We start from the raw sequence: 57,249 nt of genomic DNA, 5'->3' as shown, positions 1-57,249 counted from the left end.
GTGATCTTATAATACAGAGAGCGGGACAAGCTGGATGCACCTCATTTATGTCATTGTTCATGGGCCTCCAGCACCAGGGGAATGAGCTCCTCCAGGCGGCCGATCTCCCAGGTGGGGGCCACGGTTTGAGGGGAATGGGACGGAGCAGCGGGGCGGTACCAGGCGGTATCCAGCCCCATGGCGGCAGCGCCGCCGATGTCGGTGGTCAGGTTGTCCCCCACCATCAGGGCCCGGCGGGAGTCGGTGACGCCCAGGGCCGAGAGCACCGGGCGGAAGAAGTCGGGGCTGGGCTTGGAGGCGCCCACCTCCTCCGAGATGAAGAGGTGGGGGATGAGGCCCGCCAGGGCGGAGCGCTCAAACCGGCCCCGCTGGGCCCGGGCCACGCCGTTGGTAAGGATGGCCAGCGTGCAGTGCCCACCAAGCGCCCGACACACCGCCTCCGCGCCGGGCAGCAGGAAGGGCTGCTGCCCCAGCTGGTCCAGGTAGGTGCGGTTGAGGGCGGCGGGGTCGGCCTCAACCCCCAGGGCGGCGATAAGGCGGGCAAAGCGCTCCACCACCAGCCACTCCCGGCTGGCCTCTCCCCGGTCCAGCATGGCCCACAGGGCGCTGTTGATGGACACATAGAGGGCCTCGGTCTCCGGCGTGCAGGGGATGGAAAAGGCCTTCAGGGCCAGGGCAAGGGCCTCGTGCTCGGCCCGGTCAAAGTCAAACAGGGTATTGTCCGCGTCAAAGAGGACAAAGTCATAGCGGCTCATGGGTGGGTCCCTCCGATCCGGCCATGGCGGCGGTTTTGATAGGTGGTGATGAGGCGGGCCAGGGAGGAAATCATCAGCACACCCACCGCCAGAGCACCCGCCATACCCAGGGTATGGAGCAGGGACTCCAGAAAGAGGGAGGTCTCCCCGCTCATGGCGTGCTCCATGGTGTAGTAGATGCCGCCGCCGGGCACCAGGGGAAAGAGGGCCACCAGCAGGTAGCTGGTCACCGGGCACCGGCGCAGCCGGGCCATGATCTCCGACCAGGCGGAGATGGCCAGGGCGGCGAAAAAGGCCTGGATGATGTCGCTGTGGACCAGCGGCGCGGTGAGCAGATAAACCAGCCACCCCAGACCGCCGCCGCCGGCGCAGATGAGCATACCGGCAGCGCCGTGGATGTTGAACAGCATGGAAAAGCCGATGCAGGCGAAAAAGGCGTAAAAACAGGGCAGATAATAGGTGAAGGTATCCATGTCAGCCTCCCATCAGCGGTCGGATGAGACCCAGGGCCAGGGCGGTGCCCAGGGCGATGGCCGCACCGATCAGCAGGGCCTCGGCGGCCTTGCTGATGCCCGCCACCATGTCGCCCGCCATGATGTCCCGCATGGCGTTGGTAAAGGCGATGCCGGGCACCAGGGCCATGAGGGCGCCGATGATGATGCTGTCCGAGTTCTGACCCACCCCCACGGCGGTGAGGGCCAGGGCCACAAAGGCGGAGGCCGCCGCGCCGGCGATGGTCTTGAAGAACAGGTTGGCTCCCAGCCTGGAGGTGAGGGCCAGGCACAGGCAGATCACCATGCTGCACAGGCCGCCGCACAGGCCGTCCCACACCGACCCGCCGTAAAAGAGAGAGAACATGCCGCAGCCCAGAAAGTGGGCCGCCAGCTGGGTGGGCAGGGAGTAGACCTTGTGGGTGCGCTCGATCTCACGCATACTGTCCAGGGCCACCTCGAAGGGAGGGGTCTCCCGGCACAGCCGGCGGCACAGGTCGTTGTACCGCTCCAGCAGGTAGATGTCGGTGCCGTGGTTGGGCATCCGGCGGATCTGAGTCATGGGCTCCCCCATGGGGGAGGTGAGGCTGACGATGATGCAGTTGGGGATGGCAAAGACCTCCCCCCGCTCGGCCCCGTAGGCCTGGAGCAGGCGGCTGATGGACTCCTCCACCCGGTAGATCTCCGCGCCGCTGAACATGAGCCGGAAGCCCATCTCACTGACCATTTCCAGCAGTTCGTTGTAGTCCAGCTTCAACGGGGAGACCTCCTCTCTCTGGCCTGAAAATCCGATGATTTTCTTTGGCATCGGTTTACAGCTTATCACATTTCCCGCGGGATATCCATACCTTTCTCGGAAATATTCCGAGCCTGTGAAAAAAGGCAGGTATTGATTGTAAAAATGGGATTTGGTACAATAATATCTACCAAATAAACTGGGAAAGAGAGGTGGTCTCATGCCGCCCAGAGAGAAGACGCCGGCGGAGAAATCCGCGGAAAAGGCCCGTATCCTGGAGGCCGCTCTGGATATTCTGGCAACCGACGGCTACGAGGGTCTCACCATGCGCAGGCTGGGGCAGAAAATCGGCGCCTCGGCCACCAAGATCTACCTCTATTTTGTCAACAAGGACGAGGTCTACCTGTCGGTGGTCATCGAGGGTTACCGGCAGCTGTGCGACGCCCTGCGCCAGGCCATGGACGGCGTTTCCGGCGGGGAGGCCCGCTTCGACACCTTCCTGCGGACCTATCTGGAGTTTGCCTGGGCCCACCCCGCCTTCTACGAGGTGATGGCCCTCAAGCAGATCCCCATGCAGGCCGACTACGCCGGCACCCCCATGGAGGCGGTGGCCCGCCAGAAGTACGAGGCAGGCATGGATGTGTTTACCCTCACCCGGTCGGTGATGGAGGACTACCTGCGGGAGAAGGGCTACGCCCTCCCTCTGTCCAAGGACGTGGCCGCCTTCTCCATCATCGTATTTCTCAACGGCCTGCTCAATACCTACTACAACAAGCTGGCCCAGACCGTTTTTTCCGACCTGGATGGGCTGCTGGCCGACTGCATCCGGCTGATTAAGACCGCCTTCCGCAACTGCTCCCTGCCGGGAGCGGCCCAAATTGAGACAAATCAGGTGAGTGAACCATGACGGAGGAAGAGAAGATTTTTGCCGGGAAGATGTTCGACCCCCGGCGGCAGGAGCTGAAGGACCTGAAGCACATCGCCCATGAGGCCTGCCGGAAGTACAACTCCATGGACGAGTACGACCCCGCCCGGGCCGACGTGCTGCGGAACATCCTGGGAGGCGTGGGCAAGGTGTGCTACTTCCAGGGCCCGGTCCAGTTCAACTACGGCTGTCACACCTTCATCGGGGAGAACTTTTTCGCCAACTTCAACCTGATGGTGATGGACGACGCCCGCATCTGGATCGGGGACAACGTGTGCTTTGGCCCCAACGTGTCCCTCATGGCCACCAACCATCCCCTCCCCGCCCAGGAGCGCACCGGCCTGGATTCAGAGGGCCGCACCACCATGGCGGAATTTGCCCGGGAAATCCACATTGGCAACGGGGTGTGGCTGGCCTGCAACGTGGTGGTGCTGGACGGCGTCACCATCGGGGACGGGGCGGTGATCGGCGCAGGCAGCGTGGTCACCAAGGACATCCCCGCCGGGTGGCTGGCCTTCGGCAATCCCTGCCGCCCCATCCGCCCCATCACGGCGGCAGACAGCAAGCGGGAGCTCATCCTGGAGGAGGACCTGGAGCACTTCGCCTGGAACCTCAACGGATAAACCCAAAAAGTGCGCGCTGCTTCACACAGCGCGCACTTTTTTTGCGGATTCAGGGATCGAAGGCTGCGCTGCGCCGCTCCTTCCCCCCGAAGAGGTTGTTGTACTGCACACATTGGTACTCCCGGATCAGACCGGTGTAGTCGTTGGTCTCCAGGTGGCTGTGGGCCTCGCCGTCAGCGTCCACATAGCCCACGAAGGTAAGAGCGGGCAGAGTCTGCTGAAGCTGCCACAGGTAGTCCTGATACCCGGTGAAGGGGATGCCGGCGTACCGCAGCAGGTAGAGGCTCAAAAAGTTCAGGCTGGTCACCTCCGGGCCCTCCTCCGGCAGGGGGTAATTGGCCCAGATCACATAGGGCACCTGGTACTTGCCCATATACTGCTCCATGGTCATCTGGTCCTGGGTCACACCGTAGGCCTTGTCCAGGAAACCCTGCTCCACCGAGGGCTGATGGTCGCCGAACATGAGGATGATGGTGGGCTCCTCCTGGTTCTGGAAGTACTCCACCAGGGTACGGAAGGCCTGGTCGGTCTTGTTGGCCAGGGTGAGGTACTGCTCCGCCATGGGGTACTTGCCCGGCTCGTCGGTGATGGTGACCTCCGCCTGGTAGGCCGGGTCGGTGTAGCTGCCGTGGCTCTGGATGGTGACGTTGAACAGAAAGAGGGGCTTGCCCTCCTCCTTGTGCTCAAACTCCCAGATGAGCTGCTCAAAGTCCGACTGGTCGCTGACGTAGCCGTGCTCCATGGTCTGGGGCACGTCCATGTCCTCCCCGCACTTGAAGGTATCAAAGCCCAGGTGGGGGTAGGCCCGGTCCCGCTGCCAGGAATTGCGCTCGCCGGGGTGGAAGGCCAGGGTGTCGTATCCCTGGGCCTTCAGGATGGAGGCCAGGGAGGCGGTGGGACCCAGCACATACTGCTGGTAGGGGATGCTGCCCGAGGGCAGGAAGGCCATGGAGTTGCCGGTGAGGAACTCGAACTCGCTGGCGCTGGTGCCGGCCCCGAATACCGAGGTGTAGGCGTGGCCGAAGATGGTGTTGTCCAGAGACTGGACATAGTCTATGACGCTCTCACTGAGCGAAAGGTTGCCGTAACTTTCAAAATCTGCCCAGGATTCATTCATGATGGCGATGATGTTGGGCTTCTCCACCGATACCTCAGCGGGCTGGGCCGGTTCCGTCTCGTCCAAAATCTCGTCCACCGTCTCGGGGGAGTAGTTTTCGGGCACCTCCACCTCCAGAAACTCGGTGTTGCGCAGAAATACCGCCAGGCAGCCCCACTGCCGGTAGGCCCCCGTGGGGTCCCACACGTCGGTCTTGACCCCCAGCTTCTCGGTGGGCAGCAGGAACAGGAGACAGGCCAGCCCCGCCGCCAGACAGGCCAGCCGCAGGGGGATGCCCCTCCGGCCGGTGAGCCGCAGCCGGGCCTTCCGCCGCTGGGGGTGGAGGAAGATCACCAGGGCGGCGGCCAAAGCGATGGCCAGGCCGATCTGCCAGGTGAGGAACAGGTGGTAGTTGCCCGCCACGTCGGCGGCGGTGGCCAGGGCAGAGAAGTCCCAGGGCTGGACGGGGGTGCCCCGGAAAGAGTTGACATAAAAGTTTGCCGCACCCCAGGCTCCGGCGGCGATATGGACGGCGATGGTGCAGGGGGCGATGCGGCCCACCAGGGCGCACAGCAGCCAGAACAGCAGGGCCACGCACAGGGCGTTGGCCAGCAGGACGGGGAAGGCCATGGCAAAGGGGTTGGTCCCATAGGCCAGCTGCATGAGCCACACGGCGGTAAAGGGGGTAAGCAGCAGGAAGGCGGCCTGCCACAGGCGGTCCTTTCGTAAGATTTCTTTGATCTGCATAGGCGTTTCTCCTAAATCATCAGCGGATAGTCCGTGATTATACGCCAAAAAGTTCATTCTGTCAAAGGTGCCGCCCCCGGCCCCGTCCAAACTGCGTGTCAAATAAAATAGTTTAAAATCAGCTCATATTTATACTATTATCTCATAATCTGTTACTTTTTGATTCAAAACAGGCCCATCCTTTTGCGGCAGAAGAAGCGGTGGCAAGATCTGTCCTTTCTTACGTTTTCCTTTCTAAACGCTTCCATTTTGGGAAAGCCCCCAAACGCAGAAAAAGACGGCCCGAAACTCGGGCCGTCTTTTTGATAGGTTATACCTCTTCCTCTTTTCCGGCAAAGGCTTCCATGGCGCGGGCGTCGGCCTCCCGCTTCTCCTCGATGGCTTCCTTCAAAAGCATATCCTTTACCTTCATCAGACGGATGGTGTTGGAGCGCTCATTCTCGTCCAATTTCATGGTGATATACTTGATGGCCTCTTCCATCTGGGGGATCTTCACATACTCCAGGGCGTTGACCCGGCGGCGGGTCTTTTCGATCTCCTCCGCCAGCAGCTGGGAGGTCTTTTCGATCTCGGCCAGCTTGAGCATATCCTGAAAGACCCCGGACAGGGCGTCCACCGCGCCGTCCAGCTCACCGGAGGTGTTGGCGAAGCCGTAGGGGTAGATCTCCCCGGCGTCATCGCTCTTGGTCCGGAACTGGTAGACGGGCACGTTGACGCTCATGATGTTCTGGAAGGTCATGTCCAGCTCCACGCTCTGCTTGGGGTACAGGAGGGACTGCTCCAGCATCTCGGAGGACATGAGGGCGGAGGCCACGGTGAAGGAGCCGTGGGCACGCATGAGCCCGTCCTCCACCTTTTTTCTCAAAGCCCGGTTTTCCCGCACCACGTCCATGAACTGCTTCATCAGCTCATCCCGCTTATCCTTCAGCAGCTTGTGGCCCCGGATGGAGGTCTTGAGCCGGGTCTTCAGCCGGGTCAGCTCCTGCCGGGTGGGGTTTACGTTAATGGCCGGCATGATTTATCCCTCCTTTTTCGGGAGGTATTTCTCGATATACTCCGGCTTGATACGCTTCAGCTCCGCCTTGGGCAGCAGGCTCAGCAGGTCCCAGCCCAGGTCCAGGGTCTCGATGATGGAGCGGTTCTCATCGGTGCCCTGGGAGACATAGCGCTTCTCAAACTCGTCGGCAAACTTGGCGTACTGCAGGTCGGTGGGGGAGAGGGCGGCCTCGCCCAGGATGCTCATGAGCTCCTTGTTCTCCTTACCGGTGGAGTAGGCGGCGAACAGCTGGTTCATGGTGCCGGCATGGTCCTCACGGGTCTTGCCGGGGCCCACGCCCTTATCCTTCAGACGGGACAGGGAGGGCAGCACGTCCACCGGGGGATTCACGCCCTTGCGGTAGAGCTCGCGGGACAGGATGATCTGGCCCTCGGTGATATAGCCGGTCAGGTCGGGAATGGGGTGGGTCTTGTCGTCCTCGGGCATGGTCAGAATGGGGATCATGGTGATGGAGCCCTTCTTGCCCAGCTGGCGGCCGGCACGCTCGTACATGGTGGCCAGGTCGGTGTACAGATAGCCGGGGTAGCCGCGGCGGCCGGGGACCTCCTTCTTGGCCGCGGACACCTCACGGAGGGCCTCGGCGTAGTTGGTGATGTCGGTCAGGATGACCAGCACGTGCATATCCTTCTCAAAGGCCAGGTACTCCGCGGCGGTGAGGGCCATACGGGGGGTGGCGATACGCTCGACGGCGGGGTCGTTGGCCAGGTTGGTGAAGAGCACGGTACGGTCGATGGCGCCGGTGCGGCGGAACTCCTGCACGAAGAAGTCGGACTCCTCGAAGGTGATGCCGATGGCGGCGAAGACCACGGCGAAGTTGCCGGCGTCGTCACCCAGCACCTTGGCCTGACGGGCGATCTGGGCGGCCAGGGCGGCGTGGGGCAGACCGGAGCCGGAGAAAATGGGCAGCTTCTGGCCGCGGACCAGGGTGTTCAGACCGTCGATGGTGGAGATGCCGGTCTGGATGAACTCGTTGGGGTAGTCACGGGCGGCGGGATTCATGGGCAGGCCGTTGATGTCACGGTACTCCTCGGCCATGATGTCGGGGCCGCCGTCGATGGGACGGCCCATGCCGTTGAACACCCGGCCCAGCATATCGCCGGACACAGGGAGCTGCAGGGGGTGACCCAGGAAACGGACCTTGGACTGGGCCAGGTTGATGCCGGCGGAGGACTCGAAGAGCTGCACCACCGCGTTGTCGCCGTTGACCTCCAGCACCTTGCAGCGGCGGATGGAGCCGTCGCTGAGCTCGATCTCGGCCAGCTCGTCGTAGGTGACGCGGTCGACCTTGCGCACCACCATCAGGGGGCCGTTGATCTCCTGAATGGTACGATATTCACGGATCATTCCTCAGCACCTCCCTTGGCGGCAATGGCCTCGATCTGCTCTTCCATTTCCCGGGCCATCTGGGCGTAGACCGCCTTGTACTGGTCGTCGGGCACACTCTTGGCGCGGCCCATCTTCTCCCGGAAAGGAATGGCAAACAGCTCTGCCACAGGGGCGCCCTTCTCGATGGCGGCCCGGCACAGCTTGTCATAGTCCAAAATCATCTGGATCATCTTGTCCTGGCGCTCGTAGCTGGAGTACCAGTCCACTTCCATAAAGCCGTTCTGCTGCAGGAAGTCCTCACGCAGCATCTTGGCGGTCTCCAGGGTCAGCTGGTCGCCGGCGGACAGGGAGTCCTTACCAACCAGCTGGACGATCTCGTTCAGGCTGGCCTCCTCCTGGAGGATGGACATGGACTTGTCGCGGTTGACCATGAACTGGGGACCCAGATGCTCGTCATACCAGGGCTTCAGGGAGTCCAGGTACAGGGAGTAGGAGTTCAGCCAGTTGATGGCGGGGAAGTGACGGCGGTAGGCCAGGGAGGCGTCCAGGGCCCAGAACACCTTGACGATACGCATGGTGGCCTGGCTCACGGGCTCGGACAGGTCGCCGCCGGGCGGGGAGACCGCGCCCACGGCGGTGAGGGAGCCCCGGCGGTCCTCGTCGGAGCCGATGCACTCCACCATGCCGGCCCGCTCGTAGAACTGGGCCAGACGGGAGGACAGGTAGGCGGGGTAGCCTTCCTCGCCGGGCATCTCTTCCAGACGGCCGGACATCTCACGCAGGGCCTCGGCCCAGCGGGAGGTGGAGTCGGCGATGACGGCCACATGGTAGCCCATGTCGCGGAAGTACTCGGCGATGGTGATGCCGGTGTAGATGGAGGCCTCACGGGCGGCCACGGGCATATCGGAGGTGTTGGCGATGAGGACGGTCCGCTTCATCAGGGACTCGCCGGTACGGGGGTCCACCAGCTCGGGGAACTCCCGCAGAACGTCGGTCATCTCGTTGCCGCGCTCGCCGCAGCCGATGTAGACCACGATGTCCACGTCGGACCACTTGGCCAGCTGGTGCTGCATGACGGTCTTGCCCGAGCCGAAGGGGCCGGGGATGGCGGCGGTGCCGCCCTTGGCCACGGGGAACATGGCGTCCACGATGCGCTGACCGGACAGCAGCGGGGTTTTCGGGGGATATTTGTGCTTGTAGGGGCGGCCCACACGGACGGGCCACTTCTGCACCATGGTGAGATTATGCTTTTCGCCCTTGTCGTCCACCAGCACGGCCACGGTGTCCAGTACGGTGAACTCGCCGGACTGGATGGACTGGATGGTACCGCTCATGGTGGGGGGGATCATGATCTTGTGGAGCACCACGCTGGTCTCCTGGACGGTGCCAATGACGTCGCCGCCGATGACCTTGGCGCCGGGCTGGACGGTGGCGTTGAACTGCCACTTCTTCTCCCGGTCCAGGGCGGGGACCTCCACGCCGCGGGGCAGGTTGTTGGAGCCCGCCTTCTTCATGATGCCCTCCAGGGGGCGCTGGATGCCGTCGTAGATATTCTCAATGATGCCGGGGCCCAGCTCCACGGACATGGGGGCGCCGGTGGTCTCCACCACGGCGCCGGGGCCCAGGCCGGAGGTCTCCTCGTAGACCTGGATGGAGGCGGAGTCGCCGTTCATGGTGAGGATCTCACCGATGAGGCGCTGCTCGCCCACACGGACCACGTCGGCCATGTTGGCGTCGGTCAGTCCGGTGGCCACCACCAGCGGGCCGGAGACTTTGACGATTTTTCCGCTCAAAACACTCTAACCTTCTTTCAGGTTTGGATTTGAAATATGGTTCTGTTACAGGATATCCGCGCCCACGGCCCGTTCCACGGCGCTCTTGACGTTGGCCATACCGATGCCCAGAGAGCCGTCCTTGCCGGGGATGAGGATAATGGCCGGGGTGAGCTCATCCTTGTACCGGGCCACCTCCGCCGTCATGCCGGCGGCGTACTGCTCGGTCAGGTAGATCACCGCGTAATTCTCCTTGGCCAGCTGGTGGAGGGTCTGCTTGGCCTCCTCCACCGTTTCAGCGGGGAACACGTCCAGCCCCAGGGCCTTGAAGCCCAGGACGCTGTCCTTGTCTCCCAGCACTGCAATGCGATACTTAGACATAGGCTTCACGCAGCCTTTCCCGGATGGTGTCCCCGTCCAGCCCCGCCATGCGGCCGGACAGAATGGTGCGGATGGCGGTGAACTCGGTCTCCCTGGCGTACAGGTAGCCGATCACCGCCTGCTCCCCGAAGGGGATGCGGCGGGCCTGGGCCAGATAGCTCATCACCGCGTTGTCGCACAGGCGCTCAAAGGCGGTGAGCTCCCCGCTGCCGGGGGAGGTGAGGGCGGCGCCGGCGGCGGCCGCCTCGCTGAGGGGGCCCGCCCGGAACAGGGCGGCCAGATCGCTGCCCTTGCCCGAGGTCAGGGTGTGTACCTCCACGCTGCCGCCGGGCAGCAGCACCTGGCTGAGGAAATCGGAGCCCTTGCCCATGCGGGCGCACCGGACGGCGGAGCGCAGGTTGGTGGCGTCGATGAGCAGGCGGACGTACCCCTCCAGGAAGGGACTGCCCACCGCCCCGGCGGCCTCACGCATCTCTGCGAAATAGGCCCGGTCCAGCACGAAGTCGGCCAGCTGGGGATCTCCGCCGGCGCCCAGCAGCTCCCGGGCCTGGACGATGGCCTGGCGGAAGGGGTCGGTAAAGTCCCGCAGATTGTCCCGCTGGTAGGCCTCCTTGATCTGGGCGGCGGTCCAGCGGCCCCCCTCCATCAGCAGCCGGTCGGGATCGGCTCCCACGGCGGCCGCCTTGATGAGGGTCTTGGCGTTGTGGTAGTCGTACTTCATCTGGAACACGTCCACCAGCCGCTTGTCGGGCACCGCGCCCTTGAGCTCCTTGTACAGGGCGCCCCGGGCGGCGGAGAGCATCTCGTCCAGCGCGGCGTGGGTGAGGGCGGGCATTTCGCCGTAGCCGCACTCGCCCAGGACCTTCACGGCCTCGTCGTCGGTGCGGGCGTCCAGCATCCGCTCCATCCGCTCCCGGGTCAGGAGACGGTTCTCCATGGCCCGGATGCGGGCGGATATGGTCAGATAGTCGGTATCTTTGATCTTAGCCAAAATGTTGCCTCCTTACTTGCAAGGAGCGCATCAGTCAAAGAGCACCTTGGCCACCTCGCGGTCCATCTCGCCCCGCTGGAGGCGCACCAGAGTCTCAAAGGTGCAGTTGACCTCCACGTCCCCGTCGCTGAGGATGAGGCCCCCCTTGATGGGGCGGGACTGCTCGGACATGGTCAGGCGTCCGTCCTTCAGGCGCTCGTTGGCCTGGGTGACCACCGCCTTGCCGTAGCGGGCGCGGTCCTTCTGGGAGAAGATGACCGCCTCCCGGCCGGTGGAGGAGGCGCGTACCGCCAGGTCGGCCAGCAGATCCACATACTCCTTGTCGGGCAGGTTCACCAGCTGCTCCAGCGCCAGGTCGTAGGCCTTGGAGAGCATCTCCTGCTTGGCGGCCAGCTCCAGCTTGCGGGCGTCCAGCTGGGCCACGCTGGCCAGCCGCTCCACACGCTCGTCGGCGTTGCGGCGGCCCCGGGTCAGGATCTCCTCGCTCTCCCGCTGGGCCTGGGCCTCATACCGTGCGGTGATCTCGTCGGCCTGGCGGCGGGCTTCGGCGTTGATGTCGTCGATCTCCCGTCCGGCGTCGGCCGCGATGCGCCCGGTGATTTTTTCAATTCCGTCCATAGTCTACCTCTTGCTTAGAAGCCAAACATGATCATCAGGAAGGAGATGAGCAGGGACAGGATGGCGTAGAACTCAACGATAATACACAGCACCATGCCCTTGGACCAGTCGTTGGGGTTCTTGGCCACGATGCCCACGGAGGCGGCGGCCACGCGGCCCTGAGCGATACCGGAGAGCAGACCGCCGAGAGCCATGGGGATACAGGCAGCCAGAACGATGAGGCCCTGGGCAATGGTCAGATCGCCCACGGTGCCGCTGAACAGGCCCATCTTCATCAGGGCCAGGAAGCCGATAACCAGGCCGTACAGGCCCTGGGTGCCGGGGATAACCTGCAGGATCATACACTTGGAGAACTGAGAGGGGTCCTCGGCCAGCAGACCGGCGCTGGCCTCACCGGCCAGGCCGGTACCCTTTGCGGAACCAACGCAGGCCAGGCCTGCGGCCAGAGCGGCGCCCAGGAAGCCGAAAAATGCACCTGCGTACTGAGTCAGAAATTCACCGAATGTCATGTTACTGTTCCTCCTTAATGTCGACATATTTCGTCGCGATGTTCAGGGGCCGCCAGGGGCGTCCGCCCTCTTTATAGAACTGCTTGAAGAATTCCAGGTATTGCAGACGGGATGTGTGGACATAGGTGCCGATCACGTTCAGGCCGATGTTGAAGGCGTGGCCGATGATAAAGATCACGAAGAAGATGGGGATGCCGATGGCCGGAGGCAGGCCGCCGCCGGGCATGGCGCCCAGAATGTTGAACACCTGACCGATAACGGAACCGGCCAGCATCATGACCATCAGACGGGAGTAGGAGAGGATGTCTCCAAAGTAGCCCGTCACGCCGTTGTACACCGCGCCGATGATGGCGGTCACCTTTCCGAAGCCCTTGGCGGAGCGGCCCTGGCCCAGCAGCATCAGGCAGCCGATGATGAGCACCACCGGGTAGCCCGCCACGTTGCCGATCCCGGCGGCGAAGAGGCCGATGCCGATGAAGATGACCCACCAGGTACCGATATCCAGGATGGCGTCCACCACCTGGCCGTCCCGGCAGAGCATCCAGAACTTCACGATCATACCCACGATGATCTGGACGAAGCCCACCGCCAGCGCGAAGACCAGCACGGTCATGGGGTCGCCCATCACGTTGAGCAGGGGGCCGGGCACCCCGGTCACCCCGTCGGGCACCGACAGGAAGGGGATCACCGGCTGGGACAGGCCCAGCATGTTGGTAAACTGATACAGGAAATCGGAGAAGAAGCCGCCGGTGAAGAAACCGATGACGGCGGAAGAGATGCCGCACATGATCATCAGCCGGATCAGCTGTCCGAAGCCTCCCTTGGGCCGTGCCTTCCAGTTGATGAAGGCGCAGGCCCCCGCCAGGATCAGGCCGTAGCCCAGATCGGCGAACATAAATCCAAAGAAGAAGATATAGAAGGGAGCCATGAGCCCGTTGGGGTCCACGCCGTCATAGGCGGGCAGGGAGTACATCTCGGTGATGGTGGTCAGAGGCTCGGTAAAGCGGTTGTTCTTCAGCTTCACCGGCACCACCGGGTAGTCCTCCGGGGCGGGGTCCTGGGTCTCCCAGCAGCAGTCGTACTGGCCCAGGGCCTCCAGCAGCTTTTTCTCGTCGGGAACGGGCACCCAGCCCTCCAGGAAGAAGGCGGAGCTGCTGTCCAGCAGGCGGCAGCGGGCCTCCTCCCGGGCGATCTCCTGATCGGCCCGGTCCAGGCACTGCTCCAGAGCGCCCTTTTTGGAGGCGTATTCCCCCACCTGGGCGATGGTGGCCTCCAGCTCCTTGGCGGCGGCGGCCAGCTTCTGGTCCAGCTGCCTGTCGTTCTCCGCCGCGGTGCCCGTCCAGCCCCGCAGGGCGGAGCGGGAGAAGCCGTACTCCTTGAGCACCTCCTGGCACCCCTCCTCCGCGCTGCGGTGGCAGAGGAAGACCAGATAGCTCAGCTCGTTGTCCGATCCGGCCCGCATGAGCTCATACAGGTCGGTGACAGCCCCCAGAGCCCCTTCCAGCTCGTCCAGATCGGTGGACGCGGCCACCGTACCGAACTGCACCGCCACCTCGGGGGTGGAGGCGGTCTCCAGGGGGATATCCAGCGCCAGCCAGGGCGCCAGCGCCAGTTTTTGGGTCCTCAGCTTGTTCTGCTCGGCATAGAGGCTGGAGATCTTCCGCTCCAGAGCCACCAGCTGCCCGGCGTCCGCCAGGCCGGTCCGGTAGGACTCATCGTCGAAGAGCTCCCCCTCGGTGATCACCGGCCGTGGGGTGAGAAGCCCGCCCTTCTGCTTGGGTCCGTACTTTTTCAGCGTCTTGAGGGCGTTCTCCACGCTGGAACGGGCGTCCCTGGCCTCGTTCAGCGCCCCGGTGTCCGGCCGCGTCAGGCTGGCCCAGTCGGGGTCCGCGGAGCGGTCCCCCGGCTCGTCAATCTCCACGCAGCCCAAATGCTGAAGCAGCCGCAGCATGGACGGGCGCTGATCCCGCATGCCGATGAGCCGCAGCCGCTTCATTTTCACAATGGACATCAGTTCTTCACTACCCTTCTCACGATGCTGGCAGCGGCGTCGGCCAGGCGGCCCTCCGCCTTGGCACGCAGGGCGTCGCAGGTTTTCTGGGTCTGAGCGTTCACCTCCGCCGCGTGCTTGGCCGCCGTTTCCTCGGCCGCCTTCATGAACTCACGGGCCTGGGCCTCGGCCTGAGCACGTGCCTCCGCCAGCCGGGCCTTGCCTGCCCGCTCAGCCTCCGCCACGGTGCGCTTGGCCTCCGCCTGGGCTTCCGCCCTGCGCTGCTTGTGGAGCTGCTCTGCCTCGGTGACCTGCTTGATCGCTTCCAGAGACATACTTTCACCGCCTTTCCGCATCTGTTGTCCCTTGGGACAATTTTCCCGATGTTGTTAATAATGATACTTCAATCTGACCAAGATTGCAAGTTTAAAATAGTGAGTTTAGTTTTTTCCCTTTCTTTTTTTTAGCTTCTTTTACATAGTTTTTCTCCCCATATTTCCACCTCATTTATCAATAATGCCTGATATGCCTCCTTTTTTTCCCTAATATTTCTTCGTTAATAAATTAACACAAAAATTTTTTTGTACATATTTTTTCCTTTTGCTTTTTTGTGCCCCCATGGAACTGGGCAAAAAAACGGCGCCGCCGCGAAAGTCGCGGCGGCGCCGTTGAAAAGCGGTCCGTCAGTCGTCGCTGAGGTAGTAGGGCTTCATCAGGCTGGGCTGCTCGGTGGAATCCTTCTGGCCGTTGGTGCGCAGAACGATCTCGGGCGGACGGCCCGGCCGGCCCCCCCGCTTTCTGCGGCTCTTGGGGGCGGGGGCGGGCTGAGGCTGCTTGTCCTGAGCCGCGGCCTGCTTCCTGGGGGTCTTTTCCCGGGAGGGCTGCTGCTCCTTCCTGGCAGCCTGCTTGCCCTTGGGGCTCTGCCTAGCCTCCTTGGCAGGCTGCTGCTCCCCCTTCTCCTTGCGGCGGGGCTTCTCGGGCTGCCGGGGCAGCTTCCGGGGGGCCAGCAGCCGGGCGGTGGCGTCCATAATGATATCGCTGGCCAGGGGGTCCGGCCGGCGGAAATCGTCAAAGTGAGGCTCGGGGACGGAGGGATGGGCGGGCGCGGTGGCCACCAGGGCCTCCTCCAGAGTGGCGCTGTTGCGCTGGCCGCGCTTGCGCTTTTTCTGAGTGGCCTTATCCCCCTCGGAGAGCGGAGGGGGGCATCCGGGGGGAACTGGTTCCCGCCCGGAAGGCGCGGCTTTGGAGCGGAGCGACTGACTTTCCGCAGAAAGTCTCCGCGCCTTACGCTCCTTGGCGGCGGCTCTGGCCTCGGCGTCCTCCGGGTTGACAACGCGGCCCTTCTTGTCCTTGGGCAGGGGGTCGAAGACCTCCATGGGCCAGGGGTGGTCCTCCACCACCGGGATGTCCCGGCCCAGCAGCTTCTGGATCTCCTTCAGCTCCCCCTTCTCGTTGATGTCGCAGAAGGAGATGGCGGTGCCGCCGTGGCCCGCCCGGCCGGTACGGCCGATGCGGTGGACGTAGGTCTCGGGCACGTCGGGCAGGTTGTAGTTAAAGACGTGGCTCAGCTCCTCAATGTCCAGGCCACGGGCGGCGATGTCGGTGGCCACCAGGGCGGTGATCTTGCCGTTCTTGAAGTCGGCCAGGGCCTGCTGCCGGGCGGTCTGGCTCTTGTTGCCGTGGATGGCGGCGGCGGCGATGCCCGCCTTCACCAGGTCCCCGGCCACCTTATTGGCGCCGTGCTTGGTGCGGGTGAACACCAGGGCGTTCTTCACGTCGGGCTCCAGGATCAGGGTGGCCAGCAGCTTGGTCTTGTTGCCCCGGTCCACGTAGTACAGCCGCTGGTCGATGACCTCCACCGGGGAGGAGACGGGGTTCACCGCCACCTTCACCGGGTCCACCAGCAGGGAGTCCACCAGCCCCTGGACCTCCGGAGGCATGGTGGCGGAGAAGAAGAGGGTCTGCTTCTTCTTGGGCAGCCAGCCCAGGATGCGGCGCACGTCGTGGATGAAGCCCATGTCCAGCATCCGGTCGGCCTCGTCCAGCACGAAGATCTCCAGCCTGGACAGGTCCACAAACTTCTGGTTATACAGGTCGCCCAGGCGGCCGGGGGTGGCCACCAGGATGTCCACGCCCTTTTTCAGCTGCTCCACCTGGGGGTTCTGGCCCACGCCGCCGAAGATGACGGCGGAGCGGAGGGGCAGGTGGCGGCCGTAGGCGGCAAAGCTCTCCTGGATCTGGAGGGCCAGCTCCCGGGTGGGGGTGAGGATAAGGGCCCGAATGCCCTTGCCTCTGCGGCTGTTGAGCCGCTGGAGAATGGGGGTGGCGAAGGCACAGGTCTTGCCGGTACCGGTCTGGGCGCAGCCCAGTACGTCCCGGCCCGCCAGAGCGGGGGGGATGGCCTTTTCCTGAATGGGGGAGGGGCTTTCATACCCCTGTTCGGCCAGCGCCTTCAGGATGGGCGCTTTCAGGCCGAGGTCCTGGAATGTCATGTGGTTCTTTCCTTTCCTTGCGTATGCCCCTTCCGCGCCGGGGGCACCGAAAAATAAAACTGCCGCGCGGAGGCAGAAAAAACACGACGAAGCCCGCCGGCCAGCCGGCGGGCATTTCGTACGTGATATTTCGCTATACTATAGTATATCATGATTTCTGAAAAATACAAGGGGCGGTCAGCCCAGCCGGGCCACCACCGCCGCCACCGTCTGCTCCAGGCTGTTGCCCCCCGTCACATCCACCGTCAGGTCGGCGTACTTGCGGTAGAGGGGCTCCCGGACGGCGTACACGTCGGCCAGAGTCTGGCCGGGTTCCATGGCGATGCCCCGGGTGGTGATGTTGCGGATACGCCGCTCCAGCTCCTCCAGAGGCACGTGGAGGTAGACCACCAGCCCCAGGTCCTTCAGATGGCGGGCGGCCTCCTCCCGGCAAATTGCGCTGCCGCCGGGGGCGATGACGGTGCCGGTGCAGTCCAGGTCCCGGATGACGGCCTCCTCCACGTCCAGGAAGCCCTCCACCCCCCGCTGGTCCAGGATATCCTGGAGGAGGGCGCCCTCCCGCTGCTGGATGAGCAGATCGGCGTCCAGAAAGCGATAGCCCAGGGTCTTGGCCAGCAGCACCCCCACGGTGCTCTTACCCGAGCCCGGCATTCCGATCAGCGTAATATTCTTCCTCTCCACAGCAGCAGGTCCCCTCTCGAAAAAACAGTTTGGCTCAGTATACCAGACCGGGCCCCGCCGCGCAAGAAAAACCTGCCCCCACGCGCTTGCGCGGGGGCAGGGATCTGTTGAAAAAGGCAGACCCAACGCAAAAGAGAACACAGTTCTTGCACAGGGAAAAGCCCTCGGCAGAGTTCCGCCGCCCGCAGGCGGTGGAATCAAATGAAAATCTGTTTTTTCCGGGGAAATGTGCCTCGGAAAAAACACTTCTCAGCCCGCAAGCGTACGCGCTCTGCGCGTGCGACGCAGCGGGCTGCAGCCCCCATCAAAAAAGTGGCTGTGCCACTTTTTTGAAGCTTTTTATCGGTCCATCAGCTGATAGAGCATGACCACCGCCTCCAGCCGGGTGGCGGTGCGGTTGGGGAGGAAGCGGCCGGCTCCGTCCCCCTGTACCATGCCCAGACCCTGGGCAATGGCGGCGTAGCCGTAGTACTCCGCCGGGATGTCCCCCCGGTCGGTAAAGCTGCACTGGAAGATGCCGGGGATCATAGCGGCATTGCCGTAGCCCCCCCAGTCCAGCAGCACCCGGGTCAGCTCCGCCCGGGTCACGGGCTTGTCGTCCTGCCGCTGGCTGCGGGTGATGAGCCCCATGGACACCGCCCGGTCATACACCCGGTCGGCGGCCTCCTCCTGGCTCAGGTCGGGCAGGTAGCCCTGGGTGCTCACCATCAGGGCCATCAGGTCCAGCTGGGTCAAGGCCTTGTCCGGCTCCAGCTTGCCTCCCAGCCAGCCGATGCCGTAGGAGGCCAGGGTCTCGGCCTGGGTCTTGCCCCAGCTGCCCGCCAGATCGGAGTAGGTGGGCAGGCCGTTGTCGCCCTGTTCAGCCGCCACCGGCTGGCCGGTCTTGGCGTCAATGCCCAGCAGGGATTTCTCCCGCTCCAGGGTGCAGCCCAGCTCCAGGCCCATCAGGTAGGTATAGCCCCGGTCAATGAGCTCCTGATACTGGTCCCCCCAGCGGTCCAGCCGCCGGGGCACGGCGGTGTAACCCTCCGTCACCGTGTAGGTGGCAAACCAGGCGTCCAGGGCATCCTGGGCGGAGATGGCCCCGGCAGGATCGTCAAAGACAGGGTCGCTGTCAAAGCTGCGGGACAGCCGCAGGATGGTGCCGTCGGCGCTGTCCACCCCCACGGTAATGGAGTTGGTGGGGTAGAAGTAGCCGTTGACCTTCTGGGCGAAGGTAAATACATGGACACGGCTGCCCTCCCCGGCGGCGGTGCTCTCATAGAGGGCGCAGCTCTTCCACTGCTCCCCCCACAGCTGGGCCAGGAAGGTCTCCGCCGTCTTCTGGGCGGCCTGCTGACTGACGGTGGGGGTAAAGCCCTCCTCCGCCCAGGCGTAGCCCGAGGCCTTCAGCAGGGCCCCGGTCTTGCCATCCAGGGTGACGGTGCGGCTGGAGCTTCCCTCCTGGTCCCGGGTATAGCGCAGGACAGCGCTCACCTGGCCGCTCTCCCGGTCCAGCTGATAGGCGCAGCTGGACAGCTTCCAGTCCTCCAGCTTCAGGGCCCCAAAGGTGCGGGCCTGCCGGTCCAGGTCCTCCCTGGACCACACACCGTTCATCTGGGCAATGCCCTCCTGCTCGGCGTCGGTAAGGGAGCCGTTGGATTCCCCGCTCTCGGCCCCGGCGCCGGGGGTCCCGTCGGCCCCCTGGTCCTTCTCCAGCTCATGGTACAGCTGGGTCAGGTTGACCAGCTCCCCGGTGGCGGCATCCACATAGTAGTCGTCGCCGTACTCCGGCACATAGCGCAGCACCGCCCGGCCGGGGTCGTCCTCATGGGGCACATACTCCAGCTTCAGCTCCAGGGTGCCCTTCAGCAGGGACGCCGCCTTGTCCGCCAGATCGCCGTAGGGGGCGGGGTCGGCGGGATCGTTCAGATAGGTCTGGTACAGGTCGTCCCGCTGGTAGCTCACCACCGTGCCGTCCCGGGTATCCACCTCCACCCACACACCGATGGGGGAGGGCAGGCCGTAGAACAGCAGCTCAGACTGGAAGCCGTAGGTCCGGGCCCCCACCTGACCGCCCTGTTCCCCGGCCGTCAGCTTGACGCTCTCAGGGGCGTGGAGCACCTGGTCCGCAAAGGACTGGGCGTAGGGCAGGGCCTGGGCCCGGCTCAGGGCAGGGAAGGCGCTGGAGCCGCCGCTGTCCGCCGGGCCGGCGTAATCCTCATCCCGCTGCCGGTCATAGGAGTAGATGGTGCCGTCCTCCCCGGCCATCACCCGGAGGGTCTCCCCCTCCTTCTCCCAGTTCAGGGTCCAGCAGGTGCGGAACTCGTTTTCGGTGAGATCGCCGTAGAATGTGGTGTAGGAGTCTCCGATGTTCAGCTGCTCCTTCACCGCCTGGGTCACCTGGGTCATCCGTTGGTCCGTGGGGTCGGCAGCCGCCGCAGGCAGGGCCAGAGCCACCGCCAGCACCGCCGCCAGCAGGGCGCGCGCAGTCCGTTTCATTTGGTTTCCTCCTTTGCACAAATCTTCCTACCCGGTTAGACGAAAGGAAAACCAAAAGGTTTCCATGAAAAAGAAAAAATTGTGCTTGCTTTTCTCGAACATATGTTGTATACTCAACTCGAACGAAAGTTCTATCACATCAACCGGGAACTTTTTGCCCCTCTGCTCCGTCAGAAGGACAACCTGATCCGCAGATAGTACGTTTTATGGGACAATGAGTCCGCTATACTGGGGTCAAACGCCGGAACAACAGGAGGGAAAGCGGTATGAAGACCATGTTTATCAATCTGGACGCCCGACGGGTCACCATCAGCGGATGTGAAATGGATCAGAAGGCCTGCGTGGGTCAGGAGACGGTATGCTATACCGTTCTGCCCCGGCGGAAGGAGCAGGCCCGGACAGGGAAGGTGCTGGACTTTGAGGCCTGCCGCCGCGCCCTGGAGGAGGAAACGGAAGAGAAGGCCCCCCGTATGGAGCGCCCCGCCCCGGAACAGGAGGAGGAGCCCCGCCGCCGTCTGGACCTGGCGCTGGCGGCGGACATCGCGGCGTCGGTGGGCGTGCTGCTCCTGGTGGCCGCCGTGGCCGTGCGCTTTTTCCTGGGGTAAGACCTTGCTGCATAAAACAAAACGCAGGACATCCTTTGTGGGATGCCCTGCGTTTTATTACAGAGTCCAGAAAAAGAAAGAGACAGGACATACGTCCTGTCTTTTTCTTTTTCTGGAGCAGGTGACGAGGCTCGAACTCGCTACCTCCACCTTGGCAAGGTGGCGCTCTACCAGATGAGCTACACCTGCAAGCGACGGATGTTATTATAGCAATCCATGTCGCCAATGTCAAGGGAAATTTTCGATTTTTTTATTTTTTCTGTTCAGGCCTCCTGGCCCTCCCACTGATAGCCCATCTCAGCCATCTGGGCGGCGGTATAGGTCTGGCCGGTGCTGCGGCTCAGGTCCACCCATACGGCGGCCCCGTTGCGCACCACCCGGTTGAAAAACCGGGGCTCCCCCTGGAAGGTGCCCTCCACGATGTCGCTCTCTAGTCCCAGGCCGTCGCACAGCAGCTGGAAGGCCAGGGCCAGGCCCTCGTGGTTGGCCCCCTTGCCCACCAGGGCGTCCCAGGCGGTGGAACCGCCCTGGGCGCTCACCTTTACCGCGCCGGGCAGGGCCTCCATCAGCAGGTCCAGCCGGCGGGTCTCGATCTGATAGCGGATGGGGGAGAGGATGGTCTCCGCCTGCTCCATGAGCTCCTGGCTCTGCCGCTTGAGGGCAGTGGACTCCTGGGGGTAGTCCAGCAAAATCTCCACAATGCGCTGGGTACCCGTTTCCGGGTAGAGGGTGACGGTACACTCCGGCATACCCAGAGCGGCGGCCGGGGTATCGTAATAGGCCTGGCGTACCTGCTCCTTCACCGTGTCGGCGTCGCCGGTGAAGTAGCCCACCCGCAGGGCCAGCTCGGTCTTGAAGGAGGACAGGGCCTGGACCGTCTCCTCCCGGATGGCGCTGGTGCCGGTGATGTTCACCAGGGAGCTGATTTGGTCCAGGGTGCGCTTGTAGGAGATGGTGATGGTGGCCTCATAGGTGGTGAGGATGGTGGTGTAGTCGTTTTTGATGAAGTCCACCGCGTAGGCCCCCAGGGGGTCATCTTTGGCCACCTCCAGGCAGGCCCGGTTCAGGTCCTCCTCCACATCGCCGTTGTAGTCGGTGAGCTGGATGATCCCTGTCTCCATGCCCTGAGTGACGAAGAAAAGCACGCCGTTGACCAGCTCGGAGTAGGTGCTGGCCTTGACGGTGGAGGAGTCCTCCCCCAGCACCGGCTGCTCCACATGGGGCTCCACCACGGTGTAGGTCGAGCCGTTGAGGGAGACGCAGCCCGACAACAGCAGGCTCAGGCACAGCGCCAGGGCCGGTATCCGCTTGTTCACAGGCTGCCCCTCCTTTCTCTTAAAAGCCCAGGTCCTCGTCCACCAGCACCACTTCGGTGCGGCCGATGCCGCTGGAGGCCTCCCACAGTACCATCATGCCCCGGCACAGCCGGTCCGGACTTTTGCAATCATAGCATTTGTCCCCCTTGACGGCGCAGGGGGTTTTCCGCTGGAGCCGGATGGCGTTTTTGGGGGAGGCCACGTTGCGGGCCCGCCACACCGCCCCGTCATAGTCGGGAGAGAGCTTGTTGCGGCCCACCAGGAAGTAGACCTCCTCATGGCCGAAGACGGTGGAGGCGATGCGGTTGCCCACCCCGTCGATGTTGACGATCTCGCCGGTCTCCGCCAGGCCGTTCACCGAGGACAGGTAGACCTGGGCCGTGGCGGCAGCCTCCTTGCTGCCCCCCTCCCAGTGGGCGTGGATGGTGTTGTGGGTCTTGAGCCGGTCAAAGAGCCCGGTCTCCCGGACGCTCACCGAGCCGCCCACACCGATGGTCCTGCCGTCCAGCTTGCCGTCCAGATAGTCCACGGCCTCCGCCGCGGTGGCAAAACAGGTGACGGCATAGCCCCGTTGCTCCAGATTGGCCTTTACCTTGGTAAAATCCGTCATAAAAACCCTTCCTTTCTCTTTGGACGGGATCAGATCTCGTCCTTGCTGTAGGTGCGGAAGCCCTCGCCCAGTACGTCGTGGGCGTCGCACACGATGAGGAAGGCGTGGGGATCGATCTCGTTGACCTTCTCCTTCAGGGGCACGATCTCCTTCTGCTTGAAGGCCACCATCAGCACCTTCTTCTCGTCGCCGGAGTAGGCCCCCTCCCCGTGGAGGATGGTGGCGCCCCGGTCCATGGCCATCACCGCGTCGGTGATCTCCTTGCAGGAGTCGCTGATGATATAAGCCACCTTGGAGCTGTCCAGGCCATAGAGCACCATGTCCATCACCTTGGTGGTGATAAAGAGGGAGACAATGCCGTACAGGGCGGTCTCCACCTTGCCGAAGGCCATGGCCGCCAGGGCGATGACGATAAAGTCGGGGATGAGCACCAGGGTGCCCATGGGCAGCCAGGCAAATTTCAGCTTGAGCAGCCGGGCGATCAGGTCGGTGCCGCCGGTGGTGGCCCCCTTGGAGAACACCAGGCCGATGCCCAGGCCCAGCAGGGCTCCGCCGAAGATGGCGGCCAGCATGGTGTCCATGGGGGGGAACCGGTAGATCATATCCATCACATCGATGGCAAAGGAGCTGAAGGTCATGGCGTACAGGGAGGACACCAGCAGATGGCCGCCGATATACTTCCAGCCCAGGAAAAACAGGGGGACGTTCATCACAAAGACGGTGGTGCCCACCGGCAGGACGGGAATAATGGCGTTGAGCACCTGGCCCAGGCCGGTAAGGCCGCCCATGGCCACCAGGTTGGGGGCGTAAAAGATATTATAGGCCAGGGCGTACAGGATGGAGCCCAGTGTGATGACGGCATAACTTTTTACATAATGGCGCACAGTGTGTTTCAACGGTGATACCTCATTTCTCTGGCTGGATCACAGCAGGCTGATCTGTTCCTCGCCCCGGTCCTCCTCCTTCAGCAGGGCACCCGCCACCGGCAGGGACCGTGCCCGGTACCGGGCGGCGTTGACGATAGTGGTCTCGCTCAGGGGCTGGGCCTTTTCCACCTTCCACTTGGGCTTGAGGGTCATGACGTTGACACCCTGGGTGGACCGGGTGGTCTTGGGGGTGAGGGCGGCGGTGTGGAACACCAGGCAGCGGCCCTCGGTGGAGGTTACAGCCACCTCCAGATCCTCCTTGATGTGGAGGGCGGCGGCCAGGGGGGACTTATCGGAGTAGGCGCCGGTGAGCTTCCGCCGCTTGGTCTGGGTCTGGTAGGCGGCCACCTCCACCCGGGCCACCTTGCCGTTTTCAAAGAAGAAGAGGATGTGGCCGGAGTAGTCGCTGGTGAGGCAGGCCCACACAAAGCTCTCCTCCGGGTCCATGCCCAGCTTGGTGGGCAAAAAGTCGCCCAGCACGCTGGCCTTGGCGTCGTCGAACTCGCTGAGGGGGGCCTTGTAGCACTGCTGCTTGTCGGTGAACACCAGCAGCATGTTCCGGTTGTTCCCCTCCCAGTACAGGTAGGGACCGTCCCCCTCCTTGTACTTCTGCTCGCTGCTCATGCGCAGGGACTGGTGGGTGATCTTCTTGAAGTAGCCCTCTTTGGAGCAGAAGACGTGGACCGGGTAGTCGGGGGTCTCGTCCTCCTCCTCCACCCCGCCGGCAGCCTGATAGTCGTAGACGATCTCGGTGCGCCGGGGTGCGGCATACTTCTTTTTCACAGCCGCCAGTTCCTGGGAAATGATCTTCTTGATGCGGCCGGGGTTGTTGACGATGTCCTGGAGGTCGGCGATCTCCTCCTCCAGGCCGGCCACCTCCTCAATCCGCTTGAGGATATACTCCTTGTTGATGTTGCGCAGCTTGATGTCGGCCACATATTCCGCCTGGATGTTGTCGATGCCGAAGCCGATCATCAGGTTGGGCACCACCTCGGCGTCCTCCTCGGTCTCCCGGATGATCTTGATGGCCCGGTCGATGTCCAGCAGGATCTTTTTCAGGCCCTTGAGCAGGTGGAGCTTCTCCTGCTTTTTCTTCATCACGTGGTAGGTCCGGCGGCGCACGCCGTCCATCCGCCAGGCGGTCCACTCCTCCAGGATCTCGCCCACCCCCATGACCCGGGGCATACCGGCGATGAGGATGTTGAAGTTGCAGGAGCAGGCGTCCTGCAGGGTGGTGGACTTGAAGAGCTTGGCCATCAGCTTGTCCGGGTCGGTGCCCCGCTTCAGGTCGATGGTAATCTTCAGGCCGTTCAGGTCGGTCTCATCCCGCATGTCGGCAATTTCTTTGATCTTGCCCGCCTTGATGAGCTCGGCCACCTTGTCCATAATGGCCTCCACCGTGGTGGTGTAGGGGATCTCGTACACCTCGATGAGGTTCTCGCTCTTGAGGTAGCGCCACCGGGCCCGCACCTGGAAGGAGCCCCGGCCGGTGTCGTAGATCTGCCGCAGAGCGGCTTCGTCGTACAACAGCTCGCCGCCGGTGGGGAAGTCGGGGGCCTTCAGGTACTCCATCAGGTTGACCTTGGGGTTTTTCAGGAAAGCGGCCGCGGCGTCGCACACCTCCGCCAGGTTGAAGCCGCACAGGTTGGAGGCCATACCCACGGCGATGCCCTGGTTGGCGCTCACCAGCACGTTGGGGAAGGTGGTGGGCAGCAGGGTGGGCTCTTTCATGGAGCCGTCGTAGTTGTCCACAAAGTCCACCGTGTCCTGGTCGATGTCCCGGAAGAGCTCGGCGCAGATGGGGTCCAGCCGCACCTCGGTGTAACGGCTGGCCGCCCAGGCCATATCCCGGGAGTACACCTTGCCGAAGTTGCCCTTGGAGTCCACCAGGGGGTGGAGCAGGGCGCCGTAGCCCCGGGAGAGGCGCACCATGGTGTCGTAGATGGCGGCGTCGCCATGGGGATTCAATTTCATGGTCTGGCCCACCACGTTGGCGCTCTTGGTGCGGTTGCCACCCAGCAGATGCATCTGGTACATGGTGTACAGCAGCTTGCGGTGGGAGGGCTTGAAGCCGTCGATCTCGGGGATGGCCCGGGAGACGATGACGCTCATGGCGTAGGGCATGTAGTTGAGCTCCAGGGTCTCGGTGATGGGCTGCTCCAGCACCTCGGGCCGCAGGCCCATGACGTTGGGGTTATTGACCTTCTTCGCCCCCTCCTCGGGGGTCCTTTTCTTAGCCATTCAGTTTCATCCTTTTACGAAATATCCGCCAGCTCCAGATATTTATACCCGTTCTCGGCGATGTGGTCCTTGCGGCCCTGGAGGTTGTCCCCCAGCAGCAGGTCGAAGACCTGGGCGGTACGCTCCACGTCCTCGGGCATGACCTTGATGAGCCGCCGTGTGGCGGGGTTCATGGTGGTGAGCCACATCATGTCGGGCTCGTTCTCGCCCAGGCCCTTGGAGCGGTTGATGGAGCACTTCTTGCCCGAGAGCTCCCCGTTTACGATCTCGTTCTTCTCGGCGTCGGAGTAGGCGAACCAGGTCTTTTCCTTGTAGTTGATCTCATACAGGGGGGATTCCGCGATATACACATAGCCCCGCTGGATCAGGGTGGGGGTCAGGCGGTAGAGCATGGTCAAGATCAGGGTGCGGATCTGGAAGCCGTCCACGTCGGCATCGGTACAGATGACGATCTTGTTCCACCGCAGGTTCATGAGGTCAAAGGCGGCCAGGTCCTTGGCGTGCTTGTCGTGGACCTCCACGCCGCAGCCCAGCACCTTCAAAAGGTCGGTGATGATCTCGCTTTTGAAGATCTTGGCGTAGTCGGCCTTCAGGCAGTTCAAAATCTTGCCCCGGACGGGCATGATGCCCTGGAACTCGGCGTCCCGGCTCAGCTTGACGCTGCCCAGAGCGGAATCGCCCTCCACGATATAGAGCTCCCGGCGGGTGGTGTCCTTGGTGCGGCAGTCCACAAACTTCTGCACCCGGTTGGAGATATCCACATTGCCCGACAGCTTCTTTTTGATATTCAGCCGGGTGCGCTCGGCGTTCTCACGGGAGCGCTTGTTGATAAGCACCTGCTCGGCGATCTTGGCTGCGTCAAAGGGGTTTTCGATGAAATAGACCTCCAGCTGGGAGCGGAGGAACTCGGTCATGGCCTCCTGGACGAACTTGTTGGTGATGGCCTTCTTGGTCTGGTTCTCGTAGGAGGTCTGGGTGGAGAAGTTGTTGCTCACCAGCACCAGACAGTCCTCCACGTCGGCCCAGGTCAGCTTGCTCTCGTTCTTCTGGTACTTGCCCTGGGCCTTGAGATAGGCGTCAATGCCGTTGACAAAGGCCGACTTCACCGCCTTCTCCGGGGAGCCGCCGTGCTCCAGCCAGGAGGAGTTGTGGTAGTGCTCGATGACCTGCACCGTGTTGGAGAAGCAGAAGGAGACCGACAGCTTCACCTTGTACTCGTCCTTGTCCGCCCGGTCCCGACCCCGCCGCTCGGTCTGCCAGAACACCGGCTGGGTCAGGGGGTTGTCCCCCGCCAGCTCCTTCACATAGTCCTCGATGCCGTTTTCATACTTGAAGTCGGTGGTCTCGAACCTGCCCCCCACCTGGTTGCGGAACCGGAAGGTGATGCCGGCGTTGACCACCGCCTGCCGTTTGAGCACGTCCAGGTAGTATTCCACCGGAATGTCGATGTCGGTGAACACGTCCAGGTCGGGCAGCCAGCGGAACTTGGAGCCCGTCTTTTTGCCGCTGTAGGGCTCCTTTTTCAGGCCACCCACGTTCTCGCCCTTCTCAAAGTGGAGGGTGTACTCGTATCCGTCCCGGTGGATCACCGCGTCAAAATAGGCGCTGGCATACTGGGTGGCGCAGGAGCCCAGGCCGTTGAGGCCCAGGGAATACTCGTAGTTGTCGCCGGAGTTGTTGTTGTACTTGCCGCCGGCGTACAGCTCACAGAACACCAGCTCCCAGTTGTACTTCTGCTCCTTCTCGTTCCAGTCCACCGGGCAGCCCCGGCCGAAGTCCTCCACCTCAATGGACTTGTCCTCATACCGGGTGAGGGTGATGAGATTGCCGTGGCCCTCCCGGGCCTCGTCAATGGCGTTGGACAGGATCTCAAACACCGCGTGCTCGCAGCCCTCCAGCCCGTCGGAGCCGAAGATGACCGCCGGGCGCTTGCGGACCCGGTCCGCCCCCTTCAGGGAGGAAATGGAGTCGTTGCCGTAACTTTTGGGGGAAGAACTTCTTGCCATGGGCCTCTCCTCATATCATAAAACTGCCGACCCTTTCGGGCCGGCGCCAAATGTGCGCATACGGTATTATATTACCCCATCTCCGCCGGAAGTGTCAAGAAAACGCAGCGGCACACCTGCCGGTGGGAACGAAATTGCCGCGCCGGTGAAAACACCGGCGCGGCAATGACAGGCCCGCGTCAGGCCTTTGGAACCATGGGATTTACAGCTGGATGAACCGCATGAGGATGGTGGCCACCTCGGCGCGGGAGGCGGAGCCCTGAGGATTCAGCTCCCCGGCGCCGTTGCCGGTGATGATGCCGTTGTCCACGGCCCACACCATGGCACGGACCGCCCAGTCGCTGACCTCATCCCGGTCGGGATAGTCGGGCAGATCCTTCTCCACCATGGGGCTGCCGGCGTAACGCCACAGCATGGTCACCAGCTGCTCACGGGTCAGATCGGCCTCCAGGTTGGTGCCGTCGGACACGCCCTCGGCTACCGCCCAGGCGGCGCCCGCCTCGTACCAGGTGGAACCGGTGGAGGTGTCCACCCCGTCATAGCGGGCCAGCATGGTGAGCATCATGGCACGGCTGGTGGTGACGGAGGGGGAGAAGGTGGTGGCGGAGGTGCCGTTCATGAGCTCGTTCTCATAGACGTACACCACAGCGTCGTAGAACCAGTCCTGCTCAGCCACGTCGCTGAAGGGCAGCTCGGGCTGCTCAGGCTCCACCTCGATCTCGGTGAAGGTGGCCTTCACGGTCACCTTGCCTGCGGGCATCTTGAAGGTATACTTGTTGTCGTCCTTCTGGGTCAGGGTGACCTTGTCGCCGTCCTTGTCGGTGACGGTCAGCTTGCCCAGCTCATAGCCCTCGTCGGGCTTGACGGTGATGGTGACGGTCTCACCCTTCTCGGCACGGGTGGGGGACACGGTGATCTTGCCGCCCTCGGCCTTGTCCACACTGACCTGGTAGGTGGTGGAGGAAGAGGAGCCGCCGCCCTGGTCAATATAGCTCCACCGAGCGGTGAAGGTGGTATCAGCAGAGATGGTGACGGTACCTGTGTACACCTTGTTATCCACGCTGCTGAGCCAGCCGTTGAAGCGGTAGCCAGGCTTGTTTAGATTGGGAAGGGTATAGGTTTCACCCTTTGCCACAGCACTGGTGGTGATGGTACCATCTGCGTTAATTGTAATCTTGCAGACCAAAGATTCGTCTGCGCCGGTATCTATGGTAGCATTTCCGTTATTGGCGATCACCAGGTCGGAGATCCACTGCTCCGCTCCACTCTCGGATTTGATCTTGATGTCCACCGGAGCATTGCCGGTAAAGGTATTGCCGGTAATCGTCACGTGCTTCATTGCAGCATTATTCATGGGATGAACAGCAACAGCGGCAGAAATACCCTCTACACCCTTTACATTTTCAAAAGTACAGTTGGTGATGCTCCAGTTTTCAGAAGGAGTGCCGGGTGTACGGGGAGCAAAATTAACAGCAACGGCCTCATAATTTGCAGAGATATTCTTAAACTGGCAGTTGTCTACCACCACATTCTGACCGCCGGGAAGATAAATGCCATTGGCTTTGCTTGTATTGCCCTCATCATTATTAATAATATTTTCAAACACACAGCCTCTGATAACAATATCGGAAGCTTTGGTATCCGGACTTGCAGCGGCCACATACAGCGCATTGCTTGTAGCATTGGTAAATTTCACGTTTTCCAACGTCAGGCCGGAACAGGTCGCGTTGCTCCCAACCTTGAGAATAGTGGAGGCGGCTCCATTTCCGTCCAGCGTTAGATCTTTGACCTTGATATTGCTGCAATCCCCTGTATTCAGATTCAGCAGATAATTATCGGTTCCTTTCAGGATGGTTTCATCCATGCCCGCACCGATCAGGGTAATGTTCTTCTTATTGCTGAGATTGAGCGTAGCTACGTCATAAGTACCGGCAGCCAAAACGATAGTGTCGCCGTCCTTGGCAGCGGCAACGGCCGTTCCCAGCGTATATCCTTCGGTCTTGCCAACAATCAGGCATCCGTCTTCGGCCTCAACCATGGCGGGCTGGTTCTGAACATAGGCTCCATGATTGTTTTTGCTCAGCTCAACCGTCTGTTTGGCATAGTTGTTGGCAGTGTTGGGAGTATTGACCACGATGGCAATATCCACAGCGTTTTCGCCGAAGGTGTTGCCGGTGATGGTCATATTGGAGTCACCGCAGATGACCCAGCCCCGGGTATTGTCCACATAGTTATTGGAAATGGTGCCGGTACAGTTGTTGATATAGGCAGGCTGACGCAGATTCTTAAAGGTATTGCCGGTAATGCTCAGGTTGGTGGCACCCGCCTCGCCCACGATGGCCCGGCTGGTTTCGCTGTCCCCCTGCACATACCGCCCGGTGACCGTGCAATCCTTGACCGTGCTGCCGGACTTCATCAGGATCACATGATCCATGGCTTTGACAGGCAGATCAATCGTCAAGCCCTCCAGCTTAGCTCCGTTGGAGAGGACGAAGGACGCGGCCGCAGAATTCGCAGTTACAGTGACGCCCTCATTAGCAGTCAGGGTAACATTCTGATTCAGGGTAACCGCGCTGCTCAGAATAATGCTCTGCAGCAGTGTGATGGTATCACCCGCCTTGGCATCGGAGATAGCCGCCTCCAGGGTGTCATAGCCCATATTACCGATTTGCGCCACAGCGGTCTTAGTGTTGATCATAATCTGGCCAGTCTTACTATCCCACATCATGCCGGGGGCAACATAGCTGTTTACGTCGTCGGTAAACTTGCCGCCGGTGATGGTGATGTTAAGGGCGCCTTTATCCTCCATAGCCCCGACGGTACCGGTAAAGGTGCCGCCTGTGACATGAACCGTGCCCTCGGCTTCTTCACCAGCTTTGTACGTAACACCCAGGGCATGGCCATCTTCGGCCGCAGTAACCTGGGTGCCATCTCCCGAGATGGTCACGTCGGTATATTGCACCTCAATACCATCCTGGCCGGAGATAACACTATTTTCTACAATAAGGGTCTGCCGGCCCTGGTCTTGCGCCCCAGCGCTGGCCTTGTTATTAGAAATGAAAACAGCGCAGGAATCTGTATCACTGGGTGTAGTAATTGTGCTGTTCTTGATCGTATAAATCGATCCGCCGTCCTTTCCCTGCTGGTAAACGCCATAGGTACCGGCTTGGATCTTAGCTCTATCCAGAGTGACGTTGTTCTTGGGGCCCATGCCAAAGACAGCAATATTTTTTGAAATGATTGTACCGTAAACTTTGAGATCGGTATAGCCAACAGTCACGATACCGTCTTCGGCATTAACGGTTGCGTCTTCGGCAATAATGATAGTACAGCCGGGGCCCTTTTCAGTTTCCTTAAATGCCTGAATGCCGGCACCCTTAGCAGCTGTGTTTTTATATGTGCCGTTTTGAATTTTAAATTCAACATTATAATTTACAACGAATCCATACTCTCCAGCATACGTCAAGGTATACCCACCCAGATCGAGTATCATATCTTTCAAGATTGCTTTCTGCCTTGTGTAGTCTCGTTTCAGGGTGGCATTTTTCAATAGCTTAACTGTACAGTCGCCGGTCCTGTTGGCCGCATCGATGGCCTCCCCTATGGTGTCATAGTGAGTGCTGCCGATGGCCGCCTCGTGGCTGCAGGTCTCATCACTTGGGCAGTCGGTAGTGCTGGTCGCCAGCGCTGTTACCGGCAGAAGGCTCAGGAGCATGGCGCAAGTCAGCAAAATACTGAACGCGCGTGTTCGTATTTTCCTCATAGCTTTGATTCCTCCCTTATATTTTGGCCCGCGCCCGTCCGGCCGCACTCGGTCCATTAAGGTTTCTTTTGCTCTTTCTGACGAAAGAGCAAACAGCAGGACGTCCTGCTGTGGCGCAGCCGCAAGCCAAATTTTTACACCCACATTATACTTGACGAATCCTTAGCAAGGGCCTTTCCGCTTGTATTTATGCCGCGTCCTCTTCCAGTTCCGCCAGCGCCTCCCGCTCGGAATCGGCGGAGAACCGGAAGCGGCCCGCAGCGTCGTATACCTCAACATGTCCATATACATAGCGAAGTTCAAATTCCATGGGTCAGCGCTCCTTTCCTGTATCGTTGGATACAGGATACCAGAGCTGCTGTCCTATAAATCGGACTATTCTTTCAGGTCCGCGAGAAAGTCCTCCCAGGCCTGGGGGTTGCGTACGTAATAGAGGGGGCACTCCTTGCCGGTGACGTCGTAGTGGCGGATGACCTGGTCGGTATCCAGGTGGTACTCCTCCATCAGCCAGCGGACCAGGCGTACCAGGGAGTCGTAAGTAGCCTGGGTAAAGACCCCGGTGTCGTCAGGGTGGCAGCACTCGATGGAGATGGTATCTACGTTTCTCGGCCCGGTGCAGTAGGCGATCTCATCCAGAGGGACGTTGCAGATGATCTCCCCCTCCATGCCAATAAGGAAATGGCTGGAGGCGTAGGTCTCCCCGGTGGTGGCCAGGTTTTTGAAGTAGCTGTGGTTCTGCTCCGCCGTGGTGCCCGGGTTGCCCACATAGTGGACCACCACGCCGTTGACCTGCTCCAGGGTCTCCCCGGGCCGGGAGTAGGGATTGATGGGGAGCAGCTCCTCCCTGATCCAGTCGGGCAGGTTGCCGGAGGGCTGGGGGGCGGAGAAAAAGCCCCGCCAGACCAGAAAAGCGCCCCCCAGCAGAACCAGCACCAGCAGGACGGGGAGCAGAGGGCTGCGGCGGCGTTTTTTGACTCGGGTGGCCATGGGCCTGTCCCTCCTTTTTTTGCCATAAAGCAGAAACACAGGCCCGCCGCCTGTTGCGGGCCTGTGTTTCCAAGATCTGAAAAAGAGAGGAAAGAGAGGAGTGGTATGTCTCAACCACGGTCTTATCCTATCCTCTCCCTGTGAACCCGTTTTGAACCGGATGTGAACGTTTTGTTAAGGCTGATTTTTATTCCGCCAGGGACTTGGCCACGTCGGTGAGATAGTTCTGCTCCAGGTCCTCGATCTTGCCGGCGTCGCAGGCGGCGGCAACAGCGGGGTCCATGGGCAGCCGGGCCAGCACCTTCAGGCCCAGACCGGCGGCCACCTGGTCGATGTGGCTCTCGCCGAAGATGGCGTGGCGCTTGCCGCAGTCGGGGCACTGGAAGTAGGAGTAGTTCTCCACCAGGCCCAGCACGGGGATGTGCATCATCTCGGCCATCTTGACGGCCTTGGTGACGATCATGCTCACCAGATCCTGGGGAGAGGTGACCACCACGATGCCGTCGATGGGCAGGGACTGGAACACGGTCAGGGGCACGTCGCCGGTTCCGGGAGGCATGTCCACGAACATGTAGTCCACGTCCCCCCAGATCACGTCGGTCCAGAACTGCTTGACGGTACCGGCAATGACGGGGCCGCGCCACACCACAGGGTCGGTCTCATGCTCGGTGAGCAGGTTGAGGCTCATGATGCCGATGCCGGTCTTGGTCTCGGCGGGGTAGATGCCCAGCTCGCTGCCCTCGGCCCGGGTGTGGATGCCGAAGGCGGCGGGGATGGAGGGGCCGGTGATGTCGGCGTCCAGGATGGCCACCTTCTTGCCCATGCGGCGCATAGCCACCGCCAGGGAGGAGGTCACCAGGCTCTTGCCCACGCCGCCCTTGCCGCTGACCACGGCGATGACCTTGCCGATGTGGGACAGGCCGTTGGCGGGGACGTGGAGGTCCTGGGGCGCGGTGCGCTCGCCGCAGCTCTCGCCGCAGGAGGAACAGTTATGGGTACATTCTGACATGGTTGTTTTCCTTCTTTCCTATGTTTTTACCAGAGATTACGATGGGAAGAGCGGCGGGGGACAGGCCCCCGCCTGTTGGTTATTTAATAGTGATAGCTGCCCCCGCCGATGAACTCCCGGATGAGGGACTCGGGGGACACCAGGGCCGGGTCCACCGGTTCAAACTGCCGGAAGGCCTCCACCAGGTCGTGGAACTCCTGACAGCGGGGATTGTCGGCGGGGATCTGGTCCACCGCCTCTTTCAGGGCATGGGCGTAGTTGGCGAACACCGACACCTCGTAGGGCAGGGAGGAGTCGATGATCACGTTGGCCCGGTTTTTGAAGGGGGAGATGTACTTCTTCTCGCCCCGGCGCACATTATACCACATCAGGAGCGTTTCTAAAAGGTCTGTGCCCCGGAAATTATAATCCCGTACCGCCCGGCGGGAAATGCGCATCCAGGTGCCCTTGAACCGCAGCTCCTCCCCCTCCAGCACGTTGGAGCGGGCGGAGATGTACAGGCCGGTGGCCTCCGGGTGGCGGCCGAAGATGTCGCTGTTGAGGGCGTGGATGCCCTCAAAAATGGCGATCTCGTTTTTGTCCAGCTTGAGGAAGGTGCCCCGGCTGTCGTTGCGCATCTGGCGGGCAAACTCGTACTTGGGCACCACCACCCACTCTCCCCGGGACAGCTTGGAGAAGGTCTCGTCCAGCAGGTCCAGGTCCAGCAGGACGGGAGACTCGTAGTCGATGTCCCCCTCGGGGGTGCGGGGGGCGGTCCTGCGGTTGAGGGTTTTATAGTAGTTGTCCATGGAGATGGTGTGGGTGTTCACACCCCGGCGCTCCAGCTCCTGCTCCAGCTTGAGGGCGGTGGTGGTCTTGCCCGAGCCGGAGGGGCCGGACAGCAGCACAATGGGGCTCTCCTTCATGCGGTCCAGGATCTGGTCCACCGCGGAGTCGATGCGGCTCTGGTAGGCGGCGTCGCAGGCCTCCAGATAGCCTTTGGGATCGGTGCGGACACTCTCGTTGATCTCCTTGAGCTGATAGGGCATAATGACCTCCTTACAGGGCGCTGTGGAAACGGGCCACCCGCTCCTTTCCGGCGCAGACGGCGTCGATCTTCTCCAGATACTCCTTGGGGTACTTGGGGTTGGCGATCCGCTCAATGTAGCCGGTGGCCGGATTGACCAGCTTGGTCACCCCGCCGCCCCCCAGGGAGACGATGGTGTGCAGCTCCTCCATCATGCAGATGTTGTACAGGCTCTCGGTGCCCGGCAGGCACCAGCCCACATTCTCAAAGGAGCCGGACATATATTTCTGACGGTAGAGGTAGTAGGGGATCTGCCCCGCCGTGCGCAGGGCGGACCAGGCATACTCCAGCATGGCGGCCACGTCGTCGTCCGAGGGGACGTCGGCCCCCTCTTCCATCAGCCGGGAGCCCTTCTTCATGGCCAGGGTGTGGACGGTGATGTTCTCCGGCGCCATGGCCAGCACCTGATCCAGGGAGGACCGGAAGCCGTCCACGCTGTCGGCGGGGAGGCCGGCGATGAGGTCCATGTTGACGCAGGGGATGCCGCTGTCCCGGGCCAGAGCATAGGCCCTCCGGATGTCGTCCGCCCGGTGGGCACGGCCCATGGCGGTGAGCACATGGTCGGCCATGGTCTGGGGATTCACCGACACCCGGCCGCAGCCCCGGCGGGCCAGCACATCCAGCTTTTCCTGGGTAATGGTGTCGGGCCGCCCGGCCTCCACGGTGTACTCCGTGCAGGCGGACAGGTCGATATACTCCGCCAGCTCCCCCATGAGCCGGTCCAGCTGGGGGGCGGACAGGGTGGTGGGGGTGCCGCCGCCGAAGTAGACAGTGCGCACCTTCAGCCCCGCCCCCGTCAGCATCTCACCGGTGGCCCTGATTTCCCGGGAAAGGCAGTCCAGGAAGGGGTCGATGAGCTTGAGGGCCCGGCCCACGTCGGCGGACACAAAGGAGCAGTAGGCGCACCGGGTGGGGCAGAAGGGGATGCCCACATAGAGGGACACCTCCTCCGGCCCCAGACTGGCCTTGGCGGCCAGGGAGGCCTGGGCACAGTCCATGGCCAGCTGCCGCCGCAGAGGGGACACCCGGTAGGTGTCCCGCAGCACCCGCTCCGCCTGGGCGGGGGTGGCCCCCGCCAGCATGGCGCGGGTGGGGATCTTCACCGGCCGCACGCCGGTCAATGCACCCCAGGGGGGCTCGTTTCCACGGGCGGCCACTCCGGCGTCGTAGAAGGCCAGCTTCAAAATGCGCTGCAAAGCCCGGCCGGTGGAGAGCTCGTCGGTGAGCTCTTCCAGTTTACACCGGCGGCTTGCCCCATATGACTGGCCGTGGTAAGTCAGCCTGGCGGTGGCGGTGGCCCACAGCTCCCCCCGGCTGAGGGAGAGCACCAAAAAGTCCTCACCGGGGGCGGGGGGCTGGTCTGAATATTCCGGCCGCTGGTCGGGGAACAGGGTCAGCAGCATCTGTTCGGCGGCGTATTTGTAGTCGTGGCCCTTGTAATACAGTTTCATGAAGGGAGAATCCTTTCCGGGGAAATGATATTACCCCATGGCCTCCTGCATATAGTAGTTGCTCTTCCGCTCGGCGGACAGGGTGGACATGCCCATGTGGCCGGGCAGCACCTGAAAGTCCCCGGGCAGTTTGGCCAGCCGGGCCAGGGAGGCCATGATCTCATCATAGCTGCCGCCGGGCAGGTCGGTGCGGCCCATGGAGCCCTGGAACAGGGTGTCGCCGGTGAAGAGCACATCCCCCGCCATCAGGCACACCCCGCCGGGGGTGTGGCCGGGGGTGTGGAGCACCTGCACGTCGATGCCCCCCACCTTCACCACGTCCCCATCGTCATAGGGGGTGGGGTCGGTGCCCAGGGCGGGGAACACCGGATTGCCCAGCCGGGCAATATCACCGGGATGGAGGTATACCAGCACATTGGGGAGGGCCTTATGCACCCCCGCCACGCCGGTGGTGTGGTCGTAGTGGGCGTGGGTCAGGAAAATGGAGACGATCTCCACCCCGTCCGCCTTGGCCTGGGCCAGGATGCGGTCGGCCTCGTCGCCGGGGTCCACCACGGCGGCGGTGTTTGTGTTCTCATCCTCCAGCAAATAGCAGTTGGTGCCGATGGGCCCCACCTGCATCACACGGATTTTCATGGGAAATCTGCCCCTTTCTTTACATGGTGTCGGTGTTGCCCCACAGGGCCACGGCCCTGCGGGGACCCCGTATCTTTTCATCTGCTCGGGCGGAATGAATCCGCCCGGCATCAAGGTTTTGCCTTTGGCAAAACGCTTGGACGCGCAAAGCGCGGGGGCGAATTCGGCGTTACATCTGGTCGGTATCCAGCAGAATGGTAACAGGTCCGTCGTTCTGAGAATAGACCTGCATATCGGCGCCGAATTCGCCATGCTGGACCTCAAAGCCCCGTCCGGCGCACTCGGCCATGAACTTCTCATACAGAGGGATGGCGATGTCCGGCTTGGCGGCCCCGGAAAAGCCGGGACGGCGGGACTTGGTGTCGGCGTACAGGGTGAACTGGCTCACCACCAGCAGGGAGCCCCCCACCGCCTCCAGGTTCAGGTTCATCTTCTCGTTCTCGTCCTCAAAGATACGCAGGCCGCACACCTTGTCGGCCAGCTTGACGGCCTGGGCCTCGGTATCGGTGGGGGCCACCCCCAGCAGCACCAGGAAGCCCTGGCCGATTTCGCCGTTCACCTTGCCGTCAATGGTGACGGAGGCATTCTTGACGCGGGTCACAACTGCACGCATAGCACAAATTCCTTTCTGTTTTACCGGTATTCCCTCACAAAGCCCTTGGCAAACACCGGGTCAATATCAAATACCGCCTTGTCTCCGGCGGCGCATTTCAGCTCGGTGACGTCCACAATGGTCTCGATGGCGCCGATGCCCCCGATGACCCTGGCCTTCTGGCCGTTGATGCGGACGGTGATCTGCCGCCGGGTGAGCCAGCGGCGGATGGCGTCCAGCAGGCCCCCCGCCCAGGGGCGGCCCATGCCGAAGCCGTTCTGATAGCCCACGGGGAGCACCGCCACCCGGGTATCCTTCTTCAGGGGGCCGGGGGTGTTGCCTCCCACGATGTGGCCCTTGGGCACCCAGCGGGTCTCCTCCACCTGCACCTCACCGTAGCCCACCCGGCGCAGGCCGTCCCCTCTGGCCCGGCGGCACCGGCCCATGAGCACGGTGCCCGCCCGGACGCCCCCCAGCCGTGCTTCGGGGAAGTGCATCAGCACATAGGACCCGGCGGCGTGGACGGTGCCCGTCTCAAACCCGGCGGCGTGGATGGCCTCCACCGTGTGGGTGAACTCCCCGATCTGGGCGGCCAGGGTGCGGCCCTTTTTGCTCTTGGTGTACAACTGGGTACATACGCCGGTGACGGCGATGCCCGGCAGGTCCCGGAAGGTGGACAAAATCTTCTCCGGCTCGCTGGAGAAAAAGCCCCCAAAGCCCATGCCGGTGTCGATCTGGATGTGGGCCTCGGCCACGGTGGAGCGGGCCTCCGCCACCCCGTTGAGGGCCAGACCGCTGTCGTGGGAGCCCACGGTGCAGATCACGTTCAGATCCAGCAGCTGCTCCAGCTCCTCCCGGTCGGTGGTGCAGCGGAGCATGAGGATCTCCTCCTCCACAAAGCCCGCCTTCCGCAGGGCGGCGGCCTCCGCCACCTCGGACACGGCAAAGCGGCCGATGCCCTCGGCCCGCAGCACCCGGGCCAGCTCCACCAGACCGGCTCCCTGGCCGTCTCCGGTGACCACGCCGTAGATCACGGCGCTCCCCGCCCGTTCCTTCACCACAGAGATATTATTCTTCAGCGCATCCCGCTCGATCACCAGGGTTTTCATACCTCCGCCGCCTTTCCGGGGATAGTCCCTTCCATTATATACTGCCCTCTGATTGCCGTCAATGGAAAGGGTACGGGCCTTGTGTTCGGCGCTGAAAAGTGCTATGATTGAGTATTGATACCTACATTTTTGGGAGGAACCGCTTTGAACCGACAGACCACCAAAATTTCCCCCGCCGACGTGGAGCGTCAGCGGGAATTCTGCCACAAGCTCCACGAGCGCAACGCCGCCCGTCCCACCGCCCCCCTGGCCTTTGTGGACACCTACGGCTGCCAGCAGAATGAGGCCGATTCCGAGCGGCTGCGGGGCTACCTGCGGGAGATGGGCTACGACTTTACCGACAGCGAGGCCGAAGCCGACCTGATCCTCATCAACACCTGCGCCATCCGGGAGCACGCCGAGATGCGGGTGCTGGGCAACGTGGGGGCCCTGGTCCACACCAAGCGGGCCAAGCCCGGCCAGCTCATCTGCGTGTGCGGCTGCATGGCCCAGGAGCCCCACCGGGCCCAGAAGATCAAGGAGAGCTACCGGCAGGTGGACCTGGTGTTCGGGCCCCACGCCCTGTGGCGGTTCCCCGAACTGCTCTACCGGCTGGTGACCCGCCGGGGCCGCATCTTTGACATCGCCGACGAGCCCGGCTCCATCGCCGAGGGCATCCCGGTGGTGCGCCAGGACAAGGTGAAGGCCTGGGTGTCCATCATGTACGGCTGCAACAACTTCTGCACCTACTGCATCGTGCCCTACGTCCGGGGCCGGGAGCGCTCCCGCCAGCCGGAGGTGGTGCTGGAGGAGATCCGGGGTCTGGTGACCGAGGGGTACAAGGACATCACTCTGCTGGGCCAGAACGTCAACTCCTACGGCAAGGACCTGGAGAGCCCCATGGACTTCGCCGACCTGTTGAAGGCGGCCTCTGAGATCCCCGGGGACTTCCTGCTGCGCTTCATGACCAGCCACCCCAAGGACGCCTCCCAGAAGCTCTTTGACACCATGGCGTCCTCCCCCAAGATCGCCCCCTGCTTCCACCTGCCCTTCCAGGCGGGCAGCGACCGGGTACTCAAGGCCATGAACCGGGTGTACGACCGGGCGGGCTACCTGGACAAGGTGCGCCGGCTGCGTCAGGCTATTCCCGACGTGGTCATCACCTCCGACGTCATCGTGGGATTTCCCGGGGAAACCGCCGAGGAGTTCGAGCAGACCATGACCTTGCTGGACGAGGTGCGGTTTGACGCCCTCTTTACCTTTATCTACTCCCCCCGGGTGGGCACCCCCGCCGCCAAGATGGAGGACCCCATCTCCAAGGAGGAGAAGGCGGCCTGGTTCCAGCGGCTGGTGGAGCGGCAGGACCAGATTTCCGAGGAAAAGCACGCCGCCTACATCGGCAAGACGGTGCGCTGCCTGGTGGACGGGCAGGACGATAAGGGCCTTACCGCCCGCACCCCCGGCAACCGGCTGGTGCGGCTGACGGGAGAGGAGTCCCTCATCGGCCAGTTTGTGGACGTGAAGATCACCGGGGCCAACAAGTGGTCCCTGATGGGGGAGAGGGCCTGAGCCTTCGATGCCCACCTTATCCACAGCATTTACTATTTTAAAATCATTTTGACCTGAACTATATTTACACAGAAAAGGAGCGCCCGCCATGCCGTCCGAGCTGACCCCCATGATGAAACAATATCTCAAAATGAAACAGCTCCACCCGGACTGCATTCTCTTCTTCCGGCTGGGGGACTTTTACGAGATGTTCCAGGACGACGCCAAGCTGGCCTCCAAGGAGCTGGACCTCACCCTCACCACCCGGGACCGGGGCAAGCCGGAGGACCAGCGCACCCCCATGTGCGGCGTGCCCTACCACAGTGCCGACGCCTACATCGCCCGGCTCATCGCCAAGGGCTACAAGGTGGCCATCTGTGAGCAGATGGAGGACCCCGCCACCGCCAAGGGGCTGGTGGACCGGGACATCATCCGCATCGTCACCCCCGGCACCGTCATCGCCTCCTCCATGCTGGAGGAGGGCCGCAACAACTTTATCTGCGCCATCTATGCCGACTCCGCCGGGGCGGGGCTGTGCTTCTGCGACATCTCCACCGGCGAGATCTCCGTCACCTCCTTTACCGGCCCCGACGCCGAGGAGCACCTGTGCAACGAGCTGGGCCGCTTCTCCCCCCGGGAGGCCATGCTGTCCGACGGGGCCTACAGCGACGCCGCCCTGCTGGACTTTCTCACCAACAAGCTGGACTGCCGCTGCGAAAATGGCGGGGAGGCCCGCTTCCGGCCCGACGCCGCCCGCTCCCTGGTGGAGGAGCAGTTTACCAGCGGTCTGGACCAGCTGCCCCAGGGGGACGACCACGCCCTCCAGGCGGTGGGGGGCCTTTTGAGCTACCTCTACGAGACCCAGAAGACCGACCTCTCCCACATCACCAGCCTCACCTGGTACACCTCTGGTCAGTTCATGGAGCTGGACCTCACCGCCCGGCGCAACCTGGAGCTTACCGAGACCCTCCGCTCCAAGGAGAAGAAGGGCAGCCTTCTGTGGGTGCTGGACAAGACCCGCACCGCCATGGGTCACCGGCTCATCCGCACCTGGATGGAGCGGCCCCTGCTGTCCCCCGGCGCCATCAGCCGCCGGCTGGGCGCGGTGGAGGAACTGGTGGGCGACCCCATCGGCCGGGACGAGCTGGTGCGCACCCTGCGGGAGGTCACCGACCTGGAGCGGCTCATCGGCCGCATCGTGTACGGCACCGCGGGGGGCCGGGACCTGATGGCCCTGGCCGCCGGTCTGGGCAAGCTGCCCCGGCTGCGGGAGCTGCTCTCCCCCTACTCCAGGGCCCTGCTCACCTTCCTGTCCGCCGCCCTGGACGATGTGCCCGACCTGCGTGCGCTGATCTGCTCGGCCATTGTGGACGAGCCCCCCTTCTCCGTGCGGGAGGGCGGCTTCATCCGGGAGGGCTACAACCCCGAGGTGGACCGGCTGCGGAACATCCTCACGGGCGGCAAGGACCTGGTGGCCGCCGTGGAGGCCCGGGAGAAGGAAAAGACCGGCATCAAGAGCCTGAAGGTGGGCTTCAATAAAGTATTCGGCTACTACATCGAGGTATCCAAGTCCTACTACGACCAGGTGCCCGAGGACTACATCCGCAAGCAGACCCTGGTGAACTGCGAGCGCTTCATCACCCAGGAGCTGAAGGACCTGGAGCACGAGATCCTGTCCGCCCAGGACCGGATCTGCGCCCTGGAGTACCAGCTGTTCTGCGACCTGCGGCAGCAGGCCGCCGCCCGGGTGGGGGACATCCAGCGCTCCGCCGCCGCCGTGGCTCAGGTGGACGTGCTGGTCTCCTTCGCCGCCGTGGCCGCCGAGAACGGCTACTGCCGCCCGGAGGTGGACCTGTCCGACGTCATCGACATCTCCGAGGGCCGCCACCCGGTGGTGGAAAAGATGCTGAAAAACGCCCTCTTTGTCCCCAACGACACCCGGATGGACGGGCGTGACAACACGGTGGCCATCATCACCGGCCCCAACATGGCGGGCAAATCCACCTACATGCGGCAGGTGGCCCTCATCGTCCTCATGGCCCAGATGGGCTCCTTCGTGCCCGCCAGGTCGGCCCGCATCGGCATCGTGGACCGGGTATTCACCCGCATCGGGGCCAGCGACGACCTGTCCGCCGGTCAGTCCACCTTTATGGTGGAGATGACCGAGGTGGCGGAACTGCTGAAAAACGCCACCAGCAAAAGCCTGCTCATCCTGGACGAGATCGGCCGGGGCACCTCCACCTACGACGGCATGTCCATTGCCCGCTCGGTGCTGGAGTACTGCGCCGACAAACGCCGGCTGGGGGCCAAGACCCTCTTTGCCACCCACTACCACGAGATCACCGCCCTGGAGGGGGTCATCCCCGGGGTGAAGAACTACAACATCGCCGCCAAGAAGAAGGGGGACGACATTCTCTTCCTGCGGAAGATCGTCCCCGGCGGGGCCGACCAGAGCTACGGCATCGAGGTGGCCAAGCTGGCCGGGGTGCCCGACCGGGTCATCACCCGGGCCCGCCACATCCTCAAGGAGCTGGAGGCGGGCGGGGTCCAGACCCCCCAGGCCGCCCCGGCGGCCCAGGCCACCGACCAGGTGTCCCTGCTGGATATGGGCGGGGGAGAGGTGGCCCGGCGGCTCCAGGGGGTGGACCTGAACACCCTCACCCCCATCGAGGCCATGAATCTGCTCTTTGAATTGAAGCAGCTGGTATAACAGAAAGGAGGAACACACCATGCTGACCGGACGGCGCCGCCCCTGGCGGCCCCAGCTCACCCGGGCCGAACTGGGCCGGGGGTGGGTCTTTTTCGCCCTGTATGTGTTCCTCTTTCCCTGGCTCATGGGCTGGGTCCAGCGGTCCTATCAGGGGGAGTTCCCGGTGGCCGAGGCCAACGTGGTGTACTACCTCATCATTGCCGCCCTCACCTTTCTGGTGCTGTGGTCCTATCTGAAACACGGCTTCCGGCTGCTGCTGGACTGGCTGCCGGAAAACCTGTTCGCCTTTGTCACCGGCCTTGCGGGCGGGGAGGTCCTCACCTTCCTGGTCAGCCTCATCCCCCTGCCGGTACAGAACCCCAACCTTATGAGCTACCCGGAGCAGTACTACTTCGCTCCCGCCGCCACCATCCTGATCCTGGTGGTGCTCATGCCTCTGGTGGAGGAGCCCCTGTTCCGTGGGGTGCTCTTCACCACCGCCCGCAGCTACAGCAAGGTGCTGGGCTATGTGCTGTCGGTAGGGGTATACGCCCTCTACTGCGCCGCCCAGTTCGTGTACGCCTACGGTATGCTGGACCTGCGGTATCTGCTGCTGATGATCCAGTATGTGCCCATGGCCCTGGCCCTCACCTGGTGCTACGACCGGGGAGGCTCCATCTGGAGCGCCATCGCCCTGCATATGGTCTTTAATGGGTTTACGCTGCTGTCCGCCCTGAGATAATTGCGGGCGGGTGTGGGCAGAAGGTGAATTGCCCCAAAGGGGCAAGAGAGGCCACCCTGGGGTGCCCGCCCCTACAAACCCCGTTCGATCCGTAGGGGCCGATGCCTACATCGGCCCGTTCCCATTTTCCGTTTAGAAAGCCGGTGACCCCTATGCCCCACATTCAACAACTTGATTCCCATGTGGCCGACCTGATCGCCGCCGGTGAGGTGGTGGAGCGGCCCGCCTCCGTGGTGAAGGAGCTGATGGAAAACGCCATCGACGCCGGAGCGGACAAGCTGACGGTGGAGATCCAGCACGGGGGCATGACCCTGATCCGGGTCACCGACAACGGCTGCGGCATCGCCGCCGACGAGGCCGAGACCGCCTTCCTCCGCCACGCCACCAGCAAGCTGCGCACCGAGTACGACCTGGAGGCCATCGGCACCCTGGGCTTCCGGGGGGAGGCTCTGGCCGCCATCTCCGCTGTGTCCCGGATGGAGCTGCTCACCCGCACTGCCGATGCCCCCCTGGGAGCCGCCCTCTCCCTGGATGCGGGGGTAGTGGTGAGCCATGAAGAGGCGGGCTGCCCTCAGGGCACCACCATGGTGGTGCGGGACCTGTTCTACAACACCCCCGCCCGGCTCAAGTTCATGAAGAAGGACTCCGCCGAGGGAGCGGCCTGCTTCGCCATGGTGCAGCGGCTGGCCCTGTCCCACCCGGAGGTGAGCATCAAGTTCCTCCGGGACGGCAAGCAGGACCTGCTCACCCCCGGCGACAGCCAGCTGAAGTCCGCCCTGTACGCCGTGCTGGGCCGGGATCTGGCCCTGGGCTTCACCCCGGTGAAGGGCTCCGGGGAGGACATGACGGTGACCGGCTTCGTGTCCCTGCCCACCTGCTGCCGGGGCACCCGGGGCTATCAGCACTTCTTCGTCAACGGCCGGTATGTGAAAAGCCGCACCATGATGGCCGCTCTGGAGGAGGCCTACGCCAACCAGAAGATGGTGGGCAAGTTCCCCGGCTGCGTCCTCCACCTCAAGACCAGGCTCAACGCCGTGGACGTGAACGTCCACCCCACCAAGCAGGAGGTCAAGTTCGGCAGCGAGAAAAAGGTATTTGACGCGGTGTATTACGCCGTGAAATCCACCCTGGAGGCCGACCGGTCCCGGCCCTCCGCCCTGGGGGACACCCCCCGGCTGGCCCCCAAGGCCGCCCAGGACACGGTGACCCCCCATCAGACCACCTTCCGCACCATGACGGCGGAACAGTTCCGCAAAACGGCGGACAAGCCCGCATCGTCTCTGCCCCTCCATGATTTTACCGCCCGGAGCATCCAGACCAGCCAGCCTGTGCCGCGGGCGGCCGCAAGGGTCACCCCTACGGTTCCGGCCCAGCCTGTACGGCCGGAACCCAAACCGGCCCCCGCCCCAATTACCCCGGTTCCCCGGGAGGAGCCTGCCAAAACCACCCCGCCCATGGAGGTGGCCCCTACGGTGGAAAAGGAACCCACTCCCACCGTCCCGCCGGTGGAACCCCAGACTCCCATCCAGCCCGAGCCAGAAACGGGGTCCCCGCCGGAGCCCAGCGCCAGCGGGTCCGGTGGGGAGAGGAGGCGCAGCGAAGAGAGCGAGCTTTGCCGTGAGCGGCAAAGCGAGGGATACGCAGCTTGCGCCGACGAGATTCCCTGGCGCATGGCGGGGGAGGTTTTGAACACCTACATCATTGTGGAGCAGGGGGACAAGGTGCTCCTCATCGACAAGCACGCCGCCCATGAGCGGATGAACTTCGACCGCCTGAAGGCAGCGGGGTACACCCCCATGGTCCAGACCCTGCTCACCCCGGTGGTCTTTACCCCTCCGGCAGAGGAGGGAGCGGCCCTGCTGGCCCAGCTGCCCCTGCTGGAGCGCTTCGGCTTTGAGGCGGAGGACTTCGGCGGCGGAGCCATCATCGTGCGCACCGCCCCCGACGACGTGGACGCAGCTTCCATCCCCGATGTACTGCTGGAGCTGGCGGGCAGGCTCATCACCTGCGGCACCGCCGACACGGACAGCGCCCGGGACGCCCTTCTCCACACCATGGCCTGCAAGGCGGCCATCAAGGGAGGCCAGAAAAACGGCCAGGCCGAGCTGCTCAAGGTGGCCCAGGCCGTCATGGCCGGGGAGGTCAAATATTGTCCCCATGGCAGACCCGTGGCCATCGAGCTGACCCGGAGCCAGATCGAGAAGCGGTTCGGCAGGGCGTAGCCATGTCCCAGGAAATGTAATTCCTTCCCCCAACTTCGACCAAACTCGCCCTATAATTGGTATATATTGGATGCATCTCAGAGAAAAAAGGAGTGCATCCATATGCAAAAGACACCCAACCTGCAAGACCTGTTCCTCCTCCGCGCCCGGCGGACCCACGCCAACGTCACTGCCTTTCTCATGAACGGCTATCAGCTGAAAGGCCAGATCGTGGGCTATGACGCCTTTGTGGTGGTACTTATGACGGGGGACAAGCAGCAGGTGATCTACAAGCACGCTATCTCCACCATCGTGCCCGAGCGGGCCATTCCTCTGGAGCGGGAGGAGCGCGGCGACTGACAAAAGGAGTACCCAATGAAGCAAGGTTCTTTGAACGCCCGCATCATCATGCTGCTGGTGCTGGGGGCCATTCTGCTCACCATCGGTGTGTCGGCATGGAACAGTCTGCGGGAGATCTACCCCACGGTCATGGCCTACACCTACACCGTCAGCGACAGCATGGAGGCCACCGGCTTTCTGGTCCGGCAGGAGACTGTCCTCACCGGCCAGGGGGGCACGGTGGAGCTGCTCCCCGAGGAGGGGGAGAAGGTGAGCCGTGGGGAGACCGTGGCCCTGTTTTACCAGAGCGACGACGGCCTCACCCAGCGGCAGACCCTCCAGCAGCTGATGCTGGAGCAGGAGCAGCTGGAATACGCCCTGGCCCAGGCGGGGGGGAGCAGCGACTCCGCCCAGCTCAGCACCCGGGTGGCCGACGCCGTGGCCGATCTGCGGGGGGCCGCCGCCTCCGGCGACCTGACCGGTCTGGAGAGCCAGACCATGGAGCTCAAGAGCCTGATTTATAAGCACAGCTACACCTTTGACCAGGAGGGGGACTCCACCGCCGCCCTCCAGGCCTCTCTGGATGAGGTCAACGCCCAGATCCAGTCTCTGACCGCCCAGGCCTCCCATAGCACCAGCCGGGTGACCGCCTCCCAGCCGGGGGTGTTTTCCGGCCTGGTGGATGGGTATGAGAGCCTCATCACCCCGGATATGCTGGACACCATCACCCCCTCCCAGCTCAATGAGCTCTCCCGCCAGACCCCGGCGGAGGACCCCTCCGCCATCGGCAAGCTCATCACCAATTCCACCTGGTACTTTGCCTGCACCCTGCCTCAGGAGGAGGCGGAGCGGCTGGTGGAGGGGCGCACCATCACGGTCCGCTTCTCCCGGGACTGGTCCGGCGAGGTGGACATGGAGGTGGAGCGGCTGGGCGATGCGGAGGACGGAAAGATGGTGGTGGTGCTCTCCGCCGACAAGTTCCTGTCCGACACCACCCTGCTGCGCCGCCAGACGGTGGAGTTGGTCTTTAACACCGTCTCCGGCATCCGTCTGCCCAAGGAGGCCCTGCGGGTAGAGCAGCAGACCGCCACCGACCCGGACACCGAAGAGGAATATCAGGTGTCGGTCACCGGCGTATACGCCCTGGTGGGCCAGCGGGCCGAGTTCAAGGAGGTCACCGTGCTGTCGGAGGAGGACGACTACATCCTGGTGACCGCCGCCTCCACAGAGACTCCCACCCAGGAGAAAAAGGCCCTGCGGGCGGGGGACAAGATCATCATTTCCTCCGGCGAGCTCTACGACGGTAAGGTCATTGAATGATTTCAGACCATCCCCCTGCCTTCGGGCAGGCGGTTTTGCCTCATTTTTTGTGTGTATTTTATTTGGAGGTGCTTGTTATGTCCCTGGAAGAGAAAGTAGCGCAGGTCAAGGCCAACATCGCCGCCGCGGCCCGTGAGGTGGGCCGGGACCCCTCGGAGATCACCCTGGTGGCCGCCACCAAGGTCCAGACCTCGGATACCATCCGGCAGGCCATCGCCGCCGGCGTGACCATCTGCGGAGAGAACCGGGTACAGGAGATGACCGCCCACCTGGACGACGACGCCTACGCCGGGGCCGCCCTCCACTTCATCGGCCATTTGCAGACCAACAAGGTCAAGCAGGTGGTGGGCCGGGTGGATCTCATCGAGTCGGTGGGCTCGGAGCATCTGCTGGACGCCATCGAGGCCCAGGCCGCCAAGCTGGATCTGGTGCAGGATATCCTCCTGGAGATCAACATCGGCGGGGAGGAGTCCAAGAGCGGCATCTCCCCGGAGGAGCTGCCCGCCCTGGCGGAAAAAGCCGCCGCCTGCCCCCATGTGAACCTGCGGGGTCTCATGGCCATCCCCCCCGTGGCGGAGGGACCGGACGGAAACCGGCCCTTTTTTGCAAAAATGCGTCAGCTTTTTGTTGACATAAGAGGCAAGATGTCGGATAATGGAACCACAATCGACTGTCTTTCCATGGGGATGAGCGGCGATTATGAGGATGCCGTCCGGGAAGGGGCCACCCTGGTGCGCGTAGGCACCGCCCTGTTCGGTCCCCGCCCTCCCATGCACAAAGCTTGATAGGATTCAGGAGGTAACCGAATATGGGATTGTTTGATGAACTGCGGCGGCTGGCCCGCCCCTACGAGGACGAGCCGGAGGACGAGTACGAGGACGACTTTGAGCCCGTCTCCCGCAGTGAGCGGATGGACCGCACCGGCGGCGACCGGCTGGAGCGCAAGAGCGCCAAGAGCCAGGCCGTTACCGAGTCCACCGGCAGCCTCTATTCCGTTGATACTGAGCGCCGCAGCAACAAGGTGGTCAACATCCACACCACCACCCAGCTCCAGGTGGTGCTGGTAAAGCCCGAGCGCTTCGAGAACGCCAGCGAGATCGCCGACCACCTGCGTGAGAAGCGCACCGTGGTCCTCAACCTGGAGTCCACCAACAAGGATATCGCCCGCCGTCTGCTGGACTTCCTGTCCGGCGTGGCCTACGCCAACGAGGGCAAGATCAAGAAGGTGGCCATCTCCACTTACATCATCACGCCCTACAACGTGGACATCCTGGGCGACCTCATCGACGAGCTGGAGAACAACGGGCTGTATTTCTAAGCAGCTCTCATCAACCAAACCAATCTGCCATAGGGCGCGACGTGCCGTCACGCCCTATGTGCCATGTCGTCCCGTCCGCGGGACCCATAAGACACAAATAGATCAGGGGGAATTGACTTATGCTGACGCCGCAGGAAGTCTCTGAACACGCCTTTACCAAATCCTTTAACGGCTACAATATGACCATGGTGGATGAATTCCTGGATATCCTGACGGCGGACTACACCACCCTCTACAAGGAAAACGCCACCCTGAAGGCCAAGATGAAGGTGCTGGTGGAGAAGGTGGAGGAGTACCGCTCCACCGAGGACGCCATGCGCAAGGCCCTGATGACCGCCCAGAAGATGGCGGACGATCTGGTGGCCGAGGCCGAGAGCAAGCGCAGCCAGCTGATGCAGAACGCCGAGGCCGACGCCAAGGCCCGCATGGCCGAGCTGCAGCAGTCCATCCGGGACGAGCAGATGCGTCTGGCCGCCGCCCAGCAGTCCACCGCCTCCTATGTGTCCAAGCTGAAGGAGCTCTATCAGCATGAGATGGACTTCCTGGACGGCCTGTCCCATCTCACCGCCGCCGCTCCCGCCGCCGTGGACCCGGTAGAGGACACCGTCCACGATATCGAGGCCAATGTGGAGCGGCTCATCCAGAAGGAGCAGGAGGAGAGCGCCGCGCAGGCCGCCCCCGCCGCCCCCAAGAGCGAGAGCACCAGCCTGTATGACGAGCTGATGGAGCTCAGCGGCCGCAAGGCGGCCCAGCAGGCTGCCCCCAAGCAGGCCGAGGAGAACGAGGACGACGTGGTGGAGGAGCCCACCCGCCGCATCGACTTTGACAACCTGCAGTTCGGCAAGGATTACGAAATCCGCTGAACCCCTTGACAGAAGCCCTGCAAACGGGTAAGATACTGGGAGACGCCGAAAAAGGGCGTCTCCCAGTCATTTTCATCAGGAAACATGCTGTGACGAGGACGAGTACCGCCCCCAACCCTGCGCAGAGAGCCGCCGTTTCGGTGCAAGGCGGACAGGACGGGCCGGGAAAATCACCTCCGAGCATGGCCGCCGAAGAACTACAGTAAGCGGCCCCGGCTGGCCCCGTTACAGGCTGTCGAGTGGTTCCGGTATGCCCGGAACAATGAGAGTGGTACCGCAGAGGTGTGCGCCTTTGTCTCTTGTGAGACAGGGGCGCTTTTTGTTTGCCTCCAATCCTGTTTTTAATTTTTATTTTCAATACAAAAGGAGAACCATCATGGACTACAACCAGACCGTCCACCTGCCCCAGACCGACTTCCCCATGCGGGCAGGTCTGCCCAAGCGTGAGCCCGACATGCTCAAGGAGATGTACGACCACGACCTCTATAACAAGATGGTCAAGCGCAACGAGGGCAAGCCCTCCTTCGTCCTCCACGACGGCCCCCCCTACGCCAACGGCAACATCCACATCGGCACCGCCCTGAACAAGATCCTCAAGGACATCATCGTCAAGCACAAGAACATGACCGGCCACTACGCCCCCTATGTGCCCGGCTGGGACACCCACGGTCTGCCCATCGAGTCCGCCGTCCTCAAGGACAAGAAGGTGAAGCGGGACGAGATGACCACCGCTCAGTTCCGCACCAAGTGCCGGGAGTACGCCGAGGGCTACATCGCCAAGATGACCGAGCAGTTCCAGCGCCTGGGCGTGCTGGGCGAGTGGGACAACCCCTATATCACCCTGCTGCCTGAGTTTGAGGCCAAGCAGATCGAGGTCTTTGGCAAGATGGCCGAGAAGGGCCTGATCTACAAGGGCATGAAGCCTGTGTACTGGTGCCCCGCCGACCAGACCGCTCTGGCCGAGGCCGAGATCGAGTACGCCGACGACCCCTGTACCACCATTTTTGTGAAGTTCCCCGTCCGGGACGACAAGGGCAAGCTGGGCCAGTACACCGACCTCAGCAAGACCTACTTCGTGATCTGGACCACCACCCCCTGGACCATCCCCGGCAACTTCGCCATCTGCCTCAACGCCGACTTCGACTACGTGCTGCTCCAGGTGCCCGGCGGCGACGTGTATATCCTGGCCAAGGACCTGGCCGAGAGCGTGTGCAAGGCCGCCCACATCGACTATGACGCCTGCAAGGTGCTGGCCGAGCTGAAGGGCTCTGAGTTTGAGCTGATGACCGCCACTCACCCCCTGTTTGACCGGGAGTCCGTCATCCTCAACGGCGAGCACGTCACCCTGGACGCCGGCTCCGGCTGCGTCCACACCGCCCCCGGCTTCGGCGCCGAGGACTTCCAGATCTGCCAGCAGTACGACAAGGCCGGTCTCACCCACATCGGCGTGCCCGTGCCCGTCAACGCCAAGGGCGTCATGACCGACGAGCGCTACAACGGCCAGTTCTACGCCAAGGGCAACGACCTGGTGGTGGAGGACCTGGAGAAGGAAGGCTTCCTGGTGGCCAAGGAGCAGATCACCCACTCCTACCCCCACTGCTGGCGCTGCAAGAACCCCATCATCTACCGTGCCACCGAGCAGTGGTTCTGCTCCGTGGACGCCATCAAGGACACCGCCGTCAAGTCCTGCGACGACATCCAGTGGCACCCCGGCTGGGGCAAGGAGCGCATGATCTCCATGATCTCCGAGCGCAACGACTGGTGCATCAGCCGCCAGCGCGTGTGGGGCGTGCCCATTCCCATTTTCTACTGCGACGACTGCGGCGCCGACATCGTCACCCCCGAGACCATCGCCCATGTGGCCGAGCTCTTCCGGGAGCACGGCTCCAACGTGTGGTTCGACCGGGAGCCCCGCGATCTGCTGCCCGAGGGCTTCGTGTGCCCCAAGTGCGGCAAGACCCACTTCTCCAAGGAGTCCGACATCATGGACGTGTGGTTCGACTCCGGCTCCACCTGGGCTGCCGTGGCTGCTGAACGCCCCTACCTGAAGTATCCCGCCGACCTCTACCTGGAGGGCGGCGACCAGTACCGCGGCTGGTTCCAGTCCTCCATGCTGACCTCCATCGCCGTCAACGGCGTGGCCCCCTACCACCAGATCGCCACCCACGGCTGGACCGTGGACGGCGAGGGCAAGGCCATGCACAAGTCCCTGGGCAACGCCGTGTCCCCCGATGAGGTCATCAAGGAATACGGCGCCGACATGCTCCGCCTGTGGGTGGCCTCCGCCGACTACACCCAGGACATGCGCATCTCCAAGGACATCATGAAGCAGCTCTCCCAGGCTTATCTGAAGATCCGCAACACCGCCCGCTACATGCTGGGCAACCTGTGCGACTTCGATCCCGACGCCAATCTGGTGCCGGTGGAGAAGCTGATGGACCTGGACCGCTACGCCCTCCACTGCCTCAACGAGCTGGTGAAGAACGTCCGGGCCGCCTACGACCGCTACGAGTTCCACGGTGTGTACCGGGCCATCTACAACTTCTGCGTGGTGGATATGTCCAACTTCTACCTGGACATCATCAAGGACCGTCTGTACTGCGGCAGCGAGGCCGAGCGCCGCTCCGCCCAGACCGCCCTCTACTATATCCTGGACGGCATGACCCGTCTGGTGGCCCCCATCCTGGCCTTCACCTCCGACGAGATTTGGCACGCCATGAAGCACGCCTCCGGCGTGGACGCCGAGAGCGTGCTGCTCAATGACATGCCCGAGGACAACGCCGCCTTCACCCTGGACGACGCCGCCAAGGACCGCTGGGCCAAGCTGGTGGGCCTCCGGGATGCCGTCAACAAGGCCCTGGAGAACGCCCGCAGCGCCGGTGTGTTCAAGAAGGCTCAGGATACCGAGGTCACCATCTCCGTGTCCGCTGAGGACGCCGACTTCCTGAAGGACGTGGACCTGGCCTCCCTGTGCATCGTGTCCAAGGTCACCGTCACCACCGAGGCTGTGGAAGGAGAGAAGAACGAAGAGTCCCTCATCCCCTGCACCATCGCCGTCAAGCTGTCCGAGGCCCCCAAGTGCCCCCGCTGCTGGAACCACAACGACGCCATCGGCACCGACGGCCATCACAACCAGCTGTGCCCCCGCTGCGCCGCCGTGGTGGGCGAGTAACCTATATTGTCAAAAAAGGACGCCGCAGAAGCGGCGTCCTTTTTCTCTAAATTTGCGGTAAGTGCCTCCGGCGGGCCCCTTTCTGCGTGGCCAGAAAGGGGCGAAAGAGCCAGTCAGGGCGGGGGATTTCGATTTCCCCCGCCCCGACACCCCTCCCCTTAAAACGACCAATCAGGGGGGCGGCGGCCCCCCTATTGGATGTACCCCCCGGAGGGGCGCTTGCGGCACCCGACCGGTGCGGCGGGGCCGTTACAAAGTAAGGCCCCGCCGCCGGTAAGCTTACAGTAGAACAGCCTGGGGAAGATTCCAAAGAGGGGGAACCGCAGTTCCCTCTCTTTGGTCGTTTCAAGGGGTGGATTATTAAGGCGGGGGAAATCGAAATCCCCCGCCTTAATTGGCCTTTGTCCACTTTCGGCCAGTCGAAAGTGGACCGCCGGAGGCATGCCCGCCTGGGTGCCACAGCCCAATCACTTTGGAACAGGCACATTTTCCGCCTCATAATCCCTGATCTGTACCAGGGGCAAGTGGCGGACATAGGCGGACAGGCTGCGGCAGGACTGCCGGGCCAGCCAGGCCGCTTTTTCCTTTGTCTCTGGGGTGACCTGAATGGAAATGGTACGCATTTTTTCGGTATGCTCCATATAACGACCCCCTTTTGCCCATAATATCATTCTTAATCACTCTAGTCAACTCTATATAATTCTTTGTGAAATATCACTCTCATTGATATCATTAAGATACAAATAGATACAACGAGGAGGGAATGGTTATGGGCATTCAGGAAGCCCCCTACTCTCTGCGGTTGGACCACGAGGTCATGCAGAAAATCCGCGTCCTGGCCGCCAAGGAGCGCCGCTCCATCAACATGCAGCTGTGCATTGCCGTGGAGTCCTATCTGGAACAATACGAAAAAGAGCACGGGGAGATCCCCCTGGCGGACAAGGATTGACCCCCCCAGGCCGTCCGTGTTACAATGAAAGGAACTTTCCATCAAAGGAGCCTGAAAACCATGCTCTATTTCCTCCTGGCCGCCGCTCTGGTGGTCGTGGACCAGCTGGTAAAATTCCTGGTCCGGGCCAACATCCCACTGGGGGAGGGGGTCCCCTTTATCCCCCACATTCTCCAGCTGACCTATTACCAGAATACCGGCGCGGCCTTCTCCATCTTTGAACAGCACACCTGGGTACTCACCCTGATCTCGGCGGTCGCCTCGGTGCTGCTCATCGTGCTGCTGGCCAAGCGGACCTTTAACCACCCCTTCGCCATGGTCTCCCTGGCCCTGGTGCTGGCAGGCGCGGTGGGCAACCTCATCGACCGGCTCTTCCTGGGCTATGTCACCGACATGTTCCAGACCCTGTTCATGAATTTCCCCATCTTCAACGTGGCGGATATCTGCATCGTGTGCGGCGGCATCGCCTTCTGCGTCTACTTCCTGCTGTTCTGCAAAGAGGAGGACAAGGCATGACCCCCCTGCATCTTACCGCCGACCGGGCGGGGGAGCGGGCCGACCAGTTTCTGGCCCGGATGCTCCCCGAGCTCACCCGCTCGGCGGCCCAAAAGCTGATGGAGGAGGGAGCCGTCACCCTGGGCGGCCAGCCGGTGAAGAAGAACTATAAGACCAGTCCCGGGGATGAGCTGGTGCTGGCTCTCCCGGACCCCGCCCCCATTGACGTTCTCCCCCAGGACATCCCCCTGGATATCGTCTATGAGGACGACGACGTGATCGCCGTCAACAAGCCGGTGGGCCTGGTGGTCCACCCCGCCGCCGGCCATCCCGACGGCACATTGGTCAACGCTCTGTTATATCACTGCGGTGATTCACTCTCCGGAATCAACGGAGAGCTGCGCCCCGGCATCGTCCACCGCATTGACCGGGACACCTCGGGGCTCATCATCGCCGCCAAGAACGACTTTGCCCACCTGTCCCTGGCGGAGCAGCTTCAGGACCACTCCCTGTACCGGGAATACGAGGCGGTGTGCGTGGGCAATTTAAAGGACGAGTCGGGCACCGTGGACGCCCCCATCTTCCGCCACCCCACCGACCGGAAGAAGATGGCGGTAAACAAGCTCCAGGGCCGGCGGGCGGTGACCCACTGGTCGGTGCTGGAGCACCTGGGGGGCTACACCCACATCCAGTGCCGCCTGGAGACGGGACGCACCCACCAGATCCGGGTCCACATGGCTTATATCGGCCACCCCCTGCTGGGGGACACGGTGTACGGGGCCAAAAAGCCCTGGCCGGGGCTGGCGGGCCAGTGTCTCCACGCCCGGCGGCTGTCCTTCATCCACCCCCGCACCGGGGAGCGGGTCATGCTGGAATGTCCCCTGCCTGACTGGTTTGAGGCAGTGTTGACAAAGCTGCGCTCTATGGTATAAACTTTATCATATCAGTTTAGTACAGAAAGAAGGTGGCCATCATGGGAAAATTCGACGGCGTTCTGCTGGTCAGCGACTTTGACGATACCCTTTACGGGGAGAACATGCAGGTGGCGCCCGCCAATCTCACCGCCCTGGACTACTTTACCCGGGAAGGGGGAATCTTCACCGTGGCCACCGGCCGGGCCCACCCCACCTTTGCCCCTCACGCCCGCTGCGCCCCCATCAACGCCCCGGTGGTGCTGTCCAACGGCTCGGCGCTGTACGACTTTGACGAGGACCGGATGGTGTACGAGACCTTCCTGCCCCTGCGGGTGCAGGAGGATTTGCAGCAGGTGGCCCGGGACATCCCGGAGATCGGCTTTGAGGCCTACCACCACGACGATATCTATGTGTATCAGCCCAACGAGGTCACCCAGCGGCACCTGACCCGGGCGGGCGCCACCGCCGACCAAGTGCCCATCGCCCGGATGCCCCTGCCCTGGAGCAAGGTGATTTTGCAGCAGCGCAACGAGGTGCTGCTGGAGACCCAGCGGTACATGCTGGACCGGTGGGGGGAGCACTACGAGGTCATCTTCTCCAACGCCTACCTGCTGGAGCTCACCCGGAAGGGAAGCAACAAGGGAGGCATGGTGGCCTATCTGGCCAACTATCTGGGCATCGACCCCAAAAAGATCTACTGCGTGGGGGACAACCAGAACGACATCCCCATGCTGGCTATCTCGGCCATCCCCTTCGCCCCCTCCAACTGCGCCCAGGAGGTGAAGGACTGGGGGGCCCGCATCCTGTGCTCCTGCGAGGAGGGCTGCGTGGCCCAGATCGTGGAGATTTTGGACTCCATTTATTAAAACGCAAAAAGGAACCGCACCAAAAGGTGCGGTTCCTTTTTGTTTACACATAGCCCAGCAGGCCCCGGACGGAGACCTCCCCGGAGGACAGGGCTTCTCGGGTGCCGTCCTCCCACTCCACCACCAGGGCGAAGGTCTCGTCCACCCCCACGGCGGTGCCGGTGCGCTCGGTGCTCCCCCGGAGCACCTTGATCTGGCGGCCCACAGTGATGCAGTCCGCCCGGTATCGCTCCAGCCAGCGATCCCATTGCTCGGGAAAGTCCCGGTCCAGCCTGTCCAGGGCGTCCAGCAGGGCGGAGGCCATGGCCGCCCGGCGGGGGGCCTTCCCCAAAGCCTGGGCCAGGGAGATGGCCACAGGGGCCACCTCGGGGCCGAAATCCTCTGCACTTTGGCTCAGATTTACCCCGATGCCCGCCACCACATAGCGCAGGGCGGCGGTCTCCCCCTCCAGCTCCAGCTCGGTGAGGATGCCGCACAGCTTGCGGCCCTCCAGGATCACGTCGTTGGGCCACTTGATGGAGGGGCGGATGCTGCACACCTGCTCTACCGCGTCGCACACCGCCACCGCCGACCAGGCGGTGAGGGCGCTGACCTGCTCCAGGGGGCAGTCCGGCTTCAGCAGGGCGGACAGGTAGAGTCCCCCCGGCGGGGACACAAAGCTGCGGCCCCGGCGGCCCCGGCCTCCGGTCTGCTGGGCGGACACCACCACCAGCCCCTGGGGCACGGTATCCACCGCCCGCCGCTTGACCTCGTTGTTGGTGGAGTCCACCGTGTCCAGGCACACCAGGTTGGAGCCGATCTTCCGGCCGGGAGCCATCAGCTCCCCGGGGGAGAGGCGGTCGGGGGAGTCCTCCAGGGCGTAGCCCCGGCGGGGGGCGGAGGAGATCACATACCCCTCCTGCCGCAGGGCCTCCATGGCCTTCCACACCGCCGCCCGGCTCACCCCCAGCTTCTGACTCATGGCCTCCCCCGACAGGGGGACCCCCTTCTGGGCCCTCAGCAGGGCCAGCACCTCGTCCCGCAGCATGGTCATCCGTCCTTTCCGCTCTACGTTTTTTCTATTGTATCCTGCCTCAAGCCTTTTTGTCAACCGATCTGTATTTATAGTTGACAATTTCCAAATTGTAAACTATACTTGATTTCAAGTTTACAATATGGAGGTATCCAATGAAAGCCAAGTCCCTGGTATATGCCGCCGTCATGGCGGCCCTGATTACAGTATGCGCCTGGATCACCATTCCCACGGTGGTGCCCTTTACCCTACAGACCTTTGCCATCTTCCTGGCTGTGGGGGTGCTGGGGGGAAAGCTGGGCTCCCTGGCGGTGGGGGTATACCTGCTGATGGGGGCGGTGGGCCTGCCGGTGTTCTCCGGCTTCTCCGGCGGGCTGGGCTCCTTCGCCGGGGTCACCGGCGGCTACCTCATGGGCTTTCTCCTCATCGCCCTGGTGATGTGGGGGGCCGAGGCCCTCTTTGGCAGAGGCCCGGCGGTCTTTGTGCTCTCCGGCATTGTCGGTCTGGCGGTGTGCTACGGCTTCGGCACCGCCTGGTTCGTGCTCATGTACGCCGCCACCACCGGCCCCATGGGAGTCATGTCCGCCCTGTGGACCTGCGTGATCCCCTTCCTGCTGCCCGACGCCGTCAAGCTGGTGCTGGCCCTGGCCCTCAGCCGGCGGCTGGCCCCCGCTCTGGCCCGGGCCTGACTCATATCCCATGCCCCTGTCCCATATAGTAGCAATGAGACTCTATGGGAAAGGGGCATTGTTATGCCGTATGAAAGTGAGCGGGGCCGGCCGGAGACGGCCCACCATCTGATCCTGGAGGACCGGGAGCGCCTGTCGGTGTCCGGGGTGGAGGAGGTGGAGAGC

General features: G+C 62.8%; 52 protein-coding genes, 1 tRNA gene and 1 other annotated feature (2 of these 54 running past the window's edge). Of the genes, 19 read left to right on the top strand and 34 right to left on the bottom strand.

All coding sequences use genetic code 11. From position 1 onward, the window contains the following. The 4 genes in view from B5G34_RS06160 to B5G34_RS06145 are tightly spaced (at most 21 nt apart) and all read right to left on the bottom strand, a layout consistent with a single transcriptional unit that may run on beyond the window. Window positions 1-29 carry the start of a GDSL-type esterase/lipase family protein gene (locus tag B5G34_RS06160; protein ID WP_087335240.1) on the bottom strand. Its footprint begins 856 nt before the window's first position, so the window shows 29 of its 885 coding nt (coding positions 1-29); its start codon is at window positions 27-29; the stop codon falls past the left edge of the window. 21 nt (window positions 30-50) lie between these two features. After that, window positions 51-755 carry a YjjG family noncanonical pyrimidine nucleotidase gene (locus tag B5G34_RS06155; RefSeq protein WP_087335238.1) on the bottom strand — a complete coding sequence of 235 codons (705 nt, stop codon included), beginning with the start codon at window positions 753-755 and terminating at the stop codon, window positions 51-53. Next, window positions 752-1,228: a threonine/serine exporter family protein gene (locus B5G34_RS06150; protein WP_087335236.1), complete on the bottom strand. Its 477-nt coding sequence runs from the start codon at window positions 1,226-1,228 to the stop codon at window positions 752-754. Before B5G34_RS06150 ends, B5G34_RS06155 begins: the two co-directional genes overlap by 4 nt. Window position 1,229: 1 nt before the next feature. After that, window positions 1,230-2,003, bottom strand: a complete 774-nt coding sequence (locus B5G34_RS06145) for a threonine/serine exporter family protein (protein ID WP_207651649.1) — start codon at window positions 2,001-2,003, stop codon at window positions 1,230-1,232. A gap of 199 nt (window positions 2,004-2,202) precedes the next feature. Between B5G34_RS06145 and B5G34_RS06140 the strand changes: the two genes are divergently transcribed. Together B5G34_RS06140 and B5G34_RS06135 are read left to right on the top strand one after the other, a co-directional pair. Next, window positions 2,203-2,889, top strand: coding sequence for a TetR/AcrR family transcriptional regulator (locus tag B5G34_RS06140; protein WP_087335232.1), 687 nt, complete (start codon window positions 2,203-2,205; stop codon window positions 2,887-2,889). Continuing rightward, complete coding sequence (locus tag B5G34_RS06135) at window positions 2,886-3,530, top strand: sugar O-acetyltransferase (RefSeq protein ID WP_087335230.1); 645 nt, start codon at window positions 2,886-2,888, stop codon at window positions 3,528-3,530. Before B5G34_RS06140 ends, B5G34_RS06135 begins: the two co-directional genes overlap by 4 nt. 49 nt (window positions 3,531-3,579) lie before the next feature. On the opposite strand, the gene B5G34_RS06130 is transcribed toward B5G34_RS06135, so the two are convergent. The 13 genes from B5G34_RS06130 to B5G34_RS06070 form a co-directional block, all read right to left on the bottom strand. Continuing rightward, window positions 3,580-5,373: an LTA synthase family protein gene (locus B5G34_RS06130; protein WP_087335228.1), complete on the bottom strand. Its 1,794-nt coding sequence runs from the start codon at window positions 5,371-5,373 to the stop codon at window positions 3,580-3,582. Between the two features lie 310 nt (window positions 5,374-5,683). Continuing rightward, window positions 5,684-6,388, bottom strand: coding sequence for a V-type ATP synthase subunit D (locus B5G34_RS06125; protein ID WP_087335225.1), 705 nt, complete (start codon window positions 6,386-6,388; stop codon window positions 5,684-5,686). Between the two features lie 3 nt (window positions 6,389-6,391). After that, on the bottom strand, window positions 6,392-7,774 hold the full coding sequence (locus B5G34_RS06120) for a V-type ATP synthase subunit B (protein ID WP_087335223.1): 1,383 nt from the start codon (window positions 7,772-7,774) through the stop codon (window positions 6,392-6,394). Further along, window positions 7,771-9,549 (bottom strand): V-type ATP synthase subunit A, encoded by a 1,779-nt coding sequence (locus tag B5G34_RS06115; protein WP_087335221.1) that lies wholly within the window; start codon window positions 9,547-9,549, stop codon window positions 7,771-7,773. Before B5G34_RS06115 ends, B5G34_RS06120 begins: the two co-directional genes overlap by 4 nt. 45 nt (window positions 9,550-9,594) lie before the next feature. After that, complete coding sequence (locus tag B5G34_RS06110; RefSeq protein ID WP_087330863.1) at window positions 9,595-9,909, bottom strand: V-type ATP synthase subunit F; 315 nt, start codon at window positions 9,907-9,909, stop codon at window positions 9,595-9,597. After that, complete coding sequence (locus B5G34_RS06105; RefSeq protein WP_087335220.1) at window positions 9,902-10,900, bottom strand: V-type ATPase subunit; 999 nt, start codon at window positions 10,898-10,900, stop codon at window positions 9,902-9,904. The genes B5G34_RS06110 and B5G34_RS06105 overlap by 8 nt, the downstream gene beginning before the upstream one ends. Window positions 10,901-10,930: 30 nt before the next feature. After that, the gene (locus B5G34_RS06100; protein WP_087335218.1) at window positions 10,931-11,518 is read right to left on the bottom strand and encodes a V-type ATP synthase subunit E family protein; all 588 of its coding nucleotides are present in this window, start codon (window positions 11,516-11,518) and stop codon (window positions 10,931-10,933) included. A gap of 14 nt (window positions 11,519-11,532) precedes the next feature. Then, entirely contained in the window at window positions 11,533-12,027 is a 495-nt protein-coding gene (locus B5G34_RS06095) for a V-type ATP synthase subunit K (RefSeq protein ID WP_087335216.1), read from the bottom strand. A gap of 1 nt (window position 12,028) precedes the next feature. Continuing rightward, window positions 12,029-14,038 (bottom strand): V-type ATPase 116kDa subunit family protein, encoded by a 2,010-nt coding sequence (locus tag B5G34_RS06090; protein ID WP_087335214.1) that lies wholly within the window; start codon window positions 14,036-14,038, stop codon window positions 12,029-12,031. After that, window positions 14,038-14,352 (bottom strand): hypothetical protein, encoded by a 315-nt coding sequence (locus tag B5G34_RS06085; protein ID WP_087335212.1) that lies wholly within the window; start codon window positions 14,350-14,352, stop codon window positions 14,038-14,040. Before B5G34_RS06085 ends, B5G34_RS06090 begins: the two co-directional genes overlap by 1 nt. A 348-nt stretch (window positions 14,353-14,700) precedes the next feature. After that, window positions 14,701-16,509 carry a DEAD/DEAH box helicase gene (locus B5G34_RS06080; protein ID WP_087335210.1) on the bottom strand — a complete coding sequence of 603 codons (1,809 nt, stop codon included), beginning with the start codon at window positions 16,507-16,509 and terminating at the stop codon, window positions 14,701-14,703. Between the two features lie 177 nt (window positions 16,510-16,686). Next, window positions 16,687-17,160, bottom strand: a complete 474-nt coding sequence (locus B5G34_RS06075; RefSeq protein ID WP_087335208.1) for a shikimate kinase — start codon at window positions 17,158-17,160, stop codon at window positions 16,687-16,689. A gap of 369 nt (window positions 17,161-17,529) precedes the next feature. Further along, on the bottom strand, window positions 17,530-19,671 hold the full coding sequence (locus B5G34_RS06070) for an S-layer homology domain-containing protein (RefSeq protein WP_087335205.1): 2,142 nt from the start codon (window positions 19,669-19,671) through the stop codon (window positions 17,530-17,532). Window positions 19,672-19,937: 266 nt separating this feature from the next. Here B5G34_RS06070 and B5G34_RS06065 point away from each other — a divergent pair, with 266 nt between their 5' ends. Further along, on the top strand, window positions 19,938-20,276 hold the full coding sequence (locus tag B5G34_RS06065; protein ID WP_087335203.1) for a hypothetical protein: 339 nt from the start codon (window positions 19,938-19,940) through the stop codon (window positions 20,274-20,276). 113 nt (window positions 20,277-20,389) lie between these two features. Here the strand turns inward: B5G34_RS06065 and B5G34_RS06060 are convergent. The 15 genes from B5G34_RS06060 to B5G34_RS05995 form a co-directional block, all read right to left on the bottom strand. Next, a tRNA-Gly gene (locus B5G34_RS06060) sits at window positions 20,390-20,465 on the bottom strand. 74 nt (window positions 20,466-20,539) lie between these two features. Next, on the bottom strand, window positions 20,540-21,592 hold the full coding sequence (locus tag B5G34_RS06055; RefSeq protein ID WP_242956879.1) for a hypothetical protein: 1,053 nt from the start codon (window positions 21,590-21,592) through the stop codon (window positions 20,540-20,542). Between the two features lie 19 nt (window positions 21,593-21,611). Further along, complete coding sequence (locus B5G34_RS06050; RefSeq protein WP_087335202.1) at window positions 21,612-22,202, bottom strand: lactate utilization protein; 591 nt, start codon at window positions 22,200-22,202, stop codon at window positions 21,612-21,614. 29 nt (window positions 22,203-22,231) lie between these two features. Next, window positions 22,232-23,098: a YitT family protein gene (locus B5G34_RS06045; RefSeq protein WP_242956877.1), complete on the bottom strand. Its 867-nt coding sequence runs from the start codon at window positions 23,096-23,098 to the stop codon at window positions 22,232-22,234. Between the two features lie 27 nt (window positions 23,099-23,125). Continuing rightward, a complete protein-coding gene (locus B5G34_RS06040) occupies window positions 23,126-25,369 on the bottom strand; it encodes a DNA topoisomerase (ATP-hydrolyzing) subunit A (RefSeq protein ID WP_087335200.1) in 2,244 nt (747 codons plus the stop codon). A 14-nt stretch (window positions 25,370-25,383) separates the two neighbouring features. Further along, window positions 25,384-27,375, bottom strand: a complete 1,992-nt coding sequence (locus B5G34_RS06035) for a toprim domain-containing protein (protein ID WP_087335197.1) — start codon at window positions 27,373-27,375, stop codon at window positions 25,384-25,386. A gap of 202 nt (window positions 27,376-27,577) precedes the next feature. After that, entirely contained in the window at window positions 27,578-30,337 is a 2,760-nt protein-coding gene (locus tag B5G34_RS06030) for an S-layer homology domain-containing protein (RefSeq protein WP_162609432.1), read from the bottom strand. A 988-nt stretch (window positions 30,338-31,325) separates the two neighbouring features. After that, window positions 31,326-31,448 (bottom strand): hypothetical protein, encoded by a 123-nt coding sequence (locus tag B5G34_RS19375; protein WP_275532289.1) that lies wholly within the window; start codon window positions 31,446-31,448, stop codon window positions 31,326-31,328. A gap of 65 nt (window positions 31,449-31,513) precedes the next feature. Further along, the gene (locus B5G34_RS06025) at window positions 31,514-32,125 is read right to left on the bottom strand and encodes a peptidoglycan recognition family protein (protein WP_087335192.1); all 612 of its coding nucleotides are present in this window, start codon (window positions 32,123-32,125) and stop codon (window positions 31,514-31,516) included. Window positions 32,126-32,312: 187 nt separating this feature from the next. Further along, window positions 32,313-33,134 (bottom strand): Mrp/NBP35 family ATP-binding protein, encoded by an 822-nt coding sequence (locus tag B5G34_RS06020; protein WP_087335189.1) that lies wholly within the window; start codon window positions 33,132-33,134, stop codon window positions 32,313-32,315. An 83-nt stretch (window positions 33,135-33,217) separates the two neighbouring features. After that, window positions 33,218-34,162, bottom strand: a complete 945-nt coding sequence (locus tag B5G34_RS06015; RefSeq protein ID WP_087335187.1) for an adenylyl-sulfate kinase — start codon at window positions 34,160-34,162, stop codon at window positions 33,218-33,220. Window positions 34,163-34,172: 10 nt separating this feature from the next. After that, on the bottom strand, window positions 34,173-35,651 hold the full coding sequence (gene hemZ / locus B5G34_RS06010) for a coproporphyrinogen dehydrogenase HemZ (protein WP_087335184.1): 1,479 nt from the start codon (window positions 35,649-35,651) through the stop codon (window positions 34,173-34,175). A 30-nt stretch (window positions 35,652-35,681) separates the two neighbouring features. Then, window positions 35,682-36,287, bottom strand: coding sequence for an MBL fold metallo-hydrolase (locus tag B5G34_RS06005; RefSeq protein ID WP_087335182.1), 606 nt, complete (start codon window positions 36,285-36,287; stop codon window positions 35,682-35,684). 169 nt (window positions 36,288-36,456) lie between these two features. Continuing rightward, window positions 36,457-36,900, bottom strand: a complete 444-nt coding sequence (gene dtd, locus B5G34_RS06000; protein WP_087335180.1) for a D-aminoacyl-tRNA deacylase — start codon at window positions 36,898-36,900, stop codon at window positions 36,457-36,459. Between the two features lie 20 nt (window positions 36,901-36,920). After that, complete coding sequence (locus B5G34_RS05995) at window positions 36,921-37,988, bottom strand: alanine racemase (protein ID WP_087335178.1); 1,068 nt, start codon at window positions 37,986-37,988, stop codon at window positions 36,921-36,923. Window positions 37,989-38,132: 144 nt separating this feature from the next. Between B5G34_RS05995 and miaB the strand changes: the two genes are divergently transcribed. The 10 genes from miaB (at window position 38,133) to ileS (ending at window position 52,159) form a co-directional block, all read left to right on the top strand. Then, window positions 38,133-39,536, top strand: coding sequence for a tRNA (N6-isopentenyl adenosine(37)-C2)-methylthiotransferase MiaB (miaB, locus tag B5G34_RS05990; RefSeq protein ID WP_087335176.1), 1,404 nt, complete (start codon window positions 38,133-38,135; stop codon window positions 39,534-39,536). 88 nt (window positions 39,537-39,624) lie between these two features. After that, window positions 39,625-42,225: a DNA mismatch repair protein MutS gene (gene mutS, locus B5G34_RS05985; protein WP_087335175.1), complete on the top strand. Its 2,601-nt coding sequence runs from the start codon at window positions 39,625-39,627 to the stop codon at window positions 42,223-42,225. A gap of 19 nt (window positions 42,226-42,244) precedes the next feature. Then, complete coding sequence (locus B5G34_RS05980; protein ID WP_242956875.1) at window positions 42,245-42,946, top strand: CPBP family intramembrane glutamic endopeptidase; 702 nt, start codon at window positions 42,245-42,247, stop codon at window positions 42,944-42,946. Window positions 42,947-43,098: 152 nt separating this feature from the next. Beyond that, window positions 43,099-45,168 carry a DNA mismatch repair endonuclease MutL gene (gene mutL, locus B5G34_RS05975; RefSeq protein ID WP_087335173.1) on the top strand — a complete coding sequence of 690 codons (2,070 nt, stop codon included), beginning with the start codon at window positions 43,099-43,101 and terminating at the stop codon, window positions 45,166-45,168. A 102-nt stretch (window positions 45,169-45,270) separates the two neighbouring features. Further along, window positions 45,271-45,507 (top strand): RNA chaperone Hfq, encoded by a 237-nt coding sequence (hfq, locus tag B5G34_RS05970; RefSeq protein WP_087335171.1) that lies wholly within the window; start codon window positions 45,271-45,273, stop codon window positions 45,505-45,507. Between the two features lie 15 nt (window positions 45,508-45,522). Continuing rightward, a complete protein-coding gene (locus B5G34_RS05965; RefSeq protein ID WP_087335169.1) occupies window positions 45,523-46,806 on the top strand; it encodes an HlyD family efflux transporter periplasmic adaptor subunit in 1,284 nt (427 codons plus the stop codon). A gap of 77 nt (window positions 46,807-46,883) precedes the next feature. After that, the gene (locus tag B5G34_RS05960; RefSeq protein WP_087335167.1) at window positions 46,884-47,591 is read left to right on the top strand and encodes a YggS family pyridoxal phosphate-dependent enzyme; all 708 of its coding nucleotides are present in this window, start codon (window positions 46,884-46,886) and stop codon (window positions 47,589-47,591) included. Between the two features lie 23 nt (window positions 47,592-47,614). Beyond that, complete coding sequence (locus tag B5G34_RS05955; protein ID WP_087335165.1) at window positions 47,615-48,124, top strand: cell division protein SepF; 510 nt, start codon at window positions 47,615-47,617, stop codon at window positions 48,122-48,124. A 119-nt stretch (window positions 48,125-48,243) separates the two neighbouring features. Next, window positions 48,244-48,987: a DivIVA domain-containing protein gene (locus B5G34_RS05950; protein ID WP_087335163.1), complete on the top strand. Its 744-nt coding sequence runs from the start codon at window positions 48,244-48,246 to the stop codon at window positions 48,985-48,987. 80 nt (window positions 48,988-49,067) lie between these two features. Further along, window positions 49,068-49,290 (top strand) — a binding site (T-box leader). Between the two features lie 73 nt (window positions 49,291-49,363). Continuing rightward, window positions 49,364-52,159 carry an isoleucine--tRNA ligase gene (gene ileS, locus B5G34_RS05945; RefSeq protein WP_087335161.1) on the top strand — a complete coding sequence of 932 codons (2,796 nt, stop codon included), beginning with the start codon at window positions 49,364-49,366 and terminating at the stop codon, window positions 52,157-52,159. Between the two features lie 467 nt (window positions 52,160-52,626). Here the strand turns inward: ileS and B5G34_RS18720 are convergent, their stop codons facing one another. Further along, window positions 52,627-52,800, bottom strand: coding sequence for a hypothetical protein (locus tag B5G34_RS18720; protein ID WP_162609431.1), 174 nt, complete (start codon window positions 52,798-52,800; stop codon window positions 52,627-52,629). Window positions 52,801-52,928: 128 nt separating this feature from the next. Between B5G34_RS18720 and B5G34_RS05935 the strand changes: the two genes are divergently transcribed. From B5G34_RS05935 to B5G34_RS05920, 4 genes are read left to right on the top strand one after another with little or no spacing between them, the layout of a single operon-like run. Continuing rightward, on the top strand, window positions 52,929-53,108 hold the full coding sequence (locus B5G34_RS05935) for a hypothetical protein (protein WP_087335158.1): 180 nt from the start codon (window positions 52,929-52,931) through the stop codon (window positions 53,106-53,108). 60 nt (window positions 53,109-53,168) lie between these two features. Beyond that, the gene (lspA, locus tag B5G34_RS05930; protein WP_087335156.1) at window positions 53,169-53,624 is read left to right on the top strand and encodes a signal peptidase II; all 456 of its coding nucleotides are present in this window, start codon (window positions 53,169-53,171) and stop codon (window positions 53,622-53,624) included. After that, the gene (locus tag B5G34_RS05925; RefSeq protein WP_087335154.1) at window positions 53,621-54,535 is read left to right on the top strand and encodes an RluA family pseudouridine synthase; all 915 of its coding nucleotides are present in this window, start codon (window positions 53,621-53,623) and stop codon (window positions 54,533-54,535) included. Before lspA ends, B5G34_RS05925 begins: the two co-directional genes overlap by 4 nt. Window positions 54,536-54,576: 41 nt before the next feature. Continuing rightward, complete coding sequence (locus B5G34_RS05920; protein WP_242956873.1) at window positions 54,577-55,383, top strand: HAD-IIB family hydrolase; 807 nt, start codon at window positions 54,577-54,579, stop codon at window positions 55,381-55,383. 43 nt (window positions 55,384-55,426) lie between these two features. Here the strand turns inward: B5G34_RS05920 and B5G34_RS05915 are convergent, their stop codons facing one another. Further along, complete coding sequence (locus tag B5G34_RS05915; protein ID WP_087335264.1) at window positions 55,427-56,410, bottom strand: biotin--[acetyl-CoA-carboxylase] ligase; 984 nt, start codon at window positions 56,408-56,410, stop codon at window positions 55,427-55,429. 140 nt (window positions 56,411-56,550) lie between these two features. Between B5G34_RS05915 and B5G34_RS05910 the strand changes: the two genes are divergently transcribed. Together B5G34_RS05910 and yabP are read left to right on the top strand one after the other, a co-directional pair. Further along, entirely contained in the window at window positions 56,551-57,084 is a 534-nt protein-coding gene (locus tag B5G34_RS05910; RefSeq protein WP_087335151.1) for a biotin transporter BioY, read from the top strand. A 63-nt stretch (window positions 57,085-57,147) separates the two neighbouring features. Next, window positions 57,148-57,249, top strand: partial view of a sporulation protein YabP gene (gene yabP, locus B5G34_RS05905; RefSeq protein ID WP_087335149.1) — the start only. The gene runs 189 nt beyond the window's last position; only the first 102 of its 291 coding nucleotides appear in the window; it begins with the start codon at window positions 57,148-57,150; its stop codon lies beyond the right edge, outside the window.

The sequence above is a fragment of the Flavonifractor sp. An82 genome, from assembly GCF_002159265.1.
Taxonomy (GTDB): domain Bacteria; phylum Bacillota; class Clostridia; order Oscillospirales; family Oscillospiraceae; genus Flavonifractor.
Note: the sequence above shows the minus strand (reverse complement) of the source record. Positions and strands in the feature narration are given on the sequence as shown.

Bases quoted from the DNA above. Each gene is read 5' to 3' on its own strand.
- B5G34_RS06100 (WP_087335218.1), bottom strand. From the start codon at position 11,518: ATGGACGGAATTGAAAAAATCACCGGGCGCATCGCGGCCGACGCCGGA.
- B5G34_RS06080 (WP_087335210.1), bottom strand. From the start codon at position 16,509: ATGACATTCCAGGACCTCGGCCTGAAAGCGCCCATCCTGAAGGCGCTG.
- B5G34_RS05935 (WP_087335158.1), top strand. From the start codon at position 52,929: ATGGGCATTCAGGAAGCCCCCTACTCTCTGCGGTTGGACCACGAGGTC.
- B5G34_RS06005 (WP_087335182.1), bottom strand. From the start codon at position 36,287: ATGAAAATCCGTGTGATGCAGGTGGGGCCCATCGGCACCAACTGCTAT.
- B5G34_RS06050 (WP_087335202.1), bottom strand. From the start codon at position 22,202: ATGACGGATTTTACCAAGGTAAAGGCCAATCTGGAGCAACGGGGCTAT.
- B5G34_RS06020 (WP_087335189.1), bottom strand. From the start codon at position 33,134: ATGTCAGAATGTACCCATAACTGTTCCTCCTGCGGCGAGAGCTGCGGC.
- mutS (WP_087335175.1), top strand. From the start codon at position 39,625: ATGCCGTCCGAGCTGACCCCCATGATGAAACAATATCTCAAAATGAAA.
- B5G34_RS06140 (WP_087335232.1), top strand. From the start codon at position 2,203: ATGCCGCCCAGAGAGAAGACGCCGGCGGAGAAATCCGCGGAAAAGGCC.
- B5G34_RS06035 (WP_087335197.1), bottom strand. From the start codon at position 27,375: ATGGCAAGAAGTTCTTCCCCCAAAAGTTACGGCAACGACTCCATTTCC.
- B5G34_RS05910 (WP_087335151.1), top strand. From the start codon at position 56,551: ATGAAAGCCAAGTCCCTGGTATATGCCGCCGTCATGGCGGCCCTGATT.
- B5G34_RS06040 (WP_087335200.1), bottom strand. From the start codon at position 25,369: ATGGCTAAGAAAAGGACCCCCGAGGAGGGGGCGAAGAAGGTCAATAAC.
- B5G34_RS05955 (WP_087335165.1), top strand. From the start codon at position 47,615: ATGGGATTGTTTGATGAACTGCGGCGGCTGGCCCGCCCCTACGAGGAC.
- B5G34_RS06090 (WP_087335214.1), bottom strand. From the start codon at position 14,038: ATGTCCATTGTGAAAATGAAGCGGCTGCGGCTCATCGGCATGCGGGAT.
- B5G34_RS05925 (WP_087335154.1), top strand. From the start codon at position 53,621: ATGACCCCCCTGCATCTTACCGCCGACCGGGCGGGGGAGCGGGCCGAC.
- B5G34_RS06130 (WP_087335228.1), bottom strand. From the start codon at position 5,373: ATGCAGATCAAAGAAATCTTACGAAAGGACCGCCTGTGGCAGGCCGCC.
- B5G34_RS06025 (WP_087335192.1), bottom strand. From the start codon at position 32,125: ATGGCCACCCGAGTCAAAAAACGCCGCCGCAGCCCTCTGCTCCCCGTC.
- B5G34_RS05995 (WP_087335178.1), bottom strand. From the start codon at position 37,988: ATGAAAACCCTGGTGATCGAGCGGGATGCGCTGAAGAATAATATCTCT.
- B5G34_RS06120 (WP_087335223.1), bottom strand. From the start codon at position 7,774: ATGATCCGTGAATATCGTACCATTCAGGAGATCAACGGCCCCCTGATG.
- B5G34_RS06150 (WP_087335236.1), bottom strand. From the start codon at position 1,228: ATGGATACCTTCACCTATTATCTGCCCTGTTTTTACGCCTTTTTCGCC.
- hfq (WP_087335171.1), top strand. From the start codon at position 45,271: ATGCAAAAGACACCCAACCTGCAAGACCTGTTCCTCCTCCGCGCCCGG.
- B5G34_RS05920 (WP_242956873.1), top strand. From the start codon at position 54,577: ATGGGAAAATTCGACGGCGTTCTGCTGGTCAGCGACTTTGACGATACC.
- B5G34_RS19375 (WP_275532289.1), bottom strand. From the start codon at position 31,448: ATGGAATTTGAACTTCGCTATGTATATGGACATGTTGAGGTATACGAC.
- B5G34_RS06015 (WP_087335187.1), bottom strand. From the start codon at position 34,162: ATGCCCTATCAGCTCAAGGAGATCAACGAGAGTGTCCGCACCGATCCC.
- B5G34_RS06095 (WP_087335216.1), bottom strand. From the start codon at position 12,027: ATGACATTCGGTGAATTTCTGACTCAGTACGCAGGTGCATTTTTCGGC.
- B5G34_RS06110 (WP_087330863.1), bottom strand. From the start codon at position 9,909: ATGTCTAAGTATCGCATTGCAGTGCTGGGAGACAAGGACAGCGTCCTG.
- dtd (WP_087335180.1), bottom strand. From the start codon at position 36,900: ATGCGTGCAGTTGTGACCCGCGTCAAGAATGCCTCCGTCACCATTGAC.
- B5G34_RS06070 (WP_087335205.1), bottom strand. From the start codon at position 19,671: ATGAAACGGACTGCGCGCGCCCTGCTGGCGGCGGTGCTGGCGGTGGCT.
- mutL (WP_087335173.1), top strand. From the start codon at position 43,099: ATGCCCCACATTCAACAACTTGATTCCCATGTGGCCGACCTGATCGCC.
- B5G34_RS06075 (WP_087335208.1), bottom strand. From the start codon at position 17,160: ATGCCGGGCTCGGGTAAGAGCACCGTGGGGGTGCTGCTGGCCAAGACC.
- B5G34_RS06125 (WP_087335225.1), bottom strand. From the start codon at position 6,388: ATGCCGGCCATTAACGTAAACCCCACCCGGCAGGAGCTGACCCGGCTG.
- B5G34_RS05965 (WP_087335169.1), top strand. From the start codon at position 45,523: ATGAAGCAAGGTTCTTTGAACGCCCGCATCATCATGCTGCTGGTGCTG.
- B5G34_RS18720 (WP_162609431.1), bottom strand. From the start codon at position 52,800: ATGGAGCATACCGAAAAAATGCGTACCATTTCCATTCAGGTCACCCCA.
- B5G34_RS06085 (WP_087335212.1), bottom strand. From the start codon at position 14,352: ATGTCTCTGGAAGCGATCAAGCAGGTCACCGAGGCAGAGCAGCTCCAC.
- B5G34_RS05915 (WP_087335264.1), bottom strand. From the start codon at position 56,410: ATGCTGCGGGACGAGGTGCTGGCCCTGCTGAGGGCCCAGAAGGGGGTC.
- lspA (WP_087335156.1), top strand. From the start codon at position 53,169: ATGCTCTATTTCCTCCTGGCCGCCGCTCTGGTGGTCGTGGACCAGCTG.
- B5G34_RS06065 (WP_087335203.1), top strand. From the start codon at position 19,938: ATGAAGACCATGTTTATCAATCTGGACGCCCGACGGGTCACCATCAGC.
- ileS (WP_087335161.1), top strand. From the start codon at position 49,364: ATGGACTACAACCAGACCGTCCACCTGCCCCAGACCGACTTCCCCATG.
- B5G34_RS06155 (WP_087335238.1), bottom strand. From the start codon at position 755: ATGAGCCGCTATGACTTTGTCCTCTTTGACGCGGACAATACCCTGTTT.
- B5G34_RS05960 (WP_087335167.1), top strand. From the start codon at position 46,884: ATGTCCCTGGAAGAGAAAGTAGCGCAGGTCAAGGCCAACATCGCCGCC.
- B5G34_RS05950 (WP_087335163.1), top strand. From the start codon at position 48,244: ATGCTGACGCCGCAGGAAGTCTCTGAACACGCCTTTACCAAATCCTTT.
- B5G34_RS06135 (WP_087335230.1), top strand. From the start codon at position 2,886: ATGACGGAGGAAGAGAAGATTTTTGCCGGGAAGATGTTCGACCCCCGG.
- hemZ (WP_087335184.1), bottom strand. From the start codon at position 35,651: ATGAAACTGTATTACAAGGGCCACGACTACAAATACGCCGCCGAACAG.
- B5G34_RS05980 (WP_242956875.1), top strand. From the start codon at position 42,245: ATGCTGACCGGACGGCGCCGCCCCTGGCGGCCCCAGCTCACCCGGGCC.